Here is a 57671-nt window from a genome sequence, read left to right on the forward strand (position 1 = left end):
GTCTCATTAATTTTGGTCATTAATGACATCTGTTTGTCTCCTCTTCTTCTTATTTAGGATAAACCACTTCACCGTCTTCCTTTGTATAAGGACTTGGCAGTGGTTTAGGTAATATATCCAAAACTTTTTCGGACGGACGGCAAAGCTTGGTTCCTTTTGACGTGATGACAATTGGACGATTGATTAAAATAGGATCTACCATCATCGCATCAATGATGTCCTCATCACTTTTATCCAAAGATGCCAATCCATGTTTGTCAAACTCTGGAACATTAGTGCGTAATAGATCGCGAACTGAAATACCCATTGCATCAATCAAGTCAAGCAGTTGATCACGACTTGGTGGATTTATCAAATATTCAATAACGGTTGGTTCGATACCAGCATGCTTAATCATAGCAAGAACATTTCGTGATGTTCCACAATTGGGATTATGATAAATGGTGATTTCTTCCATCATGTCTCCTTTTCTTATTTCAATTCAGCTAAGAAAGATTGTCCAATCATCGCTCTTTCAACACCAAAGTTTTCAGCAATGGTTGCCGAAATATCTGCAAAATGACCTTGCGGAATCACGCCACTCCCCTTAAAGGATGGTGAGTAAGCTAATAATGGAATATATTCACGGGTATGATCTGTACCAGCATAAGTTGGGTCATTACCATGGTCAGCTGTGATTAAGAGCAAGTCATTGTCGCGCATGGCAGAAAGAATTTCTGGAAGGCGTTGATCAAATTCATGCAAACAATCACGGTAACCAAAAGCATCACGACGGTGTCCGTATAGAGCATCGAAATCAACCAAGTTAGTAAAGGAGAAGCCTTTTTCAAATGCAGTCAATCCCATGGTTTTTATCAAGGTATCTATTCCATGGCTATTTGATTTGTTATGTCCCATATCATGATTGATACCTGAGCCATTAAAGATATCATTGATTTTACCAACGGCATAGGTATCAATACCTGCTTGATCCAATTTATTTAAAACGGTGTCTTCGAATGGCGATACTGCATAATCATGACGATTTGAGGTACGCGTGAAGTTTCCAGGTTCACCAACATATGGGCGAGCAATAATGCGTCCTAATAAAGCTGGACGTTCTAAAGTAATGGAACGAGCGTATTCACAAATACGATATAATTCTTCAAGTGGAATAATGTCTTCATGTGCCGCTATCTGTAAAACTGGGTCTGCCGAAGTATAAATAATCAGCTCACCCGTTTCCATTTGTCGTGGACCAAAATCATCAATGACTGCTGTCCCTGAATAAGGCTTGTTTGCTTCACGGATAACTTTACGTCCTGAGAATTCCTCGATTTTGGTTAAAATCTCTTCCGGGAATCCATTCCAAAAAGTATCAAAAGGCTCAGTGATGTTTAACCCCATGATTTCCCAGTGACCAGTCATGGTATCTTTACCAAGTGACACTTCTTCTAATTTTGTAGCATATCCTGTAGGATTTGATTCTGCCGCTACTGTTTTAAGGGCTTGTGGACGAGGAATGTTTCCTAGACCGAGCTTGGCCATATTTGGAACATCAAGACCCACTGCCTTAGAAATATGTCCCAGAGTGTCTGATGCACCATCAGGCACCCCTGCATTTTGGAAATTATTGGCATCAGGTGCTGCACCAATTCCAACAGAATCAAGAACGACTAAATGAATACGATCAAATGTTGACAAAATGTCTCCAATCTAAGGGAGGTTACGGTTGGCTCCCTAAAACCTATAAATATTTTTTAAACGACTTTATTTGCTAGGGGCTTCAAGAACTTTGACCCCATCTTTACCAGCAACGATGACTTTATGAACCATTCCATTGAATAAGCCATGCTCAACAACACCAACAGTTTTATCTAGCATTTCAGCAAACTCAAATGGTTTTTCAATCACTTTCAAATCAAGGTCAATGATAAAGTTACCCATATCTGTGATAAGTTTTTGGTCTTCTTTCATCCTAAATGAAGGCTTGTACCCAGCTTTTTCGAAAACACGGAACAAGCGTTCAGCACCATACTGAACCACTTCTACTGGAAGTTTGAAAGCTCCAAGTTTTTCAACCATTTTGGATTCATCAACAACCCAAATGTATTCTTTGGTTGGAGTTGCTACGATTTTTTCCATCAAAAGGGCCGCTCCGCCACCTTTGATTCCATTGAATTCTTTGTCTACTTCATCAGCACCATCAACAGTGAGGTCGATTTCATCAATCTCATCAACAGCTTTTAAGGGAATACCAAGGCTTTCAGCTTGTTTCGTTGTAGCACTAGATGTGGTTACACCGACAACCTGCAAACCTTCCTCATTGACACGACGACCAATTTCTTCAACAAAGAAATAAGCCGTTGAACCAGTTCCTAAACCAACAATCATTCCATCTTTGACATATTGGGCTGCTGTGACACCCGCCATTTTTTTAAGTGCTTCCATGATTCCTCCTAAATATAAAAATGAGTCCTAGCACTTTATTATACCATGAAAGCGCCCACTTGTTAATGAAAAGTTATCGCCTCCCGATTGATAACTCTAACGTTGAAAAGGGCAAAACCTTGCTTTATCATTAGACTTATTCTAAAATAAGAGCATGAGTATAACAAAAGAATTTGACACCATTACTGCTATTTCCACTCCCCTTGGTGAAGGGGCCATTGGAATCGTTCGACTATCTGGAACTGAAGCACTTGCTATCGCCAAAAAAGTCTTTAAAGGCAAGGATTTGGAAGCTGTTGCAAGCCATACCATTAACTATGGACACATCCTCGATCCTGAAAAAAATGAGATTTTGGACGAGGTCATGGTAACCGTCATGAAAGAGCCCAAAACCTTTACTAGAGAAGATGTGGTTGAAATCAACACACATGGCGGTATCGCAGTTACTAATGAAATTTTGCAATTACTAATCAAAAATGGAGCGCGCATGGCCGAACCAGGTGAGTTCACCAAAAGAGCCTTTTTAAATGGCCGTGTGGATTTGACCCAAGCCGAGGCGGTGATGGATATTATCCGGGCAAAAACCGATAAAGCAATGAACATAGCTGTTAAGCAATTGGATGGCTCTTTAAAAGAACTCATCAACAGTACGCGACAAGAAATCCTGAACACCTTAGCCCAAGTTGAAGTCAATATCGACTATCCAGAATACGACGATGTTGAAGAAATGACCACAGCCTTAATGCGCGAGAAAACGCAAGAGTTCCAAAACCTACTGGAACAATTATTACGAACAGCAAAACGCGGAAAGATTTTGCGTGAAGGTCTCTCTACTGCCATTATTGGACGACCAAACGTCGGCAAATCTAGCCTTTTAAACAACTTATTACGGGAAGAAAAAGCTATCGTTACCGATATCGCTGGTACCACTCGTGACGTCATTGAAGAATATGTCAACATCAAAGGGGTCCCCTTAAAGTTAGTTGATACTGCTGGTATCAGAGATACAGATGATATTGTTGAGAAAATCGGAGTGGAAAGGTCCAAAAAAGCGCTAAATGAAGCTGACCTTGTCCTACTCGTTCTGAATGCATCTGAATCGTTGACTGAACAAGATCGTGTTTTGCTGGATTTAAGCAAAGAGTCAAACCGCATTATTCTTTTGAATAAAACAGATCTCCCTCAAGCCATTGAAAAAGATCACATACCAGAAGATTACATTGAAATTTCCGTTCTTAAAAATGAAAATATCGACCAGATTGAGGACAGAATTAATGACCTCTTCTTTGAAAATGCAGGCTTGGTCGAACAAGATGCCACTTATTTATCTAACGCACGCCACATCTCATTAATTGAACAAGCTGTTCAAAGCTTACAAGCTGTAAATGAAGGACTTGAAATGGGCATGCCCGTAGATCTCCTCCAAGTAGATCTAACACGAACATGGGAAATCCTAGGAGAAATCACAGGAGACGCCGCACCAGACGAACTCATCACCCAACTCTTCAGCCAATTTTGCCTTGGGAAGTAAACAAGCCCGGTGGGCTTGTTTAGTCTGAGCCTTAAAACTGAAATGCGAAGAGAGGTCCAGTGGACTTCTTTGCTAAGAGACGAGAAATGTTAACATTTTATGAATTTAAAAGGAGCCAATAGCTCCTTTTTATTATTTATACAAGAAAAAATCTTCATTCCAAATAATCATTCCAAATAATCATTTCAAATAATCAATCTAATCATTCAGCTTAGAGATATAAGTAAAACCACCAAAGAATTATTGATTGTGTGGATCATCCATGGTGCCGTTAAATTATCAAACCAGATTCGAGAAAGCATGATTGAAGTCCCTAAAAACAAAACATAAGCCATTACTGCAGGAATGACATGGAGTATTGTGAAAACAAAAACAACTAAACATGCAGCAAACCATTTAGGAAAATAGAATTGAAACCAATCAAATAAAAACCTTCTGAAAATAACTTCTTCAACAAAAGGAATGAGGATACCAACTGTTAGTTCCATGACTAAAACAGCACCCCAACCTAAAGCCATCGTTTCATTACTTAACCCACCAGTATTGGATTCATGAGGAATTTGAAAAAACAAGGAAAGCAATGCTGCTCCTGCTATAGAAAAAATGAATGTCAATGGAATCCACCACAATAGATGCCATAAGGAGTGTTTTCCCTTATAAAAGCCAAAATCAGAAAAAGTCCATTTATTTTGATAACAATAGCCATACCATAATACAAAGGCACCACTAATACTACCACCAATCATCACGGATAGAGTAGTCAAGGCAGAATGTCGAAAAATAAGCCAACTAAAAATCCCCATATAATAGCACCTAAAAATAGTGCAAGAAGACTGTAAACAGCCCAGTAGTAATCTTTTTTATAATCAATCTTTCTCAAAATGATTTTACTCCTAAACTAACCGTTTTTAATATCACTTTACTAATACAAGTATTATATCATAAAGAAAAAATCATTAGTCGCTTGGAAATTTTTTGAGATAACCTTCCATTAGAATGGAACAAAAAAGTGAAGACATGATGCTTTGTCTTCACTCAGAAGTATGCCTTTCGGCTCCTTTTTTATTTGATTAATTCGTAGATTGCTTCTGCGTAAATGGCAGCAGAGCGGTAAATATTTTCTAATGGCATGTATTCATTAGCTTGGTGCATGGTGTTTTCATCACCTGGGAACATTGCTCCAAATGCTACACCACGTTCTAATAAGCGTCCAAATGTACCACCACCGATGATTTGTTCATAGCCTTTTAGACCAGTTTGTTTTTCATAGACGCTTAATAAAGTTGACACTAATTCATCATCCATTGGCACGTAGTGTGGTGTGTGCTCATGTTCTGATAAGGTAACTTCACGAACACCTTTAAGTTTTTCTAAACCTGCTTTAAGAACAAAGGCATCAATACCTTTTGGATAACGGAAGTTGAGAGCAATCGTGTTATCGTTTGACTCTTTATCAAAACTGAATACACCAGCATTCATGCTAAGAGCACCCATTTTTTCATCGCTATAAGCCATACCAAACTTCTTAGCATCGAAGGCTTCGTGTAATTGGTGACCAGCTAGACGCAAGTAAGCTTCAGCTTCTTTATTGAAAGCATAACGTGAAAGGTAACGTGCTAATAAAGTTGCTCCGTTGATTCCAAGTTCAGGAGTTGAGCCGTGAGCAGATTTCCCATGGATAGTAACTTTAATCTTGTCACCATCTTTAGAAATATCACCTTTTACCTGTTTCCGTTTAATATATTGATCAAATTCTGCTTCAAAGATATTGAATTCACGTGTGGTTGAGATAATAGCTGTTGCTGATTCTGGAACCATATTTTCACGAAGGCCACCTTTGAAGGAATGAAGAACAAAAGCACCATCGTTTTCTCCACCAAAATGAAGGTATTCTGTAATATTCCCTTTTTCACCATTAATAATTGGGAATTCTGCATCAGGTGAGAATCCAAAGTCAGGATCTTTCAATCCGTTGTGTGCAAAGTAGTAATCCATATCTCCCCAACCTGATTCTTCATCCGTTCCAACAATGAAACGAACTTTCTTAGAAACTGGTAGGCCTAAGTCTTTAATGATTTTCAAAGCATGGTAACAAGCAATTGTTGGACCTTTATCATCTGATGACCCACGCGCATAGATTCTATCATCTTTAACGACTGGCTCATAAGGATCTGTATCCCAACCAGCACCAGCAGGGACAACATCTAAGTGACCAAAAATACCAAGTACTTCTTCGCCTTCACCAAATTCAAAGTCACCAGCATAATTATCAATGTTACGTGTTTTGTAGCCATCACGTTCCGCCATTGCCAAGAAGTGTTCTAATGCTTTAACTGGTCCAGGTCCAAAAGGATGTGTTTCATCTGCTTGAGAGTCATCCCTTTCAGAATTAATGCGCAAAATACTGATTAAATCTTCTAAAATTTCATCTTTACGCTTTTCAACTTCAGCTTTAAAATCAATCATTGTTCTTCTCCTTATTCTTTAAAAGGAAATAAATGGCATGACAAAACATACAAAATATCTCCCACATTTTTATCCATTGATAGAAACTATTATAGCACTTTTTTCAGACAATTTCCGCACAATTAACGACGTTCAATCAATTCGTCAACAGGAAGGCGATAAGTTGGCTCAGGCTTGTCATCACTGTAACCAACTGTAATTAAAATTTCCGGTCGGAAGCGTTTATCAATCCCTAAAATGTCATTGGTTAGGGATTTATCAAAACCTAATATCATATTAGATGCAATCTTCTGGTCTGTCAAAGCCAAGACAAGATTCATGGCAACAAGACCAGTATTAAAGGACAGGTATTCTGCTTTTTGCATCTCATTAAACTTAGCAAAACGTGGTGGTAAAGTTTCCATATAATAGCCAATCATGTCATCTGGAAGAGACTTAACACCCACACGCGCAATCTTACGAGAGCGTTGAATCAAATCCGTATCTGAGAAGATGGCCACAACATATTGAGCTTGTTCCACTTGAACTTTGTTACCCAAGACCATATCTTTAGCCAAATCAGCTTTTTTATCTTCCACAACAACAAATTTCCAAGGCTGAATATTGTTAGCACTTGGTGCTAAAGTCGCAATCTCAATGGCTGTCCTCAAATCCTTAAAATCAACAGGTTTATCATTGAAGGTTTTGATGGCATGTCTTTTTTTGTTTAATTCTAGAAATTTCATGGCAAAGATCCTATCTATAATTATTTACTTGCACACCTATTCTACCATTTTTTGAAACTGTTTTCAGTATTTTTCTCAATTTTTTGAAAGCTTTTAAAGCTCATTAAAAGAGTCCAAAAGGGCTTGAGCCACTTTTTCCGGAATGCCCAAGCTACGCACCTCATCAACTGAAGCCTGGCTAATAGCCGTCATGTTCTTAAAATGTTTCAACAAGGCTTGCTTTCGCTTCGGACCAAGTCCTTCAATACCATCCAATTTAGAGGAGAAAGAATTCTTGCTCCGAACTTGCCTATGGAAGGTAATAGCAAAACGGTGAACTTCATCTTGAATCCGATGCAAAAGGAAGAATTCTTCGGAATTGCGTGGCAATTCGACCACTTCTAAGGGATCTCCAAAAAGCAATTCATGGGTCTGGTGCCGATCATTTTTTTGAAGACCAGCAATCGGTATTTGTAAGCCTAATTGGTTTTCGATAACATCCTTAGCAACATTAACTTGACCCTGTCCACCATCAATAATGATTAAATCAGGCATTTCTAGTTTATCCTTAAGAACCCGACTATACCGACGAAAAATCACTTCTCTCATGCTTGCATAATCATCTGGGCCAGTAACCGTTTTGATTTTGAACTTGCGGTAATCTTTCTTACTGGGTTTGCCGTCTTTAAAGACGACCATTGCTGCGACCGGGCTTGTCCCTTGAATGTTTGAGTTATCAAAGGCCTCAATCCGATAGGGGCGGTCAATCTGTAATAACTGTCCTAAGTGATCTATGGCACCTTTGGTTTTCCTTAAATCCTTCTCCAATAAATCAAACTTTTGTTGCAAGCTTACGCGTGCATTCTTAGTGGCGAGGGCCACCAATTGTTTCTTTTCACCTCTTTGCGGCTTAACAATCTTGGTTGGAACTACAGCCTGCACCAAGTCTTGGTCAATGGTATCAGGAATGAAGACTTCCTTTGGTAAAAAATGCTTCTGGTCTAAATAAAATTGCCCAATATAAGTTAAGAAATCTTCTTCAGCTTCATTGTAGTAAGGAAACATGTTAACATCTCGCTGAATGAGCTTGCCTTGGCGCACAAAGAAAACCTGAACACACATCCAACCTTTATCCACGTAGTAACCAAAGATATCCCTATCTTGAAGGTCCTTACTCATGATCCTTTGTTTGGTTCGCAAGGTGGCAATGCCAGAAATCAAATCACGGTATTCTGCAGCTCTTTCAAATTCCATTGCCTGAGAAGCAGCAAGCATTTTTTCCTTTAAGCCGGTCACAATCTTATCATCTTTTCCTGTCAAAAAGAGTTTGACATCTTCAACAAGACCATCCCAATAGGCTTTGTCGGTTTGACAAATGCTATGAGCATTGCATTGCCCTAAATGGTAATAAAAACACACTTTATTGATTGGATCCTTGCATTTTTTAAAGGGAAAAATACGGTCTAAGAGTTTTTTGACCTCATTTGCCGTGTAGGAATCTGGGTAAGGGCCAAAATAAAGACCATCTTGTTTTTTGATTTGTCTAGTAATCAGTAGTCGAGGAAAAGGCTCATTGGTAATCTTAATAAAGGGATAAGATTTATCATCTTTCAATTTGATATTGTACTTGGGCATATTCTTTTGAATCAGATTAATTTCCAAAAGAAGGGCTTCAGTATTTGAACCTGTGACAATAAACTCAAAATCTTCTATCTCAGAAACCAACATTTCTGTCTTGGTGTCGTGACTTCCTCGGAAATAAGAGCGGACCCGATTCCGTAAATTTTTAGCCTTACCAACATAAATAATGGTTCCATCTTTATCTTTATGGAGATAACAACCCGGACTATCCGGAAGTAACTCCAACTTATGTTTAATCAGTTCATTCATACCATCTATTCTACCAAATAATCATTCGTTTGACGCAAAAAAGAGCCGACATGAGTCAACTCTTTCAAAGATTATAGCATTTTATTAATGGCCACCAAAACCCCATTATCATCATTGGATGAGGTCAGGAAAGTCGCCTGCTTTTTAACCTTGTCATTGGCATTCATCATAGCATAAGAATGTTCTGTCAAGGCTAACATTTCCAAATCATTGTCGCTATCACCAAAAGCCATCAATTGATTAGCTTCTAACCCCCATCTGTCTAGGAGAAAACGCATAGCAGAACCTTTATTTATTCCCTTTCGCATCACATCCACGTTGCCATGACCGGTTGCTACTGCAATGACCTGATCAGAAAGTGTTTGGTTCAGCATGTCGATAATCTCTTCAGTCGTATCTAAAGGGGTATTAAAAGAAAATTTTAAGATAGCATCTTCAGGTAAATCTTGAAAAGAATCCACCTCAACCATTTTAGTATAGTAGGTCCCAAAATAATCCTTATTTTCTTGACTAGCTGTTTTTAAAATATAAGCTGCTTGCTCACCACAAACAACTGATTCTGGCGATAGATCATTACGGTCCAAGTAAGCAATCACTTTTTCAACCACTTCCATCTCAATAGGACTGGTTTGTAAAAGCTCTCCTTGCTCAACAATAAAAGCACCATTCTCACCAACAATAGTCATGTGATCTGCAACCTCTTCAAAGAAGCCCTTTATTTGATAATATTGATTCCCACTTATCGCAACAAATTTTTTGCCGTCTTTAATAAGTTTATCAAAAGTAGCCTTAAAAAAAGCTCTATCATAGTCGTTTTGACTATTCAAAAAGGTTCCATCCATATCAGTCGCAAAAACCTTGATTTCCATCATGTCCTCCTAAAAAAGAAGGCTTAAAGAAATCCTTTAAGCCTTTCACATCCTAACAGCTTATTTTTTTGGTGTGTAAATCAAGTGTTCATTGACAAAGGCTGTAAAACCAAGTTCACTTAATTCACGACCATAACCTGAATTTTTGATTCCGCCGAATGGAAGTTCAGGTAAGCTTGCCCAACCTGAGTTGATAAAGGACATACCTGTTTCAATTTGTGCAGCAACAGCTTCGCGGTGTTCTTTATTACTACTGAAGATAGTACCACCAAGGCCATAATTAGAGTCGTTGGCAACTTCAATAGCTTCTTCTTCTGAAGCCACTTTATAAATTTGACCAACAGGGCCAAAAATTTCTTGATAGTAGATTGGATTGTCTTTTGTCAAACCAGCAATGATGGTTGGCATAACAAAGTTACCTGGATGATCAATCGCTTCACCACCGTAAACTAATTCCGCACCATTATCCAAAGCCAATTGAATTTGGGCAAGAACATCTTCTTTAGCACCTGCTGAAGATAGTGGCGCCAAAGTTGTTTCTGGATCCATTGGATCACCCCATTTAGCTGTCTTGAAGACTTTGGTTAACAATTCTTTGAAACGGTCGTAGTCTTTTTCAAGAACAATGAATCGTTTTGAAGACGTACATACTTGACCTGCATTGTATAGACGTGAGAAGAAAAGAACAGATTCTAATTCATCCCAATCTGCATCGTCTAGAATGATAAAGGCATCATCACCACCCAATTCAAGGGTCGTTTTCTTCAAGTTTTTACCAGCTTCTTCAGCGATAGAGGCACCGCCACGTTCAGAACCAGTTAAGCAGACACCAACAACACGTTTGTCAGCAATGATTTTTGATACTTGATCATATGAAACAAAAAGATTGGTAAATGTTCCTTTTTCAGCACCAGCTTCATCAACTAATTCTTCAAAAGATTGAGCTGACCATGGACAGATTGACGCATGCTTCAAGACCATTGGGTTACCAACGATAAAGTTAGGAGCAAAGACGCGCATGATTTGGTAATATGGGAAGTTCCATGGTTCAACTGCAAGGATAACACCTGTTGCTTGTTTGATATAGTAAGCTTCACCTGTATCAGTTGTTAGTGGTGTTGGTTCTAAGAACTTATCCGCATTGTCAGCATAGTAGTCTGCAATGTCAGCACAGAGTTCAATTTCACCTTGAGCTTCAGTGAACAATTTCCCCATGTCTTTGGTCAAAATTTCCGCATATTTATCACGGTCACGACGCAGAATAGCAGCCACTTCATGAAGTTGTGCTTTACGAGTTTCTAACTGGTCATCTTTACGCCATTTTTTGTAAAGTTTGTGTGCTCTTTCAAGTACTTCTTCTAAGTGAGCATCGCTAGTGTTCTCATATTCTTTAAGAACTTCATTTGTAAAAGGGTAAATAGTTTTATAAGCCATAGCAAGCCTCCTCTTTTTATTACTTAAAGTCTATCAAAAATTGGTAACGATTTCAAAAAAACGCTACGAAAATAGAAAATTTTCTAAATTCTTTTATGAATTTCGGATAAATAAGATGACGAACTGAAACAGAAACAGTTTATGTTACCTCAATCCGTTGACAATGTGCGCATCATACGTATAATAAAAGATAAGAAAGTGAATCCTTAATGACACTGACTGGAAAAGAGTTATTGAAACTCGCTAAAAAACTTGGCTGGAAAGAAATTCGGATTTCTGACAGTCATCATCATTTCAAAAAAGAAGGTTTGCCATTCCTTGTCACAATTCCTGTCCATGGAAACAAGGATATCCCAATAGGTTTAGAAAAAAAGATTCGACATGATTTAGGAGACAAGACAAGCCGTTAAAGGAGTCAACATATGTTAAAAACCTACCCTGCTATTTTTCACCTGGAAAAAGAAAATCACTACTGGATTGAATTCCCTAATTTTAAAGGAGGTACAAGTGGTATTGGAATTGAAGAAGCCATGAAACATGCTCATCAAATGCTTGAAAGTGTTTTAGCTACTTATATCGACAACGGAATGGATCTACCAAAACCAACTGATTTATCTAACTTACAAGTTGAAGACGGATTTGTCACCTTAATACAAGTTGATCCATCACCCTTTTTAAAAAATACCAAAGCAATCCGCAAAAATGTGACTGTCCCTGAATGGCTGGTTCGACTTGCAGATCGACAAGATATCAATTATTCTGAAACCTTAACAAAGGCATTAGAAGATCTACTCTATAGCTAAAAACAGCACCTATGTGGAGGTGCTGTTTTTTATCACTCATTGTCTGGGACTTTTTCTAAGTCAGACGCTTCTCTCCAATCAAGCTCAAAGGAGTAACCGATGGGATCGATGAGATAAGAATCATCCATGATATCATCTGAAACATAAACAACAATACATTTATTATGAGTATTTTTGTCATAGACAATGTCATATAAGTTGATGAAATCAGTCATAATACTCTTCTTAAAAAACAATGACGCTTATCATTATAATATCTCTAAAAGTTCCTGATAATTAGAAACTACATAAGTTGGTTGGGCTTTACTGCCATTTTCTAAGTGATGAGGGTTGTACCAAACGGAATCAATGCCTGCATTATTGCCACCTTGTATATCAGCTGACAAAGAGTCCCCAATCATTAAACAATTTTTTCTATCAAAGTCTGGGATTTGTTGGCCAATCCAATCATAGAAAGCCTTGTCTGGTTTTTGACTACCAGATGCTTCTGAAATAAAAATAGCTTGGAAAAATGATGCAATATCTGAAGCTTTCATCCGTCCGGTTTGAATTTTGGTAATGCCATTGGTCGCTGCATATATGCGGTAGCCTTTTGATCTTAAAGTAGCCAATAATTCTGCTGCGCCAGCATAGGTTTGACCTTGGTCTTGAAGATGAGCCTGGTATCTTTCCGCCAGATAGCTACCGTCGACAGTTTTCCCAAAATGCTCAAACAACTTGGCAAAACGCGTGTTGACCAATTCTTTCTTTGTTAAACGCTTCTGTTCAAGATCCTTCCACATGGCTTTGTTCATTGGTTTGTAATAGTCTTTATAGGCCTGAAGATCAGGAACCTGGCATTCCATCAACAGTTCTGTTAGAGCCACTTCCTCTGCTTTATCAAAATCAAGCAAAGTATGGTCAAGGTCAAATAATAAGAATTTGTATGACAATTTAAGGATTCCTTTCTAGGTTTGAAAAAGGGCGACGAGGGATTATGTGGTCTGTAAAATTCTAAAATTTCCTGACCATTTCATGAGTCCAATTATACCATAATAATAAAATAACTGATTCCATTCACATGGGATATTATTGACCACCTAAGATACTAAGGTAATTATCAAGTCTTTCATTAAGATATCGAGCAAATAAATCTTCCATAGCTGACAAATCACCTTTTGAATGGTATTGATCAAAAGCCTGATAGTAGGCTAATCTATCCGTAAACTTAATATTTATTGGAGGATAACCTGCTTTCATCAGCTCTAAATTAACTAATAATCTACCCGTACGGCCATTACCATCAATAAAGGGATGAATGCTTTCAAACTCAATATGAAAAAGAGCCATTTTGGTAACAATATTTTCCCTGTTGCTTTCAAATTTGCTTAGGAGTTGTTCCATCATTGGACGGATAAGATATGGCTGAGCTGGTTCATTAGCTGCTCCCATAATATGAACTGGGACTTTTCGATAAACACCACGGTCGTCTTTTTTATCTGATAAAACTAAATAGTGAATGTCCTTTATGACTTGTTCCGTTAAACTTTGTTTTTCAGAAACAAGATTACAAACATATCTGAAAGCCTCCTGATGTCCTATGGCTTCCATATGGTCTTTTAAAGGCTTCTGATCAATTGTTAAGCCACGAAGTACCATGTCTGTTTCTCGCAGAGTTAGTGTATTTCCCTCAATAGCGTTTGAATTATAGGTAAATTCAACAGTAAATTCTTCTAATAATCGTTCTAATTCTCCACTTGTTAGTGGTCGTAATGATTTCAGAACTTCCAATTTTTCTTCAATTAGAGGAATGAGACTAGCCGATTTTTTGTATCTCCCATCTGACGGCTTTTTAGCATCAATTGGGATTTTCCATGCTCTGCCCTCTTGGAAAGCTCCTTCAATTTTGCCTTCCTGACAAAGGGTTCGAATACGCCTATCTGAAATTCCCCATAGAAGTGCTGCTTGTTTTACACTCATATAGTCCATACATAACCTCACTTTCAAACCCAATTATACCATAGTTCGGAACAATAGATGATTTATCGGAATAACATTTTCAATTTAGCGGAACAATACAAGCTAAAATATCTTAAAATCATGGTTTCAGCCCACCCAAAAAACAGCCCCCTTCCGTAGGGCTGCTTTTGTCTTTCTTCTTAAAGTGTCACATCCTTTAATTCTGGGATGTATTTGTAAAGGGCTTTGGCGATGCCGTCGTGGTCGTTGTCGTCTGTGACATCGTAAGCAACCTCTTTCAATTCATCGATGGCGTTGCCCATGGCGATGCCGTATTTAACATATTTAAGCATGGCCAAGTCATTTTGGGCGTCGCCGAAGGCCATCATTTCATCGCTTGAAATGCCCATTTCTTCGAAGGCTTTTTCGATAGCCACATCTTTTTCCACGCCCTTAGCATTGAATTCATAATAGAAAGGCGCGGTCATTCCGGTACGGGCACGCTCTTTAAATGGCGCACCCATTTTTTCTGCATTTTCGGCCATATAATCAGATGAAGCTGCTACCAAAATTTTTGATACTTCGAAATCCACGAAGTCTGCCAAATCAGCTTTTTCGCAGATCAAAAATTCATTAGAACGTGTCTCATATTGAATAATGTCCATATCACCATTTGGCGTATGAATCATTCCCTTAAAGGCATCATTCAAATACATGTATTCATCCTTGTTAACCATGGGAATACAATCGAATTGCTTCAAGTGTTCCAAAATTTCCTTAGCTAATTCTGTCGGCATAGCCTTCTCGTAATAGACTTCATTGGTCTGACTATTGATAATCAACCCACCATTGTAACAAATGAAAATGCCGTTATTGTGCTCAAAATCTAACCAGCGACCAAAGCGTCTTAAACCATTTTCACTTCGAGCTGACGCAATAGCTAAACGGATACCCAATTTTTGAGCTTTTAATAAAGCTTCCTTGGTTTCAACAGTAATCTCTTTTTGAGAGTTGGTCAAAGTGCCATCAATGTCTAAAATAATGGCTTTAATCATGACAAACTTTTCTCCTTTTCTTTTAAATACTTGAACAAGACTATAGACAAATCGTGATTAACTTGACAGTCTTAATTCTTGTATCAGCAATCTATTTCATGCTTATTTCTATTATTACTATATCCTAAAATCAAATTTTTGTCGTCTTCTTTATGGATCAAACTATTAAAAATTTTAAAAAAAGAAAAATATCCTTACGCATAGATAATAAAACCCCTAATTCAACGAATTAGGGGTAAATTAGATAGTGATATCTAGTCCTTCTTTTTAGCTATGAAATTATCTACTCCCAATGCTCCGCTTCCTGTAAAGACAAAAAGGAAAAAAACAAAAGCGTACAAGGCATCAAGTTCACCTTTATTGACATAAGGCAGGAAAACATTGCCTGCTAATCCATGAAACATGAAATAAGCCACTGCCATTTGTCCAGATAAAATAAATGCTACTAAGCGTGTCGCAAGGCCAATTAAAACTAAAAAGCCAAAGACTAGTTCAATGATACCACCAACTCCAATTAAACTAGTTAATGGCACAACTTTACCACTGAAAGTGCCAAAAACCTTGTCTAAGCCATGAAAAATCATCATGTAACCCGTAACAATGCGAAGTAAGCCTAGGGCATATGGGGTAAAATTATCTATGTGTTTTTGCATAATATCTCCTTCTTGCAAGTGTCATCTTATTTATCACTAGTTATTAATACTTGCTTGAAAAGTTTACCTTATTGTCATTACTTTTGCAATAGCTTAGCTCATTATTCATTATATTTTTTGTATTTTTAATAATATCTATCATTGAGACAAAAAAGCCATTTCAAAGGAAATGGCTTTGCTGTTTCTTAATGTAAAAAGACTGGATTAGAAATCTGTTTCATCTGGGTTTTTCTGCATTTTAACACCTTCGACTTGGTCTAATTTGACCATATCTTCTTCTGATAATTCAAAATCAAAGATATCTAGGTTTGCTTCAATATTTTTTGGAGTAACAGATTTTGGTAATGGTAAGAAGCCTTTTTGTAAGCTCCAACGTAAGGCAACTTGTGCTACTGAGCGACCATTAGCTTCTGCAACTTCTTTTGCCATGGCATTGTCAAAAATAGTTCCTGTTCCAAGTGGACTATAAGCTTCTAACAAAATATCATGTTTTTGGCAAAATGCAACCAACTCTTCTTGAGGGCAACCTGGCGCTAGTAAGACTTGGTTGACATGTGGTTTGATTTCGGAAGTTTCAAATAAAGCTTCTAAGTGGTGGATCATAAAGTTGGAAACACCAATGGCTCTAACTTTTTTAGCTTTATAGGCTTCTTCCATAGCTTTCCAAGCACCTGCATTACCAGCTTTCCAAGCATCATTTTCACGTAAAGCTTTTGGATTTGGCCAGTGAATTAGAAGTAAATCCACATAATCAACACCAAGTGTTTCAAGTGATTTATCGATAGATGCTTTTGCCAACTCATAATCATGTTTGTCATTCCAAACCTTGGTTGTTAAGAAAATATCTTCACGAGGAATACCACTGTCAGCAATGGCTTTTCCGACACTCGCTTCATTGCGATAAATTTGCGCTGTATCGACATGCGTATAACCAACTTTTAAAGCATGAGCAACGCTATTATAAGCTTCTTCGCCATCAGGAATTTGCCATGTCCCAAAACCAATTTTGGGAATCGTTACGCCGTTTGAAAGTGTATAAGTTTCCATAGTAACCTCCTTGATTACATTGCTAGTTTCGTAGCTATTATCTTTTCTCATCTGACAAGTGCTAATTTGCATGTTTAGAGTCGCCAGTATGAGAATTGTTTTACATATTCATTTTAACAGGTTTGGGGATGTCAAATCAAGAGTTTAATTTCTTTTTTGAAAAGGATTTCAACGTTAGGGAAAAGCTGAACCTCTAATACCTATTTTCCTCATTTGATGTGTCAGGATCCCCACCTCAAAGGCGCTAGCCTGATTTTGCTAGATCACCAAACCAAGCAGCATAACAAGGACGATGATCAAGGGAGCGGGCACCTTTTTACTCAAAAGCGTTAGGGTCGTTATCAGAACCACTATGGCAGATATGAGGTTAAGGGGTAAGCTTGTTAATTGGGTGATGGCGGTTAGGGTAATCAAGGCCGCTACGGTTAAAGTAACTCCATTTAAAAAGTATTTGATGTAGCTGAGCTTACGGAAATGTTGCCATAAGGGGGTCATGAAAAAGACCAAAAGGGTTCCGGGTAGGAAAATCATCAGTCCACCAAGGATACCAATCAAGAGTCCGAAGCTTGCATCCGCAAAGGATCGTGCTGCTACAAAAGCTGCAAAGCTAAAGAGTGGGCCTGGAACGGCTTGGTCAAAGGCATAGCCTGTTAAAAAGTCAGACTGTGTTAGCAGGTGTTGGCTCTTCACTAAGTCTTGAATCATAAGCGGAATAATGACTTGTCCCCCGCCAATAACAGAATAGCCATAGCGATACATAGAGGCAAAAAGAGATAAAAGCGGTTGATGCCATTGATCCAACAGTTGAAAAATGATAGCAAATAGAGCAATCAGCCACACATACTTCCAACCTGCCTGACGCCATTTAAAATGCAAGCCTTGCCCTTTGACTATACCTTGTCGCCAATAAGGTAAACTCCTCAAAATCCCACCTAACATGAGTAAAAGGAAAACCATCCAGACAGATAAATCAATGGTTAAAAAGGCAAGAATACCCATCATTAGGAAAAAAGCTAAGCTTCTCAGATCAATGACCACTTTACGTGTCAGATTTATGGCTGCATAAATGATAAAAGCGATGGCTGCCGCGGGTAAATAAGTTACTAAGTTCTGCCAAAGATGATTCCCTTTGAAAAAATGGAAGAATAATCCCAAGGTCGACATCATCAGAACTGCAGGCCCTATCCAAATCAAGAAAGTCAGTAAAGCTAATTTCTTTCCTCCTAGATGATAACCAATTGCTGTGATGGTTTGAGTACTGGAGGGACCTGGAACAATTGAAAAGAGACCAATCAATTCACTCAGTTCTTCTTCAGTAATATAAGACCTTTTTTGAATCAATTGATGGGCAAAAACACCATAATGCGCTTCAGGTCCACCATAAGAGGCCAAAGAACATAAAAAGACGTCTTTTAAAAATTGTTTATGGGATAAGGTTTTGAAAGTCATCGCTATTCTCCAATTATAGTTTTCTGAAAATCTTATCACTTCTATTCTAGCATAGTGATTAGAAATATCTAAAAAAGAAGCTTTTTATAGACAGTCAAAAAGCTACCCTAAGGCAGCCTTTTTAAGATTAATAAACCCCTCTGATCACTTCAACACGGCTAATCTCATCACCATGCATTTTTTCAACTCTGAGGGCAACATTCTTTAAGTAGACAATGGATCCCACTGAAATCGTTTTGTTGTCTTCATTTAATTTGCGGGTCATATAAGTCTTCAAGGTATCGTCTTTTTCAGCTTGAATATTAATTCTAGCCATAACGTTAACCATTTTAATTTTATGATTAGCCCGGATAATCATACGGGTCGCATTATCAAATTGAATAAAGAGGTAACGACGAATAGCAAATAAGACGGCTACAGCAATAATGCCTAATAAGAAATCCGATATACTGGGATGATCCACAATTAATTGGCGGGTTAAGGCAAATAAAAGTACTTCTATCACTGTCCCAGGGGATGGTTTCGAAAGCATCTTAATCAACTCCACACCAACCGCCAAAGACATAGCACGTGATAGGACCACTTCAAACAAACGATCATTATCAATTTTACTAGAGAGAAATCCAGGCAGTTCACTAATCAATGAAAAAGCAAAGAAAACCATTGCTACCATTAATATAAATGATAGAACCATCTCTAAATAATGGGAAACTTCTGTTTCAATATCTTGTAGGTATTTTCTCACAACATCTCCTTTTTTCTAAAAATCTTTAGTATTATCATACCATATTTGCCCTATGAGGAATAGTTTGGTGCTTTAAGGTTTTTGCAATTGCTCCTTAAACCAAGCCTTGGTTAAGTGCAAATAGGCTTGACTCCCTAAATTACCATCAACACGATCAAAAGCATGATTGGTAAAAGGAATAATAACCAGTTTATTGGGAATACCATGTTTGGTTAAAACCTCAGAAAGATGATAGGTCGCCTCTTGCGGTACCAGTGTATCTCGTTGACCTGCAATTAATAAGGTGGGTGGTGTCTTTGTAGAAACAGCATTTTTAGGGGTTCGTTCTGCATATTTCTCAGGCATTTGATCCGGTCGACCACCAAAATAGGAAAGAACCATAGCTTTAGCTGTGTCGCCTTTAATAGGGTCATCATTCTCATAAAAAGTCTGCGGGTCAGCAACAGGGTATGAAGCTGCAACAGCCGACACTTTTGGCAGTGGTCTTCCCCCCACTTCCTTGTAACTGCCATTATTAATTTTATAGGCTAATTCCAAAGCCAGGTTTCCCCCAGCAGAAATACCAGTAACCGCCAAACGGTCTGTCGACCCACCGTAATCCTTAGCATGTTTTTTTACCCAAGCGAAACCTTCCGCCAATTGCTTTTCCGTCAAGTCTGACAGATGGCGCTTCCGATTGGATAAATCGTAATCCAGACTAAAGACAACATAATCATCTTTAGCAAAAGATTGCCAATAATAAGCATGAGAGGAACGATGGCCTGCCACCCAACCCCCACCATGAATGAAAATCAAAACAGGCTTATCCTTGATCTTGTTTTTGGTATAGTAGACATTCAATTTGAGATCACCATAAGGCGATTTGGTATAAGATTTAACATCTACTGAAACCCCAGGATTTTCTTCCGCCTGATAGGACTTCAAAAAACTGACGTCTGCACCCAAGTGATTAAGGTTGGTTTCAATAGACAAAACAATATAAGCCCCACACAGAAAACTAATCAAGGCTATCGCGGCGTTGACAAGATGCCAGTGACTCTTTTGATGCCGCAAAGCAAGAAACAAACTAACCAGGAAAACCACAGCCAGCAAAGGTAGCCAAAGCCTAACATAAGGAACGGTGTAGTGATTAGCTACCGAACCCAAATAGGGAATAGGGAAAAGCGTAGCCAAGTTGAAAACCAATAGGGTTACAATCACTCCTTCAAAGAGTAGATAAGCTATTTTTTTTAAAATAAGTGCCAACCCCTTTCATAAAACTCTCTATCTAACTAGGTTAACAAAAGACCCCAAGTCTTGCAAATACTGACTGTAAAAAACGAGAAGTCTCAAGTGAGAACTTCTCGTTTTTTCAAATTAAATGTCACACACAACTATACTTTCATAATCCCTAGGTATGTCTTACAACATTTCTCTTTGCCATTCAAAGTGTGTCATGTTGACACTGTAAGCTTCAAATCCTAACTTGTTCAAATAAGCAGAGGCTTGATTGGCATATGGACAAAATCTTCCTCTACAATACAAAATAATCGGGATATCTTTTGGGATACAATCAACTTTATTTTCCAATTGATGATAAGGAATATTAATGGCGCCCTGAATATGATCTAGAGAGAACTCCTTTGGAATTCTGAGATCAATCAACTGGACTTCTTTTCGATCCGCTAAGACCAATGCTTCTTTCACTGATAATGTCTTTATAAAAGGATCACTCTGATCAAATTCCGCTTCAATATACCTCAATTTTGGAGATTGCTCTTCACTCAATAAATGAATATCATTTAGAATATGTTCTATTCTATCTGATGAAATGCTATAAACAATATATTTCCCATCCTTGAGACTATTAACGAGATTTGCTTCTTTCAACACTTGCAAATGTCTAGAAGTATTGGCAACAGTCATGTCAGAAATGCGCGCAAGTTGTTCAACAGTTTTACTTCCGTGAATTAATCGATGCAAAATCTCAATCCGTTTTTCACTCGATATTGCTTTGCCAATTTTAACATATTCTGAAAAAACTTGATCCATATAGTGTCTATCATTTTTTTCGAACATTTAAGAATTTCCTCCAAGTTTCCTCAATTATATCACAATCTGAAAACATTCAAAATCAAAAGATATTTTTGATAAAAAAAAGAGAACTTGACGGTGAGTCTAAATTCTCTAATAGGGCAAGCATTCACATTATAAATTTACTTTCTGAGCAACCTTATTTCCAAGTATTCCACCTAATACCAAGAAGATTAAGAAAACCCAACCAGATAATGAAAAGTTTGCGATTGGTGTATATAATGCTCCAACATTACAACCATTTGATAAACGTGTTCCAAATCCCATTAATAAGCCACCTAAAATATAAAAAGTTGCTTCTTTAGATGTGATTTTGAGTTCAGACTTAAAGACTTTAAGAAAAGTACCTGAGGTTAATAAAAATAATAGTGTCCCCATGATGATTCCAAAGTTTTGAACACTGACTGGGTGTTGGAAAAATGGTGTTGTAAATGCAGGTTCAGGCATGTGCGTAAAACTAGATAACTGAGACGCTTTGACCCCAAAAAGCATTAATCCTTTTCCAAACCAAAGTCCATAAGGAGTTGAAGCACCCCAACCCGCTTTAGTGATACCCATCAATAGGGTAAATAAGCTTGCTAAAATAACGGCAGCTTTTCGTAATGACCAAGCATTGACAAAAAGACGTTGATACCAATCCGTTTCAGACGTTACTTCTTTATGAGAATCAGTAACTTCGATATCTTGAATTTTTTCACCAAAATGCCCAGTATAAGTGCCTGATTGCTTACGCTTTTCTTCATATAGATGAGCTAAATAGATGATAATTGCTGATAACAAACCCGTTAAAATCAAAGCACCTAAGTAACCTTTCATCCCATCCCACTTGAAAAGATCGGGTAAGTAAACTCCACCATACAATTTAGAACCTACCTCACTAGTAAACCAAGAATCTTTAACTATAGAACTTGTGTTTTGAATAGGGAATCCAATGAAAACACCAAATGCAAAAAAGATAAGGGTAATTAGTGCTCTTGGTAAAGCTGTTACTAAGTCGGTTAAAACACCTGAAGCACAGCAAGACGAAAAAGTCATCCCAAAACCAAATAAAATCCCACCAAGTATCAAACCTACATTTATTGGATTAATCCAAAGATCAAACTTTGTAGGATCAGCATTCATCAAAAATGCTGTTGACAAGAGAGTTGTGAGGAAAAACATCATCATCATTGTTCTCATTAATCGTGTTGAACCTGTGCGATAAGCGCGGTTCACACTGCCTGCAAAACCTGTATAACCCCTACTTAAGGTATATCCTAGAGCAACTCCAATAATTAACCTAAAGTAAAGCATATCTGAACTCAATAAAAATTTTCCTAAAACGAGTAAAAGTATCGCTAAAAGAAATCCTAACATTTTTTCTATATTTTTCATTCTGTCTCCTTCAACACTTCTTATCAGTGTTGTAATTATTTAATTTTCTAAAATAAAAGCTTCCCAATAATATCCAAATCAATAATATGGCAAATGATTGAGGTCTTAATTGACTTGGTGAACCAGGAAATACCAGTAATATAATGAATAATAGACCAACTAAAAAACCTAAAAAACAAAGCCATTTTTCTTTTTGAGAAGTTGCTAATTTGATACTAATATAAGATACGTAAGCATATGTTAAACCAGCCATCAAACTTGATATATCTACGATATAAAGGATAATCATCCTTCCTAAAAACGGCATTAAAATGGAAATAATTGTAACAAACTTTAATGCATTTTCTGGCACACTTGCTTCATTTTCCTTTGAAAAATAGTCTGGTAATAATCCGTGACATCCAAGAGATTCGAAGACACGGCTACTTCCAATCATAAAACCATTAATACCACCAACAATTGCTGCAAAGAGAGCTAGGCAAAGACAAGCAAAGCCTAACCAACCAAAATGAGTATAAACAGCGTTCCCACTTGCCCAAGTCAAGGTGTGAGCTTTTTGTGGAGTAAAAGCCAAAGCTGTCATCACATTAAGAGCGTTATATATGAGTACTCCAAAACCAGTGGCAAGGATTGTCATTTTTGTAGCGAACTTGCGATCAAAGCCTAAATCCGTAATGACTTGTGGTACGATATCAAATCCTACAAATAAGAAGGGAATAATAGCTAATACTTGGATGATTTGACCAAAATCAAACTGGTAATGACTGATATAAGTCTGAATAAATGTACTTTTTTCAGGTTTTAATACCATCAAGAAAGTGAGCAAAAATACAATAGCTACTAAACTCAGAATAAGTATTTTTTGAAAGGTCATTGAAAGTGATATGCCTTTTTTATTGATAATATAAAAACAATAAATGACGGACGTTGAAATCACTAAATCGGATAGAAAAACTGGATTGCCTGCAATAGAATATAAATACATATATGAAAAGTTTGGAAGCAATGATTTTATCACTAATGATAAGGCACTAGCATTTAAAGGTATCAATGTCAGATAACAAAAGGATAAGGCCCACCCCACGATAAAACCATGTTGACGTCCCAGTTGTTTATAGACGTAAGAAAATTCTCCTCCTTTATCATGATGATTCTCCATCATGACATGATAGGCAACTTGAACAAAATAGATCAAGCCCCAGCCTATGATAAATCCTATAGCTGTATTGATGACACCGGATTGTGTGAGAAATTTTTGCCCAGGTAAGTAGAAAGCACCCCAACCTATTACCGAACCAATAACTAATGCAAGAATATCAATTTTATTTAATTTTTTTGGCATCTTTAGTTAAAATTGTAGTTGGTCAAAATGGACTCTCGATCACTTGTCATGTCTTTGAAGTATTCGTGATAACTCAAGCCAAGGAATGAACCTTGGATATTGACAACATTATTAAAGCCATATCCTTTCAATGCACAAATAGCATAGTAACTATTCCATGATGTACGACAATGGATATAGACAGTTTGATCTCTTGGAATTTCATCTAGACGTTGTCTGATTTCATCAAGAGGTATATTGACAGCCCCTTTAATATGAGCATCTTCAAAGGCTGATCTTCCACGGACATCTAAAATATAAGCTCCTTGTTCAACAAGACTTCTTACCTCTGACATTGGAATCTGTTGATAAACTCCATTAAGATTGTTTAAGCCGACAATACCGGCAAAGTTAACAGGATCTTTTGCTGTTGAAAATGCTGGCGCATAACAAAGTTCTAAGTCTTTCAAATCTTCCAAATCTCCGCCCATACTAATTACAGTAGCAATGACGTTAATATTTTTTATCGGATTTCCTTTGCTGATAGCTTGCGCCCCAAGAATTTTTCCGCTAGGGTACTGATAAATGACTTTAAGGTGCATTGGTGAAGCTTCAGGCATGAGGCCAACACGATCATTTGGAATAACATAGACTGTACGGTAGTCAATGTTATTGGCTTGACAATCTTTTTCATTTAATCCAGTAGAGGCTGCATTCATATCAAAAACACGAATACAAGAAGAGCCTATGACACCTTTATTTCGAGACATTTTTCCAAATAGAGCATCTGCTGCATTCCGAGCTTGCTTTTGTGCAGGACCTGCTAAAGGAAGGCGAGTTTTTTTGCCAGTCAAAAGATGTGTCACTTCAATGGCATCACCAACTGCATAGACATCTTGAAGACTCGTTTGATAGTTATGATCAACTTTTATAGCTCCACTTTCACCAATCTCAATACCTGATTCCACTGCAAAATGAATATCTGGTTGAACTCCAATTGCCATAATTACCAACTGTGCATTCAGTTTCTTACCACTTTTTAAATGGACTTCTGTTTCAGTAATTTCAGTAACAGCATCCTCCAAAATAAGATTAATGTGGTTATCATAAAGTTCTTTATGGAGCATTTGTACCATATCAATGTCAAACGGCATCATGATTTGATTACCTGCCTCAACCAATGTCACATTTTTGCCTGATTTTTTAAGACATTCAGCTACTTCAACTCCTATAAAACCGCCACCGACAACTACAATCTCATTGGCTTGTTGATTACTTAAATAACTATCAATATATCTGACATCACTAACATTTTTTAAAGTAAAGACATGTTTTGAATCAATACCTTTGATTGATTTAGGTTTTATTGCCTTAGCACCAGGTGACAATATTAAATAATCGTAATAGTCTTCATAGGTGTCACCTGTATTGAGATCTTTAATCAAAACACTATGTTTATCGGCATTGATACTTAAAACTTCACTTCTGGTCTTCGCTTCTAAGTTATAGGTTGTTTTGAAAGTTACAGGATTGTAAAAAATTAAATCGTCAATCTTTTCGACTTCACCACTAAAGTAATTAGGTAAACAACAATTTGAAAATGAAATATCATTACCCTTATCGTAAATGGTAATCTCTGCATTCTCATCTAGTCGACGGATACGTGCTGCTACAGACGCTCCTCCAGCAACTCCTCCCACAACAATAAACTTTTTAGACATAAACAACTCCTTGTTTGTTATTTTTTTCACAATTCATTCTATCATTCAATTGAATGTTTGTCAATAAAAATTTAACCGTTTCCAATTTTAACCTTATTTTCTTATCAAAAAAATGAATGCTTTAGTGATTAAGTAATAAAACAATTATATTTTAAATTTGATACTAAATAACTTTTAAACAATCCCATATGCCCACCCTATTTCCTATGACATTCTCAAACTTTCTAACCATTTAAAAAGCCAGAAACAACTGTTTCTGGCTGATGAATATCATAATCTGAATGCTTTTAGGCATTGTTTCTTTACCAAGTCCCCAATAAGGCTTGCATCAATAAGCTAACGAAGCTGATGGCTATCCAACAAATGGCACCTAAGGTAATAGCTTGACCTCCGGTTTTGATGAGTTTAAAGAGATTTGTATTTAGGCCAATAGCTACCATGGCCATGACAATGAAGAATTTAGATAAAACTTTCAATTGTTCAAACAAAGTAAGTGACAGGCCTAAACCACTCAAGATAGTGGTTAAAAGTGATGCTAGTAGAAAAAAAAGGACAAAAGTTGGAAAGGCTTTTTTAAAATTAAAACTTGAACCCTTCTGGTTTTGACTGGCTTTTTTCTCTTTGTAAATGGCTAAAGCCAGTGTTATTGGAATAATAGCAAGAGTTCTGGTTAATTTGACAATGGTTGCTTGGTCCAAGGCATTGGAATGGTGAATGGCGTCCCAGGAAGCCGCTGTTGCTGTCACTGAAGACGTGTCATTTACGGCTGTACCTGCAAACAGAGCGAAGCCATGGTTAGACAAGCCAATGATTTGCCCAAAGGTTGGGAAAATCAGCGCAGCCATGACATTAAACAAAAAAATAACCGAAATGGCTTTGGCAATATCATCATCCTTGGCATCAATAACGGGTGCTGTCGCAGCAATAGCAGATCCTCCACAAATAGAGGAACCCACGCCCACAAGTGTTGCTGTGTTAACATCTAAGTTCAGTTTCTTTTGCAAGATATAAGCGACTAAAAGAGCTGTTGCAATGGTAGATATAATGATTGGGAGTGATTCAAGTCCAACTTTAAAGACTTGATTGAGGTTAAGGCCAAATCCTAAGAGGACGACTGCAGTTTGCAGAATGTATTTGGAGGTAAAAGCAATACCAGCTTGACTTCTGTCTCTTTTTGTATAAAAAGTAGCAATCACCATCCCCATCAGGATTCCAAAAACAGGACCACCAATGATTGGAAAGGCCTGTCCTAAAAACCAGGCTGGTAAGGCTATGAATAGACAGATAACTAGTCCAGGAAGTTTCTTTTGAATGCTTGTCATATGTACTCCTTTTCTGTCCCCTATTATAGCCCTTTTGAAGGGTAATGTAAAACCAAGAAAAAATCCTCTGCTTTTCAGCAAAGGATTGCAAACATTATAATGCTCCCACTATTTGGTGAGGAAGGTAGTGACTGTCCAAGGCTTCCATCTCTTCATCTGTTAACGTTACAGAAAATGCCCCCATAAAATCATCCAGATACTTTTCTTTGGTAACACCGACAATTGGGGCATGAATGCCTTTTTGCCATAACCAAGCAAGGGCTACCTGGGCACGACTAATGCCACGTTTTTCAGCAATTTGCGCCACCATTTTGACAATTTCTAAATCCTGTTCTTGGGTTTTGTCATACTTAGAAATAGCAACTTGGTCCGTCTTACTTCTTGCTGTTTCTGCGTCCCAATCCCTGACAATTCTTCCAGCAGCTAAAGGACTATAAGGAACTAGTGCCACACCTGAATCTTGACAGAATGGCATCATTTCTCTTTCATCTTCACGATAAAGCATATTGTAATGATTTTGCATGACAGAGAATTTGGTCCAGCCATTTTTTTCCGCCACGTATTGGGCTTTTTGGAATTGCCAAGCGTACATAGCTGATGCCCCAAGGTAATGAACTTTCCCAGCCTTTACCAAATCGTGTAGCGCGGACATAGTCTCTTCAATAGGTGTGTTATAGTCCCAACGGTGGATGTATAACAAATCAATGTAGTCAGTCCCGAGACGTTCTAAGCTAGCATTAACCTGATTAAAGATAGCTTTCCGGGATAAGCCAGTGGTATTTCTACCCTCATGTTTGCCATCACCAAAAAAGACTTTTGTAGCAATAACAATTTCTTCGCGATCAGCAAAGTCACGAATAGCTCTCCCTAAATATTCTTCGCTTGTTCCTGCAGCATAGGTATTAGCGGTGTCGAAGAAATTAATCCCCATATCCAACGCTTTTTTGATGATGCTACGGCTGGCTTCTTCATCTAAGAGCCAACCTGAGTGAAATCCCTTACTAGCATCTCCAAAACTCATGCAGCCCAAACAAAGTTTAGAGACAGAAAGACCTGTTTGTCCAAGTTTAATATATTCCATGTGTTCCTCCCTTAATAATTGATTATTCCTGTTCCCAAATGCGTTTTGCACGGTTGAAGGTTGACCAAGCCTTTGGCCATCCTACGTAGAATGCCAAATGGGTGATGAGTTCTACTATTTCTTGCTTGGTGACACCATTGGTTTTAGCCAATTGTAAATGATGGTCCAACTGCTCAAAATTACCTCCTGAAATCAATGCCGATACGGTAATCATGGAACGGGTCTTTGCTGGTAATTGTTCTTCACGTGACCAGATTTGACCAAATAAAATATCATCATTACATTCTGCAAATTTAGGTGCAAATTCACCCAAGATATCGCGACCTGCTGTTACTTTTTCTGCCATTTGAAAAACCTACTTTCTTATTTTTCTATCCTGTTATATTGCTCATCAGTCACAGCTTCATAAAACTCACTCTTACCTGATGTAATGGCAATATGTGAGAACCAAGAATTTTTTGTTGCACCGTGCCAATGCTTTACCCCCTTATTGGTAACGACAGTATCACCAGCAACTAATTTCCGGGCAGTTTTACCTTCTTCTTGATACCATCCTTCGCCGGCAGTCACTAGTAAGATTTGAAAACCATCCAAATGGACATGCCAATTATTTCGGCAACCTGGTTCAAAGGTAACATTACCAACACTTAAACTTTCATCTGGTGATTTTGCAAGACTTTGTAAGTAAGATTGTCCAATAAAAAAGTTACCATAGGGGTTTTCTTCACCCATTGGAAAAATACCGTTTTTGACAAGTTCTTCATTCATTATTATGACTCACTTTCTTTTTGATCAAATAATTGATGTTCACGTGGAACTACCTTGTTTTGATAATTGTCTATTTTGTGATTGAGACGATCCAGTGCAGCTTGAAGCTTAGAAACTCTTTCTTCTAGTTTTTCTCTCTCCTCTTGTAGAATAGCCAAGCGGGCTCCAATAGTGCTATCCCCTTGCTCAACAAGTCCAATGTAGTCAATCAAGCTTTCCACAGAAACGCCTGCGCCTCGAAAATAGCGAACAAATTCCAAAACAGAGATATCTCTGTCAGAAAAATTGCGAACACCCGACTGATTTCGGGTCACTGGTGGAATTAAACCGATGCGTTCATAATAGCGAATGGTATCCGCTGAAACCCCTGTTAATTCACTGACTTTTTTAATATTCATAAGACCTCTTTAATCACTGATAAGAACTAATGATTTAATAGCTTCACGTTTATCCATGGCTTCATAGGCTAATTGAATGTCATCCAAGGTAAAGGATTTGGTAAAAACTTTGCCAGGATTGATTTTGTCGCTCAAGACTGCTTCAAGCAAGACCTCTTTATCAAAGGTTGTAACCGAAGCAATTCCACCACGTAAGCCAATATTTTTCCAGAAGAGATTGTTGGTATTCATTTCTGGATTTTGTGGGATTCCAACACGACCAACTATTGCTCCTGGTCTAGCAATTTTGACTGCGGTGTCAACAGATTGTTCAGTCCCAACACATTCTAAAATGGCATCAACCCCTTCTTGATTAGTCAAAGCCATTACTTTTTCAACAGCGTCATCTCCACGTTCAGCAATAATATCAGTAGCTCCAAATTCAAGGGCTAGTTCTTGGCGATCTTTATGACGGCTCATAGCGATGATGCGTTTAGCCCCTAATAATTTAGCAGCTATAACGCCACAAAGGCCTACAGCCCCGTCCCCCATAACAACGACAGTGTCACCTTCCTTGACTTCTGCTGTTTTGGCAGCATGATAACCCGTTGCCATCACATCTGATAAGGTGAGGAGTGAGTTCAATTTGTCATCACTATAATCTGATGGTTGACCTGGAACTTTAACCAAAGCCCAATCCGCATTGGTATAGCGAAGGTATTCAGCTTGATAACCAATCTTTTTACCTGGTACATGATTGGTACAGTTCCCATCAAAACCAGCCTTACAAGCTGCGCACTGGCCACAACCATGTGTGAAGGGAACAATGACAAAATCTCCTGCTTGAACGTTAGTGACTGCTTCTCCCACTGATTCAACAATACCTATTGCTTCATGACCGGCATAAGAACCCGTTTCCCTTTGAGAAATACCACGATACCACCATAAATCAGAACCACAGACACAAGCTCTGACAATTTTAATAATAGCATCCGTTGGTGCTTCGATAATGGGTTTTTCACGTTCCGTAATTACCATTTTTCCTGGCTCTATAAATGTTGCTGCTTTCATACGATTCCTCTTTTCTATAATCTCATTATAAACCTTTGAGTTCACTTCAAGTCAAGTAGAAACTGTCATTTACAATCATATTTCAGAATTTTTAAGAATTAATACTTAAAGTGAAATTCTGTTTCACGACTTTCAATGACTACCATCTTTTTACTTAACCGTTCTGTTTTACATATCTGTCTTTTCTGGTTGCAACGGCCCATAAAAATAGGAAGCCGTAGCGCCACCATCTATCAAAAAAGTTGAACCTGTAATATAGGATGCACGATCACTCATCAGTAATTCTGCCAAGTTAGCGACTTCATCTGCTGTACCAGGACGTCCTGCTGGTGATTTGGCAAACATATTTTTATAAAAATCCCCTCGTGGACCATTAAATTCATCAACAGCTAATGGCGTGACAATAATTCCAGGGGCAATGGCATTTAAGCGAGCGCCGCGTTCAGCCCAAATGACGGACTGTCCCATAACACGTTTTTCATTTGCACGTTTAGCCAATTGGTAGGCATGTAAACTATTTTTGATCTGATCCACTTGCAGAAAATCAAGGGCTAAGAGACTTTCTGTATCAGCAGTTGCTAATTGTCGATCTTGCTCAGCACTTAAAGCTGGCATACGAAATCCAGATTGACTAGAAATCGTGATCCCAGTCCCACCACTTTCAATGACTTTACCGACTTCTTCAAGGAGAATAGCTGTGCCATAAAGATCAACTTTTAGGACCAATTCAATTGAAGCTTGTGAGGGAGAAACCCCTGCACCATTAATCAAGTGATGGATGGGGCCAAAACTTTGCCCATAAGCAATCATTTTTTTGATGGCATCTCTAGATGCTAAATCCATTTCGAAAGGCTCCACATCATAGCCTGCTTCTGTCATGATGTTAGCAATGGCTTTCGCATTGGAAATAGACTTATCCCCCATGATAATTTTGTAACCAAAGCCAATTCTTCTAGCAATAGCCATGGACAGTTGGCCTGCACCAGTTACTAAGATAACCTTTGTCATAACTTTACCTTCTTTCATAAGTTATCCCTATTCTATTCCTTGGAGTTGACTCCAAGTCAAGTCAAAAACGAAAAAAAGATGAAGAAAAATCTTCATCTTTTATTTACCACTGAAAACAGGGAAGCGAGCATCTTCACCATAATCCCTGAATTGCAATTGATTTAAGCGTTCCATATCTTCTCTTTGAATGGTAAAATTCATTTTCAAATTGGCTAACATGTGCTCTGGGTTTTCGGTTTTAGGTAATGCAACCATACCAAGTTGTAAAACATACTTGATACATAGGACCGCACTAGAAACCTGATATTTATCAGCTATTGCCTTAATGGTTGGATCTTTTAAGGCTTGACCATGTGCAATTGGTGAGTAAGCTTCTATCAGAATGTCTTTTTGCTTGCAATAGTCCACCAAGTCAAAAGGAACATTTCCAATGTGACTTAAAATTTGGTTGACAGCAGGCTTAACATGACCATGTTTTTCAATGTTTTGAATATCTTTTATCAAGAAGTTTGACAAGCCAATAGATTTTACTTTACCAGCTTTCTGCGCATCTTCTAATGCTCGCCAAGCCTCCAGATTGCCTTGATCAAAATTCTTTTCCCTTGACCGCCATTCCTTCCAAGGTTGCGGACTATGGATAATCATTAAATCTAAATAATCTAAGCCTAGTTTCAATAAGGAGTCATCAATTGAAGCTAATGCTTCTTGATAGCTTTTATGTTCAGCTGCCACTTTACTGGTGACAAAAACTTCTTCACGCGGTATGCCAGAAATAAAAAGTCCTTTTCCAACACCAACCTCATTTCCATAGGCTTGAGCAGTATCTATATGTCGGTATCCTAACTTCAAAGCTTGAGATACCAGACGTTCAGCATGCTCATCTTTGATCATCCAGGTACCATATCCTAATTGAGGGATACGGGTGCCGTCATTTAATTTTAGTGTTTCTAACATGATTAGACCTCCGTTCTTAACCCTATTATAGCACTGACCATAGAGTCTAGGTCAAGTAGAAACTGTAAAAGCAAAAACCACCTTTTAAGGTAGTTTTTTTCTTGACTTTCTTTTCAAAAAGTTGTTGATAGTCTCTTGGATTTTTTCCGAAACTTCCCTTTTACGATAACCAGTATAATCATGGATCAGTTGCCTTAATGACTTCAACATAATCACTTTTTTAGCTTGATCGATAGACCTAAGACTGGCTATGATTTTAAATAAGGTGACAAAGGATTTTTCATCAAAGGTAAAGACATGTAAGCTGGTCATGCCACTGGAAATAATGGCATCAAAAAAGCTATCACAAACTAACTTCAACTCTTGTTTTGATAACTGTTTGGTCCAATCCTTAAACGTCTGATCCAAGGTTAAACTTAAATGAGAGGGTTTGGAAACCGTCTCAAATTTTCCTTTAAGATTAACCTGCCAATTACAGGTCTTATGCTGTAAAACGCCAAATGCCTCACTCTTAATGAGTTTTGCTTTAACATCACAGTATAACATAACACCAACAACAGATTCCTGTGGGCGCATGACTATCAGTCGGTCTCGAATAGCTTGATAACTCTCACGCGCTAGCAATTCCTCAGCCAAACCAGGTGAATCCAATAGGTAAACCTTCTTTATCTTTTCCTGATATTTTTCCAAAGAAAAGCTAGCAGCATATAAGGCCAAATTGCCACCCTTAGAATGGCCAGAAATAATAATGTTGCAGTCTTGATGTTCTTCTAGATAGTGACTCAAATAGGCAATAGCTGAGCGATGGGCTGGGATTTCTGACATATAAGTTAGCTTAAAATCTTCTTTCCAACCAATTAAACTATCATCGGTCCCTCGAAAAACCATCTGCACATGATTGATTTCTGGAATGCTAAAAATCATAGCTGCAAATTGCTTTTCAAACTCTGGATTAACCTCATTGACATAATGGGACAGGCTAACATTCTCAAAACGTTTAGAGGCCTGGATAGCTCTAAATAGCTCCAGCCGCTCCTGAGTAATCAAATAGTTATATACCGTTTTATGACTGTCTTCACCACTGTCCTTGATAATTGACTTGAGCTTAATGGTGGTCGATGCATCAATGGTCACATCAGCTAGGTCATCGAAAGATAAATAACCTATCTCATTAAGAGCAACAATATCAAGTTCATTAAGCGGTAAGTCCGCAAATGACTCCTCTTGGACGTGTTTAATATAATCTGTTAAAACTGGCAATCCTGCACCTTTTCCTTCCTAACCTCCATTCTATCTAAGAAAAGGAGCCCGGTCAAGGGGCTTAAAAGCCCTAAACAGGTCCCTTAGATACTCATCTCTCTTTTACAGCTGACGTGAATTGGCTAGCGCTTGCCATCCCACTCCTCGTAGAATTGCTCTAAGTAAGTCAGTAAGAACTCATGACGTTGCTGCGCTAGCTTTTTCCCAAAAGTGGTGTTCATCCGATCTTTTAAAGTTAACAATTTTTCATAGAAATGCATGATGGCTGTGTCCTGGCCATTACGGTACTCTTCCTGCGTCATATTTTCCCTAGGTGTCATGTTAGGGTCGTGAATGAGTCGGCCTTTGTGACCCGAATATGCCATGCAACGGGCAATACCGATGGCACCAATGCCATCCAAGCGGTCGGCGTCCTGAACAATCTTAGCTTCTAAGTCGGTCAAAGCTTTACCATGGCCCCCTTTAAAGGAAATGGTGCGCGTGATGTCTAAAATATGGTCTACTTGTTCTTGTGTCAAGTCTTTAGCATAAAGCCATTCTTGAACTTCTAAGTCAGCTTTTTTGGGGTCTTCATTTAATTTCTCATCAGCCATGTCATGTAAGAGTGCTGCCATGATACAGATAAAGGTATTGGCTCCTTCTTCAGTTGCAATACTTTCAGCGCTATGACAAACACGGACAATATGCCACCAGTCGTGACCACTAGTTTCTCTAGCAAGTTTCTCATGAACCCAGTCTTGGGTTTCTTTAAGGATTAAAGTCTCTTTTTCAGTCATTGATTTCATCCTCTTTTTTCTGAAATAAGGCAAGATACTGTCCATAGCCTTCAGTCTCCATGGCATCATATGGAATAAAACGCAGTGCTGCCGAATTAATACAATAACGAAGTCCCCCCGCCTCTCTAGGCCCATCATTAAAGACATGCCCTAAATGGGACTGAGCTTGACGACTTTTGACTTCAATCCGACGCATGCCATAAGAAAGATCTTCATGGTTGGTCAACATGCGATTATCAATAGGTTTCGTAAAGGCTGGCCAGCCACAACCAGATTGAAATTTGTCTTCTGAGGAGAAAAGTACCTCACCACTAACCACGTCCACATAGATCCCTTTTTCGAAAAACTGATCATATTTGCCCGTAAAAGCAGGCTCTGTCGCTGCTTTTTGTGTCACCTCATATGCTAAATCACCAATTCTTTGACGTAACTGCTCTTGATTTTCTGTCATAAGCGCCCTCACCTCCTGATTTTCTTACTATTTTACCAAAAAGGACCCATTTATTCGCACTTTTAACATAAAAATAACCTTACATGAAGTAAGGTTACAAGTTTATTTTTTAGTATCTTCATCCATAGAAAGGACACTTAGGAAAGCTTCTTGTGGAACTTCAACGGATCCAATAGCTTTCATCCGTTTCTTACCGGCTTTTTGTTTTTCAAGCAATTTACGTTTACGTGAAACGTCACCACCATAACATTTAGCCAATACGTTTTTACGCAGAGCTTTGATGTCAGAACGGGCCACAATTTTTTGACCAATGGCCGCCTGAATAGGCACTTCAAATTGTTGACGAGGAATAATTTTCTTTAATTTCTCAACAATCAATTTACCACGCTCATAGGCGAATTCTCTATGAACAATAAAGCTCAAAGCATCAACTTTATCACCATTTAAGAGAATATCCATTTTAACCAACTGAGATTTACGGTATTCTGAAATCTCATAATCAAAGCTGGCATAACCACGAGTTGATGATTTTAACTTGTCAAAGAAATCAAAGACAATCTCAGCCAATGGAATCTGATATATGACATTAACACGGTTATCATCAATATAATCCATGGTCACAAAATCCCCACGCTTGCGCTGTGCCAATTCCATAACCGCACCTACAAACTCTTGGGGCACCATGATTTGTGCCTTAACATAAGGCTCCTCAATAGAATCCACTTTTGTTGGATCTGGAAATTCTGATGGATTGGAAACAGCAAGCATCTCACCGTCTGTGGTGTTGATATGATAAACAACCGACGGAGCCGTCATAATTAAATCAATATTAAACTCACGCTCCAGACGCTCTTGAATAACATCCATGTGTAAAAGACCTAAGAAACCACAACGGAAGCCAAAGCCTAAGGCCTGAGAGGTTTCAGGTTCAAATTGCAAGCTGGCATCATTTAATTGCAGTTTTTCCAAAGCTTCGCGTAAATCATTGTATTTATTAGACTCAATCGGATAAAGACCGGCAAAAACCATAGGGTTCATCTGCTTGTAACCGTCCAATGGTTCTGAAGCAGGATTATTAGCTAATGTCACCGTATCTCCAACACGGGTATCCGCAACCGTTTTAATTGAGGCAGCAATATAACCAACATCACCAGTCGCTAAGAAATCACGACCAATGGCTTTTGGTGTGAAAATACCTACTTCTGTTACATCAAAGCTTTTGCCATTAGACATCATTTGGATTTTATCGCCAGGTTTAACCACACCATTGATGATGCGGACTTGTAAAATAACCCCACGGTAGGCATCGTAGACCGAATCAAAAATCAAGGCTTGTAGTGGCGCATCGACATCCCCACTTGGTGCTGGAACTTTTTCCACGATTTGCTCTAATATTTCTTCAATACCGATACCAGCTTTTGCTGAGGCCAGAACTGCTTCCGAAGCGTCTAGCCCTATCACGTCTTCAATTTCCTGACGCACGCGCTCTGGGTCTGCAGCTGGCAAGTCAATCTTGTTAATCACTGGTAAAATTTCCAAATCATTGTCTAAGGCTAAATAAACATTAGCCAGTGTCTGAGCTTCTATCCCTTGCGCAGCATCAACCACCAAAACAGCCCCTTCACAGGCAGCTAAAGAACGAGAAACTTCATAGGTGAAGTCAACGTGCCCTGGTGTGTCAATTAGGTGCAAAATGTAGGTTTCACCATCTTTTGCGGTGTAATTGAGTTCAATAGCATTTAGTTTGATGGTAATCCCACGCTCGCGCTCTAAATCCATAGAGTCTAACAATTGAGCCTGCATCTCCCGTGACGAAACCGTTTCGGTCTTCTCCAAAATACGGTCGGCCAAAGTTGATTTACCATGGTCAATATGGGCGATGATGGAGAAATTTCTGATTTTCTCTTGTCTATTTTTGAGTTCTTGACTGTTCATTCAATTTTCCTATACACATTTTTCGTTTTCCCCCTATTATAACAAAAGTCAAGTTAAAGCGCTATAAGAACAATCCTTTAAAAGTTGCTTTTATCAGATTAAAGTATCTGAAAATATTTTAATTCTCATGAAAATACTAGCTTTTTGAAAACAAACTGTCACAATATTATTCCTATCTAGGTAGTATTTTGTGATATAATTAATTTCATGAAAAAAATAAACCTCATGGGAGAGAGGTTCGGTCGACTAAAAGTCATCAAAAGGACTGAGAAAAGAGCTGGTAACAACGAAGTCGTCTACATCTGTCGCTGTGATTGTGGCAAGATAATAGAAACTTACACCTCTTTATTGCGTCAAGGAAGAACGCGATCTTGTGGTTGTTTGCATCGTGATACTCGGATGAAAGATCTCAGCGTCCTCAATAAACATAAAAAAATTGTTGACGGTGTCCAAATGGACATGTTTGAAAATCGTCACAATAAAAATAACACAACTGGTTACAAGGGAGTTTACAAACATCACAGTGGATACATTGCCGGAATTTGTGTGAAAGGGGTCCAACACCGCGGTGTTACCCGAAACACTATCGAAGAAGCTTATGCAGATCGCCTAGCTTTAGAAAGAAAATACCTCCCTAAACCTTAAGATATACCAATAATAAAACGGAAAGCAGTGCTTTCCGTTTTATTTATTTTCAGCTGTTAAATGACCTAACCAAAGTTCTATTTCTCTTTTGGCTGAATCACGAGAATCTGAACCATGAACCACGTTCATCATTTCGCCATTTTCATCTGGTGCTTGAGCAAAGTCACCACGGATGGTACCAGGCGCCGCATCTTTCGGATTGGTTTTACCCATCATAGTTCGCCATGACTCAATGACTTCATTACCTGAGATAACACCAATCAAAATTGGCCCACTCATCATATAATCAATCAAACCAGGATAAAAAGCTTTATCTTTCAATTGATGATAATGCTCATCCAAATGCTCACGACTCGGAGTAACTAGCTGCAAAGCATCAAGAGTAAACCCTCTTCTTTCAATGCGTTGAAGCACTTCTCCAATCAAACCACGACGAACGCCATCAGGCTTAATCATAAAAAATGTTTTTTCCATCGGAATCTCTCCTCTTATTTTTTTCATTATAACACATATGTAAGGGTTTGCAAAGAAAAAATTGGCTAAAAAATTTAATTACTATAAAAGGCTATTTTAATAGGGTTTAAAGCATCAAAAAAACAAGAAAAACCCTGAAAACGCATTTCAATATATACATTTTCACGCCTTGTTTATTAATAATTATACATTTTAAACAATAGACTGGATAAAGTCACACAAAATCAAAGAAATCATGCAAAAATGAGAAAATAGCAAAAAAACAGGCACTCTAGAAAGTGGCTGTTTTAAGGTTATATGGAATTATTTAAAAATAAACAGTTGCCAAATCTACTTAAGAACAATAATTTATAGTTACTTAAATCTTGAGAGTACAAAAACCCTTCACTTCCTCTTTAATCACGTGTCCTTGTTTTATAGTTACTTAAATCTTGAGAGTACAAAAACGAACTGAAATTGAAGAAGTTACACCACCAAGTTTTATAGTTACTTAAATCTTGAGAGTACAAAAACTTAACTTCTGACGAGGTTTACGACCTCTGCGTTTTATAGTTACTTAAATCTTGAGAGTACAAAAACGGCTACTCAAACTAAAAAATTAATTTCAATGTTTTATAGTTACTTAAATCTTGAGAGTACAAAAACTTGGTGTAGCTGTAACAGACACAGGTATATGTTTTATAGTTACTTAAATCTTGAGAGTACAAAAACGACCTCTTTGTCAAATAGCATCTCTCTGATGTTTTATAGTTACTTAAATCTTGAGAGTACAAAAACCAGATCGTGTTGGTACTGGTAGAAAACTAGGGTTTTATAGTTACTTAAATCTTGAGAGTACAAAAACGCAACAACTTATTACTATCTGATTCAGTTGGTTTTATAGTTACTTAAATCTTGAGAGTACAAAAACTATCTCCGACTTGAACAGCATTCTTATTAGTTTTATAGTTACTTAAATCTTGAGAGTACAAAAACTATCTCCGACTTGAACAGCATTCTTATTAGTTTTATAGTTACTTAAATCTTGAGAGTACAAAAACTCCAGCACCAGAAAGCGTCCAATCTCTATCGGTTTTATAGTTACTTAAATCTTGAGAGTACAAAAACCCTCTGGGGTTGGTGCGTCTCGCTCGATAAGTTTTATAGTTACTTAAATCTTGAGAGTACAAAAACCAAATTGTGAGATGACCGCTTGTTGATTGAGTTTTATAGTTACTTAAATCTTGAGAGTACAAAAACTGTATGGTTACCTAGCTATCCTTACAAGCGGTTTTATAGTTACTTAAATCTTGAGAGTACAAAAACGCGGTAAGAAAAAAGAAGAAGATGGTGACGGTTTTATAGTTACTTAAATCTTGAGAGTACAAAAACCTCAAATCAAATTTTTATACTCTCTTTTTGATTATAATTCGAGACTGATTTAAAGTCAATCATTATTAATTAGGTATTTGATTTCCATAGAATTCACATGTGGAATTTCAAAAGTTACTTCATCATTAAAATGATAAAGCGTGTTTAAAATTTTGATAGTTACCATATCTCTTACAGACAAACTAAAATGGCCTATTTCTTCACTAAATAAATAACTTCCATTTCTTTGTAATAATTTTAAGAATTGATCTTCGTTTGGATAATCATTAGTTGGATAAGATTGACAAAATCTTTCGTACATAAAGTCAAATTCGTAAAAGGATTCAATTTGATTTGAGATAATATTAATATATTCCGTATTCTCTTTTGTTACGTATAAATAACTTTCATTTGAAGGAAATACCATACAGAAAAAATGAGAATATTTTTGACACAGATCGTTTAAAAACTGACATATATCAATAAAGTGGTTATGACTTAGATAATCATCCAAATTCTTAAAAATGACCAACACATTTTCGGTCTTTTTAGATAAATTGCTTTCTAACATCTTTAAAAACAGGATTACTTTCATTTTGTTATCCAAATATTCAAATGATAAATTTTTACCTTGAAATTCAAAATAAGGACTAAAATGCTTATTTAATAACTGTTCAGCTGTTAATATATTAGGCTCAACATGATATTTCATTTCATCAAAATATATTTCAAGTTGATTATTTATATGATTTGCAATTTCCTCAAGATAGTTGTTCATTGTTTCTAAGTCATAAGCAACATCAAGTCTGTTAAATTGATTTTTTAAAAAATCAAATGAGGCAGTTCCCTTCTTAAAAATCATTTGTTCCGAAAGATCTCGAATATCTGCAATTGAGATAATCTGGAAATGGTTTCGTTTTATCGGATCATCTTCTTTAGTTATCAACGGTTCAACTTGATTAAAAATTGACAGGTCTTCCTCACTGTATTTTTTTCCATCAAAATACCAAATTAATAATTGCCACAAATAATATTTTAATTGTTGATTTTGACCAATTATTTGTGTAAATTGTCCAAGATTTATTCCCAAATTATCATAATAGGGATGAGAAAGATGAATCTTCATATAATCACCAGCTTATTATCACTAATCACTTCTTCTTGCCTTGTTCTTCCACCAACAATCAACACCATTTCTGAAAATTGTTTTTCTGTAACAGCTAATAATCTGACATTTCCGGCAGGCAAATTACTGACTTTTAATCGTTTATAAAACTTTGATGCAAAACTTCGATTTGGACAGGTTCTAAAATAGACCGAAAACTGTAACATTTCAAATCCATTTGATATTAATTCTTTTCTGAAATTACGATAAATTCGTTTTTGCTGATTGGTCTCCATAGGGAGATCAAAAAAGCATAATAATCTCATTGATTCATACCTCATAATCTACTCCAATTCAATGCTCGAAACAATTGGGCAAAAAAATTTATTATTATTTTTTTCCTCAATACATTTTACAAATCCATTTACGTATCTATCAATTGCATTGGTAACGGTACATTTTTCTTTTCCATATTGAATTTTTAAATTTAATAAATTTATCAATTGAAGACGATATTCATAAGTTAAAAATTCTTTGTCTCTTAAATGATAATAGACCCAAATGTCAACTATCTGTCGAAAAGGCTCCATGAGATCGTCAACGAGATTAAATTGATTAAATTCATTTCTATGGAAGATTCCTATCATAGGATTTAGACCATACCCAGCGACAATTCTTGCAAATTGTGCTCTTAGTATCGCATACCCATAATTCAGACCTGCATTGATAGGGTCACATTCCTCTTGTGTGACTCGTGTAAAATTTTTACCAAATAACTCGTTAAAATAGACTTTTGCAGCATGACCTTCTCGGTTTGTTTTATCTCCTAACTCAATATTATTTTTATAGTCTGATAATAATTGGATTGCCTTAATATCTTTCTCAAACATTGCTAGGACATCTTCTTGATTATTAATTTTAAAATATGTCACAATTTGCCACATTTTATCTTTTTGAATTTGAGACCAAGCCATTTGGTTTTTCATCCTTTTAAAAGCGTGGAAATGACCATTCTGCGCATGAAAAATCCCTGTGGGAAGATGATTATTATCACAAACTACAAGTATAATATTATATTTACTAAATGCACTAAGGAGTCTTAAGGTAACGACAGTGTCACCACCTTCTGCTACTACAATGGAAATGTCACTAAGTGGTATCGTAAATTCTTCACCTAGTTTCTTTACAACCAAATTATCTAGCTTTAAATGCATCTTTTCACTTTGATTTATATGTATTATTCGCCACGTCATTATTACATACCTCACAATACGAAAAGCACCCCATCAATGATGGGGTGCTTGAATTCGGCATGAAGCCTTATCTTTGTAGGCTCAGCAAGATTTAAGTAACTATGCAAGGCGTCCCTTGCATTTTTATTATATAGCGTTTACATAAAAATTGCAACCCCATAAATTTTATTTTCTTTTGATTTTTTTATAAATTAATTTAGGAAATAAATTTTCATTTTTTGAGATAAATTTATTCCCAAGTATATCTGTTTTTAATTTATAAATTGATAAATCACTTTTGTTAAGTTTTTCTTGAAATTGATTTGAAGATGGATATAAATTTCTTATTACTTCTAAACTTTCACCTTTTTCAAATGAAGACTTATTATATGGTTTAAGTTCTAATTTATGTTTTTCATTAACTTTTCCAGTCCTTGACCAAAATCTAAAAATCTGACTTTTTCCTTTTGATAAATCTTTAATAATTATTAAATCATTTCTATATAGTGTAAACTTAAAGATCGATTCTTCTGAGACCCCTTCTTCTTTTTTTATTTTCTGATAATTTTCTTCAGAAATCCCATATTCCTCTTTATTTTGAATATTAAGATCTGAATATTTCAAACCAAGAAATTCATATTTCAGAGTTTTTTCATTGAAATATACATCTGTTCTCCAAGGATTTAACGATCTGAGTGCGACAATATTCCGACTTGATTCAGGAGTTATTTCAATATATTTTCCTAAAACAGTATCATAATATTTAAATTGTTTAATTTCAGGACCATTTCCTTTCCGAGAATACTTGCAAATAGGACCGTTGTCATTTCGATATTTTTCAAATGGATTTACAATATCTTTTCCTTTATTATCGAATTCTCGATAATTCTTTAAAATCGGTTCAATGATTTTCTCCCATGTTTCTGGATCTTTTTGGTAAATTAAAAACTTACTTTTATCCTTATTATATATCTTAAGAAAATTTTCAAATCCAGTTTGACTATATATATCTTTAATTTTTCCTAAAACGTATGTTTGTTCTTTTTTATCTTTTTCAAGTTTTGCACTTCTTGTTGCATAAATTGTTGCATCAGAAATTTTACGATTTACTTTTGAATCAACTTGATATGAAAACAGAATTTCGTCTTCAAACCCAGGATTAGAAATTGTTTGAACAAAGCCATCATATGGAGGTGTAAACACCTCTTCTTTATAACTATCATCTGATTGAATTTCGCCAGTTACTCTATCAACATGTCGATTAATTAAATAATTTTCAAAAAGGATATCTCCTTGTTTTTTCCAGTACCTTAGTTTAGCTGATGCAGCAATAATTAAAGCATCAACTGCGTGATGATGGTATGTGTCTCTGGTTTTATCGATATGCCATTTTCTACGTAATTGAGAAGTAAATTGACCTCTAACAACTGACACTTTGGTTTCTTTTTCAAGATTTTTTAAAGATTGTTGGAGCACGTTTAATACTGTTCTAGAAGCATAGCGAGTATCAACTAAGTTTCTCTCAATAAATTTTTGTTTCACTTCAATTTTGCTGATATCTTGTTCAGTTAAAAAATAATCTCTTTTTTTTCTACTTATTTTAGAATTGTGCAAAATTGCATTTTTAAATTCTCTATACGACCATGCGGACTTCATTGAATCTAATGCTTGAAAAGGGGTTCTTTGACCTTTTTCTTGATTTGCCCAACAATATACTAAAACTTTATTCGATAAGCTATCATCAAAAGACAATGACAATGGAAGTATATGGTCAATTTCAAATAACTCTCTATTGTAAATTAAATCCGATATTGTTATTTCTTTTCCAGAATAGAGACATTTCTGATCTTGTTGATACCAGAGTCTAATACGAAGAGCAAGTTCTTTATATCCATGGAAAACTTCACTAGGTAATTCTTCTTTTCCATTAAAGAGTTTGGCTGCATGTTTCTCAGCTTGTTCCTTCTCTTTTGCATTGACTTTTTGTCCATCTGCAATACGTTTACGTTCTTCTTCTTCGTTTTTGTCTCGAGGCATTTCAATCACGATTTTATCAAAATCACCCCATTTTTTTATTGAAGCATTAATTATTTTTATTGCCTGTCTTACTGATTTAGCTACAACAGGATTGTATATTTCATCAGTTACAGAATTTTCATCAATATAATTAGTTCTTTTAGAATCTAATTTAGTTAATTTGAATTTACCAAATCGATTCAATATCGTCATCTGTTCATCAGATGTGTGATATAATTCGGGAATTAATTCTTTCATTAGTTTTATTGAAAGACTATGCCACCCTTTTCCAAAAATAGATGAATTTGATTTTCGAAATGCAATCAACTCTAACATTTGTTTTTCAGTAAATTGGTTAGGCATGAGTTTTTTAATAGCCTCTTCAATTCCTTCACGTTCTGTATTTAGAGTTAAAATCCTTGCCAATTGATTTAAACTATCGACAGATAAATCTTTTACAGAAATTGTTTCTAAGTCAAAATTCATCTTACGATAAACATCAAAGACATGCATGTCAGGATTATCTTTATTATCAAGACGATAACCTCTAATATCTTCGAATTTACAGTTATTTCTTTTAGCAATTTCTTGTAATAGTTTTTTGGGACCTAAAATTTTTGTTTCCTTAGCCCAATTTACCAAGTCAATTTTTTGTTGTTCACTTAATTTACCAGTTTCAGTAGGCAAAGTTAAATTATTCAAATCATTCAAAAAATTAAATTCTTGAGCGGTATAGGATGTTTTTGAAGCTCTATATTCTTCCGGATAAAAACTACATTTACCAATTAATACATCAAAAATGTTATCCAAGTCAGTTCCGTCGGTTCTGTATCGTCCATAATCCGTTCTAGATTTTGGATTGCCTGGTCCGTGATAATATTTTCTTTTTGAAATTAGTAATTGGATAAAGTCATTAATAAAATCAGTAGAAATAGAAGTATTGGTTTCACTTTGTTTTTTTAAAATTTGCTCAGCTTCTTTTCGATATGACGATGTGGAAAAGACATTAATGACATGATGTATTTCTCCATTTTCATCGACAATATCAAAATTTCCTCTAAGTTGCCCATATTGATTTAAGCGATCAAATTGTATTTGGCCAGGAGTTTTCTCTTTTAGCAATTGCTGATTAAGTTCTATGGCCTTGGCATATTCAGTCCCATTGCCAGAAGAATCATCTTCTCCATCATCTAAATATGAAATTCCTCTATGTTTTGTAATATTTCTTAAAGAGGCAAATAGTTCCTCATTTGAAAGTGGTTCATTTAAACCTTTAACTCGCAATTCATATGGATTAAGATTTAAATTATCAAAATTCGTAACGATATCATATTTATCGAACAAATCTTGAAGTCTTTTTACACGATGTTTTTTCCTTCTTAAAAGCCTTCTACTTCCTCTGAATTTTCTTCTATCAACATTATTATCGGCATTTGCTGAAGGAAAAATTCGTGAACTTGCGTGAACAATCTTTCCACTATCAGCTTCAATAATGCCTACACCGACAGAGGCTACACCTATATCCAAGCCTAATATCATCCCATTTGTCATAAAATTCTCCTTTATATTGGAATAATTTTTTAAAGTTATATAATTCCATTTTACTCCTCTAAAAATTAAAAAACAAGCCTTTTTGAAAGCGCTTGCTTTATTATTATTTATTTATTTTACTCTTAAATAAAAGGATTCCAAACACCGCCTCATACACCACTAGAAATCCGATGAAACAGTGCATGAAGAAGGTTTCGGGGAGTATCCAGATGATGGGGTCGGTGAGGGGGTCAAAGGACCAGTTGGTTTTGCCTGGGAAGAGGATGTGATGAAAAAGAATGAAAAAGTGATCAAATCCGATGAGATAGGCAAATAGAGCAATGATTAAGGGCAGCAAGAGGGCTAAAAGGAAGTTATGGCGGTATAGTTGCCAGGCTTTGGCTTTTCTGATTGTTTTCAGAAAGCGGCAGCTGGGATAAAGACTTAGGATGAAAATCACTTGTGTGAGGTGAAAAAGCCCTTTAACATCTTTAAAATGGGCTAAGCCTTCTTTAGAAGCTGCGAAACTGGCGAATGTCAGTTGTGTTCTGAAAGGATTAGTGAGATAATCCATGAGGCCATTAAAATTATAGAGGATTGATGATTTGGTCATGTAGACCACATGATTTATCTTAAGCAAGTCCACTTCTATTGAATAGAATAACCAAGCCCCATAAATAGTGACCAAGACTGAAAAAGCCAAAAGGCAGAGCCACAAGAGCAACAATCTGATTTTGTCTGCCATTAGATGTCCCACTCGTCTAAGCTAGCCACAACATAATCCGGTTGAATCGGCAAGTTTGGCACTTCTTCTGCTTTTGTAAAACCAGTCGTCACCAGTAAGCTAGCAATATCATTTTGAATACCAGCCATGATGTCTGTTAGATAATTATCCCCAACCATGATAGCTTCAGAGCGTTTGACCTGTAAGATATCCAAGGCTTTGTTCATGATAATGGCATTGGGTTTTCCAATGAAAACCGGTTTGACACGCGTTGCTGCTTCTAATAGGGCCACCAAGGAGCCGGCTCCCGGCATCAATCCTCTCTCTGTTGGAATATTGAGGTCTGGGTTAGTTCCAATAAAAAGGGCACCTTTGGCGATAGCCAGAGTCGCCGTTGCCAACATGTCATAAGTCACCTGACTATCAAGTCCAACGACAACGTAAGCAGGGTTCTCCTTGTCCTCAATGTAGCCAGCCTCTGAAATAGCTGATTTGAGTCCAGTCTCACCAATCACATAAACCGTTTGCCCGCGGTCCATGTCCTTCATGTAGTCCACCGTCGCCATGGTTGCCGTGTAGATAGTCTCCAAGGGGGTTTGGATGTTGAATTGCTGCGCCAACATGTCCTGAACCATCTGGGGTGTCCGGGTGGTGTTGTTTGTCACTAAAAGGTATGGAATCTCTTGCTCTTGAAGCCTCTGAATAAAGCGTTCCCCAGCAGGAATCCGTTCCCTACCTTTATAAATTGTTCCGTCTAAATCAATTAAATAGCCTTTGTATGTCACCTAGTCCTCCTTCTAATCGATTGGTTCCCAGTCAATAATAGCTTGGGCATTGATTTGTCCCTGAGAGCTAATATGATGGTATGAGGTTAAGCCTTCTAACTGGAAAGCAGACGCAATGTCCTGGTCTCCTGGAGCCACTTCTTTAATGTATTTAAGTTGTAACTGTCGTGGCCGATGGTGTCTCAAGAAATCATAACTTAAAACATCATACATCCAGTCTAAATATTTGCTATTGTTGACATGCCCATTCATATCAATATCAAAATAACGAACATGGTAAGTTTTGACTTGAGGATTTTCTAACTCTCTCATCTTAGGAGCACGACGCATCTTTTTGACACATTCAGACTGGTAAGGTTGCACCAAGTCTTCAGGAATGCTAACCACCTTACGCGTATCAGGAGCCATCAAGGCGAAATAGGTCAAAATATCCATGAGCAGGTTACCCTCTTGATCATAGATGTGGAATTGACGGTAACAAAAGAATTTATTATAAGAGATGGCTTCTGTTTCAATAGTGATTGTCTCGTTGAATTTAGGCAGACGTTTGATGGAAACCTCATAATCAGTAATAATCCATACCAAGTTATAGTTCTCCAAAACATAGTCGTCAGAACGACCTAACTTAGCAGATTGGCGCCCTGAAACGGTTAAACAATAAGCTAGCAACAAAGGTAATTTAGCATCTTGTTTGACATCACAGAGGTCAAAAGGCATAGTGAAGGTTTCTTGATAAACAAGTCCCATGATAAACTCCTAATCTAAAATAAATTTCTCAGCAACAGAGTCTCCTAAAAAGAGACCTTTTTTTGTCATTCTAACAGTCTTTGGATCATTAACCAGCAAGCCCTGACCAATCAGTTCCTGGACAATGTGACCGTAACGTTGGTCAAAAGAGAGACCAAATTTTTCTTCAAACCGGGCCACCGAAACGCCAGATTTCTTGCGGAGACCTAAAAAGAGCTCCTCTTCCATCATCTCATCCTGCGTTAGAACTTCTTCCGTCAAACGGGCATTGCCCTCACTAACGGCTTTCAGGTAATGCTGGATGGGAACGCGGTTGCGGTAACGAACACCATTGAGATAGCCAGAAGCACCAGCCCCACAACCGTAATATTCGTCATTGTCCCAATACATCAAGTTGTGTTGACTGTAATAACCAGGCTTAGAAAAGTTAGAAATTTCGTAGTGCTCAAAGCCATTGGCTTCCATTTCACTAATGATATACTCAAACATTTCAGCTTCCAAATCTTCCGTCGGCAGATTCAGTTTGCCACGACGCATCTTGTTCATAAATACCGTATGGTGTTCCAAAATCAAACTGTATAAAGACAGGTGCGGAATGTCTAAAGCTAAAGCTTTAGCAACATTTTCTTTAACCTGTTCCAAGGTTTGACCCGGCAAGGCGTAAATCAAATCAATGGAGATGTTATGAAAGCCTGCCGCCTTCAAACTGTCGATAGTAGTATAAATCTGAGCTTCATTATGACTACGGCCAATCTGTTTTAAATGCTTGTCGTTAAAGGTTTGCACACCTAGAGAAATCCGGTTTACAGCAGACTTTTTCAAAACTTGAATTTTGTCTTGATCCAAATCTCCAGGATTAGCCTCAATAGTGAACTCTTCAAGCTTTGAAAGGTCTAAATCACGGACCAACTCCGTCAAAAGGTAATCCAATTGAGAAGCCGTAATGGCCGTCGGTGTCCCCCCACCAATGTAGAGAGTCTTCAAAGATTTAATTTCATAGGAACGAAATTCCTGAATCAAGGCTCTTAAGTAATCATCCACGGGCTGATTTTTGATAAAAACCTTGGAAAAGTCACAGTAATAACAAATTTGTGTGCAAAAAGGGATATGCACATAAGCTGAAGTCGGTTTATTAATCATATGAGTATTATACCATGTTTGCAGAAGAGCTCCTAGCAAGTCTCACACTTTCAGGCGTCAAATACCAATCTTGGCCAGATGAATCCAAGTCGGCTCTGAAATCAGTTTTGGAATTAATTCAAAACCCGCTTCTAGCAGAAGTTCCTTAGCCTCTACCTTGCTAACGTGGAGCTGAAACACCAGATCTTTCCCAGCCGCAATTTCCTGAGCCTTGCCCTCGATGCCCTTGATTAAATCCATAGTGAATAGCTGGTCGTTCCCAGGTTCCAGAAAGAGATGAACCATGATAGTATGACTAATAATTTCCAACTTAAAAATAGCTATCACAATGCCATTACGCACCAGACGGAACCAGTTTTTCTGATTTCCTTTAATAGGGAAAATCCAAGGGCTTGCATAGTAGATGGGACTAGAATCAGGACCACCATAGTTCCAGTCTTTAATCATCTGGGCATTCGCCTCCTTTGACGAGGGAAGGACATAAAACCAAGGTTTTTTCTGCCAGAATTGAAAGAGCTTGGACATGTACCTGATCCGTCTGTCCTGCACAGCAGGGTCGTCTGTTTGGTAAATGTAATCCACATAGCCTGTCTGGTATTCAGGTACCAATTGTTGAAAATAAGTTTTAGCTTGATCGTCAAGCCTCTCTTGTAATTCAGCTAGCTTATCTATTGTTCTATGCCTCCATTTTCCGTATTTTTAATGAAAAAAGCGCCGTTTGTAACGACACCCTTTTGGTTTATGCAATTCCTATTTCAGTGCGAACAACATCAGCGATGGTATCTACATAGTAGTCCACTTCTTCGTCTGTTGGAGCTTCAGCCATAACACGGAGTAAAGGTTCTGTACCACTTGGTCTTACCAAGATACGGCCATTACCTTCCATTTCTGCTTCCATTTTTTCAATAATAGCTGCAATTGCGGGCACTTCCATTGCTTTGTGTTTCATACTGTTGTCAACACGAATATTGACTAATTTTTGTGGGTAGATTGTCACTTGGGCAGCCAATTCTGAAAGAGACATGCCTGTTTCTTTCATGACTTTGGTCAATTGGATAGCTGTTAATTGGCCATCACCTGTGGTGTTGTAATCCATGATAATCACATGACCTGATTGTTCACCACCTAGGTTATAGTTTGATTGACGTATTTCTTCAACCACATAACGGTCACCAACAGCTGTAACAGCTTTGTTAATACCGTGTTGGTCCAAGGCTTTGTGGAAGCCAAGGTTTGACATGACCGTTGTCACAATCGTGTTTTGAGCTAACAAGCCTTTTTCTGAAAGGTATTTCCCAATGATAAACATGATTTTGTCACCATCGACAATGTCACCATTCTCATCAACTGCGATGAGACGATCACTATCTCCATCAAAGGCTAGTCCAACAGCAGAACCTGTTTCTTTAACCAATTCTTGTAGTTTTTCTGGGTGTGTTGAACCGATGCCATCATTGATGTTCAAGCCGTTTGGTTGTTCACCAATGACAGAAATATCTGCTTGTAAGTCTAAGAAAACATCACGGGCTGAAACAGATGCTGCGCCATTAGCTGTATCCAAGGCAACTTTCATGCCTTCAAGATTAACACCCGTAGAAACCAAGAATTTTTCATACTTACGAAGACCTTCTGGGTAATCCACTAAGGTTCCTAAGCCTTCGGCACTTGGTCGTGGTAGAGTATCTTCTTCAGCATCTAAAAGGGCTTCAATTTCCAACTCTTGGTCGTCAGCCAATTTAAAGCCGTCGCTACCAAAGAATTTGATCCCATTGTCCAAAGCTGGGTTGTGGCTGGCAGAAATCATGACACCTGCGCTAGCATTTTCAGTACGAACCAAGTAAGAAACACCTGGTGTGGCCAAAACGCCTAATTTATAAACTTCAATGCCGACAGAAAGTAAACCAGCTACGAGAGCTGATTCTAACATTTCACCTGAGATACGTGTGTCACGCGCTACAAAGACGCGAGGTGTTCCAGTTTCGTGTTGACTTAAGACATACCCACCAAAACGGCCTAGTTTAAAGGCTAATTCAGGGGTTAATTCTACGTTGGCTTCTCCACGGACGCCATCTGTTCCAAAATATTTTCCCATAATTACTAAGCGAAATTCGCTTCCTCCATTTCATTTCCTTTGATATTATCTATTATTTCTTTTTGGTTGTCAACTGAACCGTCACGGAAGAAGGTTCAATGGAAACAATATCCGAATGGAGGCTAACCGTTTTTTCTGTATCTTTAGTCACACCACTAATATTGACTTCCGCTACCACTTCATTAATGGTATCCAGAACTTCTCTTGGCCCTGAAATGACAGCTGTTTCTTTTCCAAGTTTTGATTGAATGTCCGCCAAGCTTTCATCCATGGTTCCTACCATTGAAACTCTTATTGGGACAGACTTGGTGATTTTTTTGACTGAAACCGATAAGGTCGTTTTGGCTGGTGAAATGGAGCTGGCTAAAACAGTCCCATCTGCAGAGACAGCTTGAAGGGTTACTTCACCTCGGTAGTCTGCATTTAATTTAACATCATCTGGCACTTTGGCAACGACATGATCAATCAAATCAATCTTAGACTCGTCACTGGTCACCTCGACTTTGTCAATACCTGTGTTCATTGAGAGCAATTCATAACCAGTTGCCACTTGTTTGGGATCGACACTTCCTACGACATTAAAGGTCTTTCGTGCTTTCTTGCCGATGGTGATGGTCATTTTATCTGGGGTCACTTTGGCTGCCACGCCAGAAGGCAGGTTATTGACTTTAAGAGGAACGGTTGCTTTTCCAGGCTTGCTATCTGTTAAGTCTGCGACGATTTTAAAATTACGAGTATCAGTGTTAACCTCGGAATCCAGTTTAACCCGGTTGGTTGAGGTCAAATAGACTTGTGCCCCGTAGGAATATTCACTGATAAAGTACTTGTCACTATCATATTTGATATCGATGGGGACATCTGATAGGTTGTGGGTATAGGTTTCGATTGGGCTGTATGCTTGGTTGGCAGAGTTTCGATAACTATTTGAAGCTGCTGTTAAAAAGAGGACAATAGCAAAAAACACCGAAACAAGTCCAAGCCAAATCCGACTATTAAAAAATGATTTCATCTTTTACTTGCCTCCAAATAAGGTTTTGTACCAAGGTGTTTTCTCCTGGTTTTCTTTCAGGAAATAAGAACGCAGATAGGTTTCGAAATCGGCACGGCTTAAATCATGCAAGAATTCGCCCTTGTCGGTGATTGAGATGCCACCTGTTTCCTCAGAAACAACGATGGTAATGGCATCGGAATGTTCTGAAAGACCAATGGCTGCGCGGTGTCTGGTTCCAAATTCTTTGGAAATAGTGGTTGATTCAGACAGGGGCAAGTAAGAACATGAGGAGATGATTTTATTGTTAGCAATGATAACAGCTCCGTCATGCAATGGCGTGTTTGGTATAAAGATATTAATCAGCAATTGGCTGGAGATATCCGCATTTAAGGGAATTCCTGTTGCGATGTATTCTTGTAAAGTTTGGGCCTGTTCAATACAGATCAAGGCACCAATTTTACGAGGGCTCATGTAGGCCACAGCCTTGACCAAAGCGTCGACAAGCTTTTCTTCATCACTGAGCAGTTCTCTTTGGCGGAAAACTTGGGTGGAACGACCAAATCGCTCTAAACCAGCACGAATTTCTGGCGCAAAGATAATAACACCTGCGATAACCCCATAGGTGATAACTTGATTCATTAAATAAGTAATAGTTGTCAGACCAATCCACTCGGCCACAAAGCGCAAAATGATAAAGAGTAAAACACCCTGCACTAAGGACATGATTTTGGTTCCTGATAAAGCCCTAATAAAACGGTAAATGGCATAGGCGACAATCAAGATATCTAATAAGTGAATGATTAAGATCCAAGGGTCTGCAAATAAACTGGATATAAACTTGGCATCGATATGACTTAGATTCTGCATACGTCTCTCTTTCTATCTAAAATACGTATTAAGACTATTATAACATTTTTATTACAGTTTTTCTGTATTCAAAATTCTTGATTCTATGTTAAAATATAAACATGAAAATGAAGACGCTAATGGGCATTACTGCCGGAAAAACTGCACAAACCCTTTTAAAAAGTATGGGGCGAGGCTCTACCTACCCAGGAAAGTTGGCCCTACAATTTGATAAAAATATTTTAGATAGCCTGGCCAAAGATTATGAAATCGTTGTGGTGACAGGGACTAATGGAAAAACCCTAACCACTGCTTTGACTGTGGGTATCTTAAAAGAAGCCTATGGACAGGTTTTAACTAACCCAAGTGGGGCCAACATGATTACTGGTATTGTCTCCAGTTTTTTAACGGCTAAAAAAGGGAAAAGCGGCAAAAAGATTGCCGTTTTAGAAATTGATGAAGCTAGCCTGCCACGGATTACCCAATACATCAAGCCAAGTCTTTTTGTCTTTACCAATATTTTCCGTGACCAGATGGACCGCTATGGCGAAATCTATACCACCTATCAATTAATCATTGATGGGGCTAAGAATGCTCCCGAGGCTACTATCCTAGCCAACGGCGATAGCCCACTCTTTGCTTCAAAAGAATTGGTTAACCCAGTCAAATACTACGGTTTCAATACTGAGGACCACGAACCGCAATTGGCCCACTACAATACTGAAGGCATCCTATGTCCTAAGTGTCAGGCTATTTTGCAATACCGCCTCAACACTTATGCCAATTTAGGGCATTATATCTGCCTTAACTGTGATTTCAAACGTCCGAAACTGGATTATCAGCTTTCAGCCTTGACCAAAACCACTAATGTCAGCTCTGCTTTTGTCATCGATGGGCAAGAGTATAGCATCAATGTGGGTGGCCTTTACAATATCTACAACGCATTAGCAGCGGTGTCCGTGGCCGAGTTCTTTGGCTTGTCACCTGAACAAATTAAGGCTGGTTTTGAAAAGAGTCGAGCAGTCTTTGGGCGTCAGGAAACCTTTAGCATTGGTGACAAGAGTTGTACCTTGGTCTTGATTAAAAACCCAGTTGGGGCTAGTCAGGCCTTGGAAATGATTAAGCTAGCAGACTATCCTTTCAGCCTGTCTGTTCTATTGAATGCTAACTACGCTGATGGGATTGATACCTCATGGATTTGGGATGCTAACTTTGAACTGATCCAGGAAATGGACATCACTGAAATCAATGCTGGTGGCGTCCGTCACTCAGAAATTGCCCGTCGTTTGCGGGTTTCTGGATATGACAGTAGCAAAATCAGTGAAAAAGAGAGCTTGGAAGAGGTCATGCAGGCAATTGAAAAGCAAGATAGCAAACATGCCTATATCCTCGCAACCTATACCGCGATGTTAGCCTTCCGTGAGCTTTTGGCAAGCCGTCACGTGGTTAGAAAGGAGATGAACTAATGACTTATACTTCCCTAAAATCTCCAGAAAACCGTGACTACACATACGACATCCGCATCGCCCACCTCTATGGTAATCTCATGAATACCTATGGCGATAATGGCAATGTCCTCATGCTCAAATACGTGGCCGAAAAACTAGGCGCTCGTGTCCAAGTCGACATCGTCTCCATGGGGGATGAGCTGGACCCTGATGTCTACGACTTGATTTTCTTTGGTGGTGGCCAAGATTATGAGCAAAGTATTGTGGCTAAAGATTTACCGTCAAAGAAAGCTGCCATTGCCAACTATATTGACCAAGATAAGGTTATCCTAGCCATCTGCGGTGGCTTCCAATTACTGGGACAGTACTATGTACAAGCCAACGGTGAGAGAATCGACGGCATCGGTGTCATGGGACACTACACCCTTAATCAGCACCAAAACCGCTTTATCGGTGATATCAAAATCCACAACCAGGAATTCGATGAAACCTATTATGGTTTTGAGAACCATCAAGGACGGACCTTCCTGTCTGATGATGAGAAACCTTTGGGTCGAGTGGTTTATGGCAACGGCAATAATAAGGAAGATCAAACTGAAGGGGTTCATTATAAAAATGTTTATGGCTCCTACTTCCACGGGCCAATCCTTTCCAGGAATGTGAACCTGGCTTACCGTCTGGTAACCACTGCCCTTAAACTCAAATACGGTCAAGAAATTGCCCTTGCCCCTTACCAAGAAATTCTTAGCCAAGAAGTGGCGGAAGAATACGCGGATGTTAAGAGTAAGGCCGAATTTGACTCTTAATCACAAAAAAGCTCTGAGGATTATCCTCAGAGCTTTTCGCTGTCAACCATTGTAATGAATCTAGGAGGGGTAGGTTTAATCTTCTTTGCGTTTGCGTGATACAGCTACCATTCCTGCTGAAGCCATGACTGCTAGGGCTGCGGCTGTGAAGAATGGGTTAGCGGTGTCACCAGTTGCTGGCAATTGCGCTTTCGCTGGACCATTGTTGTTTGCATGCGCGTTTTGGTTGGTCATTGCTGCAGGAGCTTGACCAGCTTTAGGCTTCATGTCTGAAGCATTGCCTTTGCCATCGTTCTTAGCTGCTGCTGCATGGCCATCTTTACCGTTCATGCCATCACGACCTGGCATACCGTCTTTGCCATCGTGACCGTCACGTCCGTCACGACCTGGCATACCGTCTTTACCATCACGACCATCACGGCCTGGTGCACCATCTTTACCATTAGAGATGGTTACTTCTTTACGACTTCCGTCAGGGTTTAAGAAAGTAATAGTGTGAGAACCGTTGCCATTGTCTTTGACATTAATGATTGGCGATTCACCATCTTTACCATTTTTTCCATCTTTTCCGTCAAGTCCGTCGCGGCCATCGCGTCCGTCGCGGCCATCACGACCGTTTAAGCCGTCAGTACCATTTTTGCCGTCTTTTCCATCTTGACCAGCTTTACCATTTTTACCGTCTGTTCCGGCTTTGCCGTTCTTACCATCTGTACCGGCTTTACCATCTTTTCCGGCTTTGCCGTTTTTACCGTCGGTACCGGCTCTGCCATCTTTTCCAGACTTACCATCTTTTCCGTCAGTTCCGGCTTTGCCGTTCTTACCATCTGTACCAGACTTCCCGTCCTTTCCGGCTTTGCCGTCTTTTCCAGACTTACCATCTTTTCCGTCAGTTCCGGCTTTGCCGTTCTTACCATCCGTACCAGACTTCCCGTCCTTGCCGGCTTTGCCGTCTTGTCCGTTGCGTCCGTTCTGGCCGTCCTGACCGTTTTTACCATTTTGACCATCTTGACCATGACGGCCGTCAGTTCCAGCTTTTCCATCCTGACCGTCTTTTCCGTCCTTACCGTCTTTACCATCTAGACCATCCAGTCCATCTAACCCAGGACGACCATCCAGTCCATCCATACCTGGTAATCCATCTCGTCCATCACGACCGTCTCGACCTGGTTCTCCTTGGCGACCTTGTGGACCAGCTACACCTGGTGCACCTTGTGCTCCAGCGGGACCAGCTTGTCCTTGGGGACCTTGTATACCAGGTTCACCTCTTTCTCCCCTAGGACCTGTGGGTCCAATTGGCCCCATTTCACCTCTTTCTCCTGCAGGTCCTGGAGGTCCAACAATCATACTCGGATCAAAACCATATGGTCCCCCATGAAACGATCCCATTCCAGGTCCAGCTGGTACTCCAGGGTAAATTCCTGAGTCACCTGGCCCGTACCCTGAACTTCCTGGTCCAAATGGATATGCACCTGGACTTCCCGGAGAAAGAGGGTGGTGTTGCGCCTGCGCTGTTGTTCCGGTCATGCCTAGGGCGAAGATGGTTCCTAGGAGGACTGAGGCTGCGCCAAATTTGTACTTACGGAGGCTAAAGCGTTGCTTGTAGCGTCCGTTTTTATTCATGTGTGTCATGACATGTCTCCTTCTCTACTCTCTACATTAGAGAGTGTCTTTAGTTTTTAGGTATCTTAACGCATCAAAAGCTGTTCCTGGGCAACCGTTTTCTTTTTGTGGCGGTAGCCCTTGAGGCCAGTTCTTTTTGTCGTCAATAACCATTTACTATATTGCCATGACCACAGGTTTTCTTCTTGTGCCTTTCGCTCCTTTTTTGTTGAAATCAGGAAATTTTCATTTTATTATCACTTATTTATCAACTATTCATTTTTCTATCATTTGATTAAATTTATGGTTTTGTTTTTGACTGCTCTTTTGATAAAGTATGTACTTGGAAAGTCAATTGTTTATGAGGACTTCTTTTCACCAAAGGGTACAATAGTTTGATAACCTTATTCTATTTCATTTTTTTAAAATTCGCTTCATTTTAATAACTATTGTTGGCATCTCTCACATCCATTGCTCACACCCTCCTCGGAAAGCCTCATAAACAGTCGCTTTCTTTTTTCATGCATTTTTGACCAAAAAGGGAGATCCTATGTATAGACACCCGCTTTTAGAATCCTTGCACATTTGTTTTACTTTGCCTATTGTGGTCCTAAACAATGACTTGGACATGCTCAAGGCCTATCCTTTTCAGCAAGACTCTTGTCTCCAGTCAGACTTGAGACCCCATTTGGATAAGGTTTGGCGGCAAAAAAGTCTTTTTCCTTTTACCCTTTTACGGACACCCAAGGGACAGATGTTAGCCCTTTATCCCTTCCAGAACTACCTTTTTATTTTCGGTCCTTTCTGGTCCGCTTCGCCTGCTCAGACTCTACGTCCTTTGGCAGATTTGACCTTTATTCCCCAGCACTGTTTGGCGCAAGAGGGGCTTTGCCCTTGCCAACACATCACGGATGTGGCCCATTTGCTGCACTTGATTCACTACTTTTTTACGGGTCATCTGCATTTGATGGAGCAGGACCAAGAAAGCTTGACGCAGGAGATTTTTGAGGACATCCGTAAGGAATTATCGGAGTCCTTGATTCAGCAGTGCAACCTCTATGAGGACCAGCACTTTGACTATGAGTTTCACTTACTTGAGAGTGTTAAGAAGGGCGATTTGAAGGAGGTCCGTTCCTTTCTGTCCCAGTCTGTGACGCCAAAAGGGGTGACCAAGGACTTGCGTTCAGAGAAAAACTATTCCATTTTGATTTTTGAAAAGCTGTCGCAGTTAGCCATTTCCATGGGTGTGGACCGAGTTTATGCCCACCATACAAGAGATTACTACATGAGCAAATGCGAAGCCTGTTTGAGTAGCCAGGATGTCTTGGCCCTGAGAGAATCAGCCATTATCCTCTTTACGCAAAAGATAGGGCGGATCAATAACCACTCTTATACGGTTGCCAAGATTTTGCGCTACATTCACCAAAACCTATCGCAAAAGTTGATGGTGGAGGACATTGCCAAGCAATTTAACTTTAGCGAGTCCACCATTCGCAAGCTTTTCCGTAAGGAGATGAATTGCTCTTTGCAACAGTACATCAGCCAGAAAAAGATGGAGGAAGCCAAGGTCATGTTGCGCAACCAGAACAATGTGACTGAAGTTAGTAACAGTTTGGGCTATGCTGATTTAGCCCA

Annotated in this window: 56 protein-coding genes and 1 CRISPR repeat array (2 of these 57 only partly in view); of the genes, 7 read left to right on the forward strand and 49 right to left on the reverse strand. The window is 38.2% G+C overall.

Translation table 11 applies throughout. The annotated features are described in order from the left end of the window. The 4 genes from DQM95_RS05700 to rpiA form a co-directional block, all read right to left on the reverse strand. A protein-coding gene (locus DQM95_RS05700; RefSeq protein ID WP_037592046.1) for a purine-nucleoside phosphorylase crosses the window boundary here: on the reverse strand, positions 1 to 29 show its beginning. Its footprint begins 781 nt before the window's first position; 29 of the gene's 810 nt are visible here — the first part of the coding sequence; its start codon is at positions 27 to 29; the stop codon falls past the left edge of the window. Between the two features lie 20 nt (positions 30 to 49). Beyond that, the gene (arsC, locus tag DQM95_RS05705; RefSeq protein ID WP_037592045.1) at positions 50 to 457 is read right to left on the reverse strand and encodes an arsenate reductase (glutaredoxin); all 408 of its coding nucleotides are present in this window, start codon (positions 455 to 457) and stop codon (positions 50 to 52) included. Positions 458 to 471: 14 nt separating this feature from the next. Continuing rightward, complete coding sequence (locus DQM95_RS05710; protein WP_037592044.1) at positions 472 to 1683, reverse strand: phosphopentomutase; 1212 nt, start codon at positions 1681 to 1683, stop codon at positions 472 to 474. A gap of 66 nt (positions 1684 to 1749) precedes the next feature. Further along, positions 1750 to 2430: a ribose-5-phosphate isomerase RpiA gene (rpiA, locus tag DQM95_RS05715; RefSeq protein WP_037592043.1), complete on the reverse strand. Its 681-nt coding sequence runs from the start codon at positions 2428 to 2430 to the stop codon at positions 1750 to 1752. Between the two features lie 154 nt (positions 2431 to 2584). Between rpiA and mnmE the strand changes: the two genes are divergently transcribed. After that, positions 2585 to 3961, forward strand: coding sequence for a tRNA uridine-5-carboxymethylaminomethyl(34) synthesis GTPase MnmE (gene mnmE / locus DQM95_RS05720; RefSeq protein WP_037592041.1), 1377 nt, complete (start codon positions 2585 to 2587; stop codon positions 3959 to 3961). Positions 3962 to 4167: 206 nt separating this feature from the next. Here the strand turns inward: mnmE and DQM95_RS05725 are convergent, their stop codons facing one another. The 6 genes from DQM95_RS05725 to DQM95_RS05750 form a co-directional block, all read right to left on the reverse strand. Next, positions 4168 to 4764: a CPBP family intramembrane glutamic endopeptidase gene (locus DQM95_RS05725; protein ID WP_230080770.1), complete on the reverse strand. Its 597-nt coding sequence runs from the start codon at positions 4762 to 4764 to the stop codon at positions 4168 to 4170. Positions 4765 to 5023: 259 nt separating this feature from the next. Next, entirely contained in the window at positions 5024 to 6427 is a 1404-nt protein-coding gene (pepV, locus tag DQM95_RS05730; protein WP_012658548.1) for a dipeptidase PepV, read from the reverse strand. 122 nt (positions 6428 to 6549) lie between these two features. Then, positions 6550 to 7152 carry a nitroreductase family protein gene (locus DQM95_RS05735; protein ID WP_037592038.1) on the reverse strand — a complete coding sequence of 201 codons (603 nt, stop codon included), beginning with the start codon at positions 7150 to 7152 and terminating at the stop codon, positions 6550 to 6552. Positions 7153 to 7245: 93 nt separating this feature from the next. After that, positions 7246 to 9021, reverse strand: coding sequence for an excinuclease ABC subunit UvrC (gene uvrC / locus DQM95_RS05740; protein ID WP_111685964.1), 1776 nt, complete (start codon positions 9019 to 9021; stop codon positions 7246 to 7248). 71 nt (positions 9022 to 9092) lie between these two features. Then, positions 9093 to 9890, reverse strand: a complete 798-nt coding sequence (locus DQM95_RS05745; protein WP_012658551.1) for a Cof-type HAD-IIB family hydrolase — start codon at positions 9888 to 9890, stop codon at positions 9093 to 9095. Between the two features lie 60 nt (positions 9891 to 9950). Beyond that, on the reverse strand, positions 9951 to 11324 hold the full coding sequence (locus DQM95_RS05750; RefSeq protein WP_046390285.1) for an NAD-dependent succinate-semialdehyde dehydrogenase: 1374 nt from the start codon (positions 11322 to 11324) through the stop codon (positions 9951 to 9953). A 209-nt stretch (positions 11325 to 11533) separates the two neighbouring features. Between DQM95_RS05750 and DQM95_RS05755 the strand changes: the two genes are divergently transcribed. Further along, complete coding sequence (locus DQM95_RS05755; protein ID WP_037592036.1) at positions 11534 to 11734, forward strand: type II toxin-antitoxin system HicA family toxin; 201 nt, start codon at positions 11534 to 11536, stop codon at positions 11732 to 11734. A 12-nt stretch (positions 11735 to 11746) separates the two neighbouring features. Next, complete coding sequence (locus DQM95_RS05760) at positions 11747 to 12127, forward strand: type II toxin-antitoxin system HicB family antitoxin (protein ID WP_037592035.1); 381 nt, start codon at positions 11747 to 11749, stop codon at positions 12125 to 12127. A gap of 32 nt (positions 12128 to 12159) precedes the next feature. On the opposite strand, the gene DQM95_RS05765 is transcribed toward DQM95_RS05760, so the two are convergent. The 25 genes from DQM95_RS05765 to lepA form a co-directional block, all read right to left on the reverse strand. Next, complete coding sequence (locus DQM95_RS05765; protein WP_037592032.1) at positions 12160 to 12342, reverse strand: hypothetical protein; 183 nt, start codon at positions 12340 to 12342, stop codon at positions 12160 to 12162. Between the two features lie 33 nt (positions 12343 to 12375). Then, the gene (locus DQM95_RS05770; RefSeq protein WP_046391344.1) at positions 12376 to 13059 is read right to left on the reverse strand and encodes a YjjG family noncanonical pyrimidine nucleotidase; all 684 of its coding nucleotides are present in this window, start codon (positions 13057 to 13059) and stop codon (positions 12376 to 12378) included. Positions 13060 to 13195: 136 nt separating this feature from the next. Then, the gene (locus DQM95_RS05775) at positions 13196 to 14095 is read right to left on the reverse strand and encodes a Fic family protein (RefSeq protein WP_037592029.1); all 900 of its coding nucleotides are present in this window, start codon (positions 14093 to 14095) and stop codon (positions 13196 to 13198) included. A 170-nt stretch (positions 14096 to 14265) separates the two neighbouring features. Beyond that, positions 14266 to 15120 (reverse strand): Cof-type HAD-IIB family hydrolase, encoded by an 855-nt coding sequence (locus tag DQM95_RS05780; RefSeq protein WP_046391346.1) that lies wholly within the window; start codon positions 15118 to 15120, stop codon positions 14266 to 14268. Positions 15121 to 15374: 254 nt separating this feature from the next. After that, positions 15375 to 15773 carry a DoxX family protein gene (locus DQM95_RS05785; RefSeq protein WP_037592027.1) on the reverse strand — a complete coding sequence of 133 codons (399 nt, stop codon included), beginning with the start codon at positions 15771 to 15773 and terminating at the stop codon, positions 15375 to 15377. 204 nt (positions 15774 to 15977) lie between these two features. Next, positions 15978 to 16820 (reverse strand): aldo/keto reductase, encoded by an 843-nt coding sequence (locus tag DQM95_RS05790; RefSeq protein ID WP_037592026.1) that lies wholly within the window; start codon positions 16818 to 16820, stop codon positions 15978 to 15980. Positions 16821 to 17078: 258 nt separating this feature from the next. Then, positions 17079 to 18269, reverse strand: coding sequence for a chromate efflux transporter (gene chrA, locus DQM95_RS05795; protein WP_037592024.1), 1191 nt, complete (start codon positions 18267 to 18269; stop codon positions 17079 to 17081). 127 nt (positions 18270 to 18396) lie between these two features. After that, positions 18397 to 19014: a hypothetical protein gene (locus DQM95_RS05800; protein ID WP_037592022.1), complete on the reverse strand. Its 618-nt coding sequence runs from the start codon at positions 19012 to 19014 to the stop codon at positions 18397 to 18399. A 72-nt stretch (positions 19015 to 19086) separates the two neighbouring features. Beyond that, positions 19087 to 20259 carry an alpha/beta hydrolase gene (locus DQM95_RS05805; protein ID WP_111685965.1) on the reverse strand — a complete coding sequence of 391 codons (1173 nt, stop codon included), beginning with the start codon at positions 20257 to 20259 and terminating at the stop codon, positions 19087 to 19089. 156 nt (positions 20260 to 20415) lie between these two features. Next, positions 20416 to 21072, reverse strand: a complete 657-nt coding sequence (locus DQM95_RS05810) for an ArsR/SmtB family transcription factor (protein ID WP_037592020.1) — start codon at positions 21070 to 21072, stop codon at positions 20416 to 20418. 129 nt (positions 21073 to 21201) lie between these two features. Then, positions 21202 to 22461 carry a YeeE/YedE family protein gene (locus DQM95_RS05815; RefSeq protein WP_046389422.1) on the reverse strand — a complete coding sequence of 420 codons (1260 nt, stop codon included), beginning with the start codon at positions 22459 to 22461 and terminating at the stop codon, positions 21202 to 21204. A gap of 10 nt (positions 22462 to 22471) precedes the next feature. Continuing rightward, positions 22472 to 23803: an APC family permease gene (locus tag DQM95_RS05820; RefSeq protein WP_037592017.1), complete on the reverse strand. Its 1332-nt coding sequence runs from the start codon at positions 23801 to 23803 to the stop codon at positions 22472 to 22474. Between the two features lie 2 nt (positions 23804 to 23805). Then, positions 23806 to 25503 (reverse strand): FAD-dependent oxidoreductase, encoded by a 1698-nt coding sequence (locus DQM95_RS05825; protein ID WP_037592015.1) that lies wholly within the window; start codon positions 25501 to 25503, stop codon positions 23806 to 23808. 302 nt (positions 25504 to 25805) lie between these two features. Then, positions 25806 to 26825 carry a YeiH family protein gene (locus DQM95_RS05830; protein ID WP_037592013.1) on the reverse strand — a complete coding sequence of 340 codons (1020 nt, stop codon included), beginning with the start codon at positions 26823 to 26825 and terminating at the stop codon, positions 25806 to 25808. 94 nt (positions 26826 to 26919) lie between these two features. Next, complete coding sequence (locus DQM95_RS05835; protein ID WP_111685966.1) at positions 26920 to 27906, reverse strand: aldo/keto reductase; 987 nt, start codon at positions 27904 to 27906, stop codon at positions 26920 to 26922. A 22-nt stretch (positions 27907 to 27928) separates the two neighbouring features. After that, positions 27929 to 28252: a carboxymuconolactone decarboxylase family protein gene (locus tag DQM95_RS05840; protein ID WP_037592011.1), complete on the reverse strand. Its 324-nt coding sequence runs from the start codon at positions 28250 to 28252 to the stop codon at positions 27929 to 27931. Between the two features lie 17 nt (positions 28253 to 28269). Beyond that, positions 28270 to 28674, reverse strand: coding sequence for a cupin domain-containing protein (locus tag DQM95_RS05845; RefSeq protein WP_037592009.1), 405 nt, complete (start codon positions 28672 to 28674; stop codon positions 28270 to 28272). Between the two features lie 2 nt (positions 28675 to 28676). Further along, the gene (gene nmlR, locus DQM95_RS05850) at positions 28677 to 29072 is read right to left on the reverse strand and encodes a stress response transcriptional regulator NmlR (RefSeq protein WP_012658565.1); all 396 of its coding nucleotides are present in this window, start codon (positions 29070 to 29072) and stop codon (positions 28677 to 28679) included. A 9-nt stretch (positions 29073 to 29081) separates the two neighbouring features. After that, positions 29082 to 30122: a zinc-dependent alcohol dehydrogenase family protein gene (locus tag DQM95_RS05855; protein ID WP_037592007.1), complete on the reverse strand. Its 1041-nt coding sequence runs from the start codon at positions 30120 to 30122 to the stop codon at positions 29082 to 29084. A 168-nt stretch (positions 30123 to 30290) separates the two neighbouring features. Next, entirely contained in the window at positions 30291 to 31130 is an 840-nt protein-coding gene (locus tag DQM95_RS05860; RefSeq protein WP_037592496.1) for an SDR family oxidoreductase, read from the reverse strand. 99 nt (positions 31131 to 31229) lie between these two features. Further along, a complete protein-coding gene (locus tag DQM95_RS05865) occupies positions 31230 to 32084 on the reverse strand; it encodes an aldo/keto reductase (RefSeq protein WP_037592005.1) in 855 nt (284 codons plus the stop codon). Positions 32085 to 32168: 84 nt separating this feature from the next. Then, positions 32169 to 33344, reverse strand: coding sequence for an Mbeg1-like protein (locus tag DQM95_RS05870; protein ID WP_037592003.1), 1176 nt, complete (start codon positions 33342 to 33344; stop codon positions 32169 to 32171). Positions 33345 to 33466: 122 nt separating this feature from the next. Then, positions 33467 to 34120, reverse strand: coding sequence for an HD domain-containing protein (locus DQM95_RS05875; protein ID WP_111685967.1), 654 nt, complete (start codon positions 34118 to 34120; stop codon positions 33467 to 33469). Next, positions 34113 to 34571, reverse strand: a complete 459-nt coding sequence (gene msrB, locus DQM95_RS05880; RefSeq protein ID WP_037592001.1) for a peptide-methionine (R)-S-oxide reductase MsrB — start codon at positions 34569 to 34571, stop codon at positions 34113 to 34115. The genes DQM95_RS05875 and msrB overlap by 8 nt, the downstream gene beginning before the upstream one ends. Positions 34572 to 34673: 102 nt before the next feature. Continuing rightward, the gene (gene lepA / locus DQM95_RS05885; protein ID WP_037591999.1) at positions 34674 to 36506 is read right to left on the reverse strand and encodes a translation elongation factor 4; all 1833 of its coding nucleotides are present in this window, start codon (positions 36504 to 36506) and stop codon (positions 34674 to 34676) included. A 225-nt stretch (positions 36507 to 36731) separates the two neighbouring features. Between lepA and DQM95_RS10075 the strand changes: the two genes are divergently transcribed. Continuing rightward, positions 36732 to 37151, forward strand: a complete 420-nt coding sequence (locus tag DQM95_RS10075; RefSeq protein WP_231909961.1) for a hypothetical protein — start codon at positions 36732 to 36734, stop codon at positions 37149 to 37151. Positions 37152 to 37190: 39 nt separating this feature from the next. On the opposite strand, the gene ndk is transcribed toward DQM95_RS10075, so the two are convergent. From ndk to cdaA, 13 genes are all read right to left on the reverse strand, one after another. Continuing rightward, on the reverse strand, positions 37191 to 37625 hold the full coding sequence (gene ndk, locus DQM95_RS05895) for a nucleoside-diphosphate kinase (RefSeq protein ID WP_012658574.1): 435 nt from the start codon (positions 37623 to 37625) through the stop codon (positions 37191 to 37193). Between the two features lie 345 nt (positions 37626 to 37970). Then, positions 37971 to 38996: a CRISPR direct-repeat array (repeat unit 36 nt; unit sequence GTTTTATAGTTACTTAAATCTTGAGAGTACAAAAAC). Between the two features lie 55 nt (positions 38997 to 39051). Continuing rightward, positions 39052 to 40101, reverse strand: a complete 1050-nt coding sequence (csn2-St, locus tag DQM95_RS05900) for a CRISPR-associated protein Csn2-St (RefSeq protein WP_111685968.1) — start codon at positions 40099 to 40101, stop codon at positions 39052 to 39054. After that, positions 40098 to 40421: a CRISPR-associated endonuclease Cas2 gene (gene cas2 / locus DQM95_RS05905; RefSeq protein ID WP_037591997.1), complete on the reverse strand. Its 324-nt coding sequence runs from the start codon at positions 40419 to 40421 to the stop codon at positions 40098 to 40100. Before cas2 ends, csn2-St begins: the two co-directional genes overlap by 4 nt. 3 nt (positions 40422 to 40424) lie before the next feature. Further along, entirely contained in the window at positions 40425 to 41333 is a 909-nt protein-coding gene (gene cas1, locus DQM95_RS05910) for a type II CRISPR-associated endonuclease Cas1 (RefSeq protein WP_037591995.1), read from the reverse strand. 165 nt (positions 41334 to 41498) lie between these two features. After that, positions 41499 to 44879, reverse strand: a complete 3381-nt coding sequence (gene cas9, locus DQM95_RS05915) for a type II CRISPR RNA-guided endonuclease Cas9 (RefSeq protein WP_037591994.1) — start codon at positions 44877 to 44879, stop codon at positions 41499 to 41501. A gap of 103 nt (positions 44880 to 44982) precedes the next feature. Then, positions 44983 to 45603, reverse strand: coding sequence for a TIGR01906 family membrane protein (locus DQM95_RS05920; protein WP_037591993.1), 621 nt, complete (start codon positions 45601 to 45603; stop codon positions 44983 to 44985). After that, positions 45603 to 46367 (reverse strand): TIGR01457 family HAD-type hydrolase, encoded by a 765-nt coding sequence (locus DQM95_RS05925; RefSeq protein WP_037591992.1) that lies wholly within the window; start codon positions 46365 to 46367, stop codon positions 45603 to 45605. The genes DQM95_RS05920 and DQM95_RS05925 overlap by 1 nt, the downstream gene beginning before the upstream one ends. Positions 46368 to 46379: 12 nt before the next feature. Next, positions 46380 to 47114, reverse strand: coding sequence for an acyl-ACP thioesterase domain-containing protein (locus DQM95_RS05930; RefSeq protein WP_037591990.1), 735 nt, complete (start codon positions 47112 to 47114; stop codon positions 46380 to 46382). A 9-nt stretch (positions 47115 to 47123) separates the two neighbouring features. Beyond that, positions 47124 to 48254: a radical SAM family heme chaperone HemW gene (hemW, locus tag DQM95_RS05935; protein WP_046388108.1), complete on the reverse strand. Its 1131-nt coding sequence runs from the start codon at positions 48252 to 48254 to the stop codon at positions 47124 to 47126. A 57-nt stretch (positions 48255 to 48311) separates the two neighbouring features. Next, positions 48312 to 48701 (reverse strand): hypothetical protein, encoded by a 390-nt coding sequence (locus DQM95_RS10105; protein ID WP_037591989.1) that lies wholly within the window; start codon positions 48699 to 48701, stop codon positions 48312 to 48314. Between the two features lie 292 nt (positions 48702 to 48993). Further along, complete coding sequence (glmM, locus tag DQM95_RS05945; protein WP_037591988.1) at positions 48994 to 50346, reverse strand: phosphoglucosamine mutase; 1353 nt, start codon at positions 50344 to 50346, stop codon at positions 48994 to 48996. Positions 50347 to 50398: 52 nt separating this feature from the next. Further along, entirely contained in the window at positions 50399 to 51355 is a 957-nt protein-coding gene (locus tag DQM95_RS05950) for a CdaR family protein (protein ID WP_037591987.1), read from the reverse strand. Positions 51356 to 51358: 3 nt separating this feature from the next. Continuing rightward, entirely contained in the window at positions 51359 to 52204 is an 846-nt protein-coding gene (gene cdaA / locus DQM95_RS05955; protein WP_012658581.1) for a diadenylate cyclase CdaA, read from the reverse strand. Between the two features lie 101 nt (positions 52205 to 52305). Here cdaA and murT point away from each other — a divergent pair, with 101 nt between their 5' ends. Continuing rightward, positions 52306 to 53649 carry a lipid II isoglutaminyl synthase subunit MurT gene (gene murT / locus DQM95_RS05960; protein WP_037591986.1) on the forward strand — a complete coding sequence of 448 codons (1344 nt, stop codon included), beginning with the start codon at positions 52306 to 52308 and terminating at the stop codon, positions 53647 to 53649. Next, complete coding sequence (gene gatD, locus DQM95_RS05965; RefSeq protein WP_037591984.1) at positions 53649 to 54437, forward strand: lipid II isoglutaminyl synthase subunit GatD; 789 nt, start codon at positions 53649 to 53651, stop codon at positions 54435 to 54437. Before murT ends, gatD begins: the two co-directional genes overlap by 1 nt. Positions 54438 to 54512: 75 nt before the next feature. On the opposite strand, the gene DQM95_RS10150 is transcribed toward gatD, so the two are convergent. Continuing rightward, positions 54513 to 56066, reverse strand: a complete 1554-nt coding sequence (locus DQM95_RS10150; RefSeq protein WP_037591983.1) for a YSIRK signal domain/LPXTG anchor domain surface protein — start codon at positions 56064 to 56066, stop codon at positions 54513 to 54515. A gap of 520 nt (positions 56067 to 56586) precedes the next feature. On the opposite strand from DQM95_RS10150, the gene DQM95_RS05975 reads away from it, so the two are divergent. Beyond that, positions 56587 to 57671, forward strand: the 5' portion of a protein-coding gene (locus DQM95_RS05975; RefSeq protein ID WP_037591981.1) for a YSIRK-targeted surface antigen transcriptional regulator. The gene runs 79 nt beyond the window's last position; the window shows 1085 of its 1164 coding nt (coding positions 1–1085); it begins with the start codon at positions 56587 to 56589; the stop codon falls past the right edge of the window.

It is taken from the genome of Streptococcus uberis, assembly GCF_900475595.1.
Lineage (GTDB): Bacteria > Bacillota > Bacilli > Lactobacillales > Streptococcaceae > Streptococcus > Streptococcus uberis.

Coding starts and splice junctions, on each gene's coding strand:
- arsC (WP_037592045.1), bottom strand. CDS start 457: ATGGAAGAAATCACCATTTATCATAATCCCAATTGTGGAACATCACGA.
- rpiA (WP_037592043.1), bottom strand. CDS start 2,430: ATGGAAGCACTTAAAAAAATGGCGGGTGTCACAGCAGCCCAATATGTC.
- mnmE (WP_037592041.1), top strand. CDS start 2,585: ATGAGTATAACAAAAGAATTTGACACCATTACTGCTATTTCCACTCCC.
- DQM95_RS05725 (WP_230080770.1), bottom strand. CDS start 4,764: ATGGGGATTTTTAGTTGGCTTATTTTTCGACATTCTGCCTTGACTACT.
- pepV (WP_012658548.1), bottom strand. CDS start 6,427: ATGATTGATTTTAAAGCTGAAGTTGAAAAGCGTAAAGATGAAATTTTA.
- DQM95_RS05735 (WP_037592038.1), bottom strand. CDS start 7,152: ATGAAATTTCTAGAATTAAACAAAAAAAGACATGCCATCAAAACCTTC.
- uvrC (WP_111685964.1), bottom strand. CDS start 9,021: ATGAATGAACTGATTAAACATAAGTTGGAGTTACTTCCGGATAGTCCG.
- DQM95_RS05745 (WP_012658551.1), bottom strand. CDS start 9,890: ATGGAAATCAAGGTTTTTGCGACTGATATGGATGGAACCTTTTTGAAT.
- DQM95_RS05750 (WP_046390285.1), bottom strand. CDS start 11,324: ATGGCTTATAAAACTATTTACCCTTTTACAAATGAAGTTCTTAAAGAA.
- DQM95_RS05755 (WP_037592036.1), top strand. CDS start 11,534: ATGACACTGACTGGAAAAGAGTTATTGAAACTCGCTAAAAAACTTGGC.
- DQM95_RS05760 (WP_037592035.1), top strand. CDS start 11,747: ATGTTAAAAACCTACCCTGCTATTTTTCACCTGGAAAAAGAAAATCAC.
- DQM95_RS05765 (WP_037592032.1), bottom strand. CDS start 12,342: ATGACTGATTTCATCAACTTATATGACATTGTCTATGACAAAAATACT.
- DQM95_RS05775 (WP_037592029.1), bottom strand. CDS start 14,095: ATGGACTATATGAGTGTAAAACAAGCAGCACTTCTATGGGGAATTTCA.
- DQM95_RS05780 (WP_046391346.1), bottom strand. CDS start 15,120: ATGATTAAAGCCATTATTTTAGACATTGATGGCACTTTGACCAACTCT.
- DQM95_RS05785 (WP_037592027.1), bottom strand. CDS start 15,773: ATGCAAAAACACATAGATAATTTTACCCCATATGCCCTAGGCTTACTT.
- DQM95_RS05790 (WP_037592026.1), bottom strand. CDS start 16,820: ATGGAAACTTATACACTTTCAAACGGCGTAACGATTCCCAAAATTGGT.
- chrA (WP_037592024.1), bottom strand. CDS start 18,269: ATGACTTTCAAAACCTTATCCCATAAACAATTTTTAAAAGACGTCTTT.
- DQM95_RS05810 (WP_037592020.1), bottom strand. CDS start 21,072: ATGTTCGAAAAAAATGATAGACACTATATGGATCAAGTTTTTTCAGAA.
- DQM95_RS05815 (WP_046389422.1), bottom strand. CDS start 22,461: ATGAAAAATATAGAAAAAATGTTAGGATTTCTTTTAGCGATACTTTTA.
- DQM95_RS05820 (WP_037592017.1), bottom strand. CDS start 23,803: ATGCCAAAAAAATTAAATAAAATTGATATTCTTGCATTAGTTATTGGT.
- DQM95_RS05825 (WP_037592015.1), bottom strand. CDS start 25,503: ATGTCTAAAAAGTTTATTGTTGTGGGAGGAGTTGCTGGAGGAGCGTCT.
- DQM95_RS05830 (WP_037592013.1), bottom strand. CDS start 26,825: ATGACAAGCATTCAAAAGAAACTTCCTGGACTAGTTATCTGTCTATTC.
- DQM95_RS05835 (WP_111685966.1), bottom strand. CDS start 27,906: ATGGAATATATTAAACTTGGACAAACAGGTCTTTCTGTCTCTAAACTT.
- DQM95_RS05840 (WP_037592011.1), bottom strand. CDS start 28,252: ATGGCAGAAAAAGTAACAGCAGGTCGCGATATCTTGGGTGAATTTGCA.
- DQM95_RS05845 (WP_037592009.1), bottom strand. CDS start 28,674: ATGAATGAAGAACTTGTCAAAAACGGTATTTTTCCAATGGGTGAAGAA.
- nmlR (WP_012658565.1), bottom strand. CDS start 29,072: ATGAATATTAAAAAAGTCAGTGAATTAACAGGGGTTTCAGCGGATACC.
- DQM95_RS05855 (WP_037592007.1), bottom strand. CDS start 30,122: ATGAAAGCAGCAACATTTATAGAGCCAGGAAAAATGGTAATTACGGAA.
- DQM95_RS05860 (WP_037592496.1), bottom strand. CDS start 31,130: ATGACAAAGGTTATCTTAGTAACTGGTGCAGGCCAACTGTCCATGGCT.
- DQM95_RS05865 (WP_037592005.1), bottom strand. CDS start 32,084: ATGTTAGAAACACTAAAATTAAATGACGGCACCCGTATCCCTCAATTA.
- DQM95_RS05875 (WP_111685967.1), bottom strand. CDS start 34,120: ATGACTGAAAAAGAGACTTTAATCCTTAAAGAAACCCAAGACTGGGTT.
- msrB (WP_037592001.1), bottom strand. CDS start 34,571: ATGACAGAAAATCAAGAGCAGTTACGTCAAAGAATTGGTGATTTAGCA.
- lepA (WP_037591999.1), bottom strand. CDS start 36,506: ATGAACAGTCAAGAACTCAAAAATAGACAAGAGAAAATCAGAAATTTC.
- DQM95_RS10075 (WP_231909961.1), top strand. CDS start 36,732: ATGGGAGAGAGGTTCGGTCGACTAAAAGTCATCAAAAGGACTGAGAAA.
- ndk (WP_012658574.1), bottom strand. CDS start 37,625: ATGGAAAAAACATTTTTTATGATTAAGCCTGATGGCGTTCGTCGTGGT.
- csn2-St (WP_111685968.1), bottom strand. CDS start 40,101: ATGAAGATTCATCTTTCTCATCCCTATTATGATAATTTGGGAATAAAT.
- cas2 (WP_037591997.1), bottom strand. CDS start 40,421: ATGAGGTATGAATCAATGAGATTATTATGCTTTTTTGATCTCCCTATG.
- cas1 (WP_037591995.1), bottom strand. CDS start 41,333: ATGACGTGGCGAATAATACATATAAATCAAAGTGAAAAGATGCATTTA.
- cas9 (WP_037591994.1), bottom strand. CDS start 44,879: ATGACAAATGGGATGATATTAGGCTTGGATATAGGTGTAGCCTCTGTC.
- DQM95_RS05920 (WP_037591993.1), bottom strand. CDS start 45,603: ATGGCAGACAAAATCAGATTGTTGCTCTTGTGGCTCTGCCTTTTGGCT.
- DQM95_RS05930 (WP_037591990.1), bottom strand. CDS start 47,114: ATGGGACTTGTTTATCAAGAAACCTTCACTATGCCTTTTGACCTCTGT.
- hemW (WP_046388108.1), bottom strand. CDS start 48,254: ATGATTAATAAACCGACTTCAGCTTATGTGCATATCCCTTTTTGCACA.
- DQM95_RS10105 (WP_037591989.1), bottom strand. CDS start 48,701: ATGATTAAAGACTGGAACTATGGTGGTCCTGATTCTAGTCCCATCTAC.
- glmM (WP_037591988.1), bottom strand. CDS start 50,346: ATGGGAAAATATTTTGGAACAGATGGCGTCCGTGGAGAAGCCAACGTA.
- DQM95_RS05950 (WP_037591987.1), bottom strand. CDS start 51,355: ATGAAATCATTTTTTAATAGTCGGATTTGGCTTGGACTTGTTTCGGTG.
- cdaA (WP_012658581.1), bottom strand. CDS start 52,204: ATGCAGAATCTAAGTCATATCGATGCCAAGTTTATATCCAGTTTATTT.
- murT (WP_037591986.1), top strand. CDS start 52,306: ATGAAAATGAAGACGCTAATGGGCATTACTGCCGGAAAAACTGCACAA.
- gatD (WP_037591984.1), top strand. CDS start 53,649: ATGACTTATACTTCCCTAAAATCTCCAGAAAACCGTGACTACACATAC.
- DQM95_RS10150 (WP_037591983.1), bottom strand. CDS start 56,066: ATGACACACATGAATAAAAACGGACGCTACAAGCAACGCTTTAGCCTC.